Genomic DNA, 56,511 nt, shown 5'->3' with positions numbered 1-56,511 from the left:
GCAATCATATGCGACTTAGAAAGTCCGCTAAAAGTTACGCAGAACACGTCTGGAGCGAGAGAAGCAATCGAAATATGCTTCTTGCCGTCCATAACAAGACGGTCGTAAATCTCGTCCGCAAAAATAATCAAATTAAACTCGCGCGCAATCTTAACAATCTCTTCCAAAACTTCGCGACTATACAGTACGCCCGTAGGATTATTTGGGTTAATAATCACGATTGCTTTAGTACGAGGCGTGATTTTAGAGCGAATGTCGGCAATATCTGGGTACCAATGCGACTTTTCGTCACACATGTAGTGCACAGGAGTGCCACCAGCCAAGCTTGCGCACGCAGTCCACAACGGGTAATCCGGGCTTGGTATAAGAATCTCATCGCCGCAATCAAGCAGCGCTTGCATAGAAAGGTTAATCAGCTCGGAAACGCCGTTGCCAGTGTAAATATCTTCCATTTGTACGCCGGCAATGCCCTTAAGCTGATCGTATTGCATAATCGCCTTGCGCGCGGAGAAAAGTCCACGACTATCCGAGTAGCCTTCGCAGTCAATAAGCTGATGTTGCATGTCGTAAATCACTTCGTCTGGAGCGCGGAAGCCAAAAGGCGCAGGATTTCCAATGTTGAGCTTTAAAATATGCGTTCCGTTTGCTTCCATGCGGTTTGCTTCTTCAACAACAGGGCCGCGAACATCGTAAAGAACGTGCTCAAGTTTGGTGGATTTGTTGAATTTTCTATGTTTGAGCGTTTGGGAAAGTTCAGCTTCCGTAAGCTGCTGTTGCTGCGGTTGCGATTGCTGCTGCGATTGATTTAATTGTGATTCTTTTGTAGACTGGCAGTTTTGCTCGATTTTTGCACAAGAATGCACGCCTTTGATTCCGTCATAGCTAATCCCAAGAATTTCAGATAGCATGTTACGTACGTCTCTGCGCGGCTCAGTTTTGCCACTTAAATACTGGCTTAACTGGCTTTTGCCAAGTTTATGGCCGTTTTTTGACGCAAGCTCGATTACGTCAATCTGCTTATAGCCTTGTGTTTTCATAGCTTTTTTAAGCTCATCAGCAAAATTCTGTGCCATAATACGTCTTTCTTTACTTTCTATATGATTTTTTTAGAACCACATAATTCGCAAATCTGATAATTGAACAAGTTGAACAATTGAATCAAAATTGAACAAATTGAACAGTTTTGCACGCTATAAGTTGAACTTTTGCTTAATGTTACTCGTAATAGTCTGTTTTGTATAGCATTTTTAGAAGAAAATTATCGAAATTGAATTATTATTGAAGTTTATTTGAACAAATGAATTTAAATAGTGAGAGCTTGAACTTTTACATATTTTGGTTTTCGGTGTCTGGTGAGTGATTGAGTGAGTGATGAGTGGGTGGGCTACCGGCGTGTGGGTGAGTGTGTGAGTGGGTGAGTGGTGGTTGGTGAGTGGTTGGTGAGTGAGTGGTGAGTAGCGCGTAGCTTTCTTATGATTGGTGCGTCTGAGCATGGTTGGCGTGGTGATGTGAGTGGCTTTCGGTGGATTGCCTGTGATTTGCGCATGTCTGAGCATGGTTGGTGCGTCTGAGCGTGGTGTGTGCTTCTGAATTTATGTCTTCAGAGATCTTGTTCAACGCTTGCCGTGGTTGGTGCATGCATTGCCTATAGTTGGCACGATGTGCATCATACTTTAGCGTGCGATTGCCTGGCGTTCTGAGGGCTTCTACGTGGTTGCCTTGTATGTGGTTTTAGTTTGAGTGTTAAGAAGTTTGCTACCATGAAAGCTATGTATTTCTTTACTCCGCGCAGATGTGAATCTACTCAAAAAATAATGTATACAAATAAAGGGCAGGCTCTTATTGCAGCGGATAAAAGTCTCAGAGAGCGTGGTGCGCAACTGTGGGTTTATAAATGTGAATATTGCAGTTGCTGGCATTTAACTCATTCAAATCCTGCAATACGTAAATATTATGATATGCGCTCGCGTATTGAAACAACTAAGCAAAAGTCTAGAAAACGAGGTTATAAGCCGCGTAGAAAGTAACTTTGCTTAGAAAAATCACAAGATTAACGCGAAAAATCAGATTTTGAACGTAAAACCTTGTTTATTTAATTGTGTTTCGCAACTGTGGTTTTTAGCTCCTGAATCTGTTGCGAGTTTCACAATTTGCGCGCTAAAAGCGTCAACCGGTCGGCTGGCATTTCTCAAATCGTAATATTTGTGAACTCTAGCATCAAAATCAACTAGTTTTTCAATCAAATTGTTATTGTCGCTTGGGTACTCATTCTCAAAGAATTGCATGCTAGGATCCATTCGAGGTTTCAAATCTGGAGCCTGATCTGGCTTACCGATTGCAAGTCCTAGAACGGGATATGTGTATTTTGGTAATTTCAAAAGTTCAATTAACTCAGAAATATTATTTAAAATTGAACCTAGAATTACGCATCCAAGTCCTAATGATTCTGCTGCTGTTTCCATTGCGTGAAGTGCCAATATTGCGTCATTTTGAGATTGGCAGAAGCGATACCCAGTTTTAAGAGTGAATTCGCTGCTTTCTGTGTCTATGCCGTTTTTGCGTGCTATAACAGCATTTCTGTGTTGGTCGATCACAAACACGTATAAAAGTGGAGTGGTTGCAATATATGCTTGGTTTCCAATTTCTGAAAGCTTTTGCTTTATTTCAGGATTAGTGATTTTAATAGCAGACCAATCGTTTAAAAATTGGCTACAAGCTGCTCTTTGCGCTACTAGTTCAAGAGTGTTGACAATTTCTTCACTGATTGGCTCATTTTTGAAAGCGCGTATGGATCTGCGGTTAAGAAGAGTGTTGATTGTGCTGTTATATGCTAATTTGTGTTCTTCGTTGTTAGTGTTTGAGTGTGTAGATTCTTGATTTTGCATTTTACTTCTTATCGTTTATTAGTGGTGTTGTATAAAACGTGTTCTATAAAACGTGTTCTATAAGTTTTCAGTTGACAGTTTTATTTTCTTTTTATTTATTCTCTTTTTTATTCTCTTTTACTATTTTATTTATTCTATTTATTTTATTTTTCTTCTCTTTTATTTTTTATTTTTAGTTTGTAGAAGTTTGCGTTTGTTTTTATTTGATTATGCATATTTATTTTTACTCTTTCATTCTTACAATATATTCTTCAAGAATGCAATTGGATGATGTGAAATCACTGAAAAATAAAAGTTTTACAAATTTTATTCATAAAAATTAAAAAAAATCGATGTAAAAATTACAATCAGCTGTACCATAGAAGGGTATAAGATGCGTTTTCTGCGATGAAGCGGTTTCGCTCTTGGAAGTGTTGCTAATCGTAAAGTAGCCAAAATCTACAATTGCGATTTATATTTAACGCGTAAAGGAGTTGCAATGGCTGAAGCTTACCAATCCTATATAGTTTCAAACATGCCGTCGCAAAGTTCGTGCGAGCATACAGGAAGACTCGTGTTGTTACGTCATGGGCAGACTGTGTGGAGTGAGTCTGGTCAGCATACTGGTCGAACGAATATACCTCTTACAGATAAAGGCTGTGAGCAGGCAAAAGATGCAGGAATGCGTATTTTGCATGCTTTCCCTGATGGGTTTGATGAAGATTGTGTTTATGCTAGTCCTCTTCGTAGAGCTATTCAAACAGCTCAATTAGCAGGTTTTAAAAATTGTCAGCCTTTACCTGCTGCTATGGAATGGGATTATGGCGGAGCTGAAGGTCGTACTCGTAAAGATGTAGCTAATCTTAGTGGAAGTGAAGCTTGGGACGTTTGGTCCGATGGTCCAACAGTTTTGCCTTCAAGTATGTTATTTGACGGTGAAGAAACTTTGCCAAGCGGAGAAAGTGTTCATATTGTAAGAACTTCAGGAGAGAGTCTGGAATGTGTTTATGAAAGAACTGGTGAAATAATAGACACAGTATTGCCTAAATTGAATGCTGGCAATGATGTTCTGCTTGTTGCTCATGCGCATATTTTGCGTATATTGACGATGAAATGGCTTGGTATTGCTCCGACTATGGCAAGAATGTTGCGTCTTGATACAGCGCATTATTGTGTTTTAGGTGTTTATAAGGGAGATAGGGTTATAGTCCGATGGAATTGTTAGCGTGCTAATAGCATGTTAATATTAGGTTTTCACTCTGCTTTTTATTTTATGCTTGAGTCTTGATTCTGATTTTGCATTCATGCTTTTGTTCTAGTAGTGTTTGCAAAGTCGAGTTATTAAGTGAATAATGAATTGTAAGAAAGTGCTTTAAAAACTAGATAAGTTTCTAGATAAGTTTCTAGATAAGTTTCTAGATAAGTTTCTAGATAAAATTGACGATACGTAAGCTGACTTTATAGGAGAGGGTTCGATGATGAATCGTAAGATTAAATCAATGATTGCGCTAATAGCATGTGTTGTAATTACGTGCTGTGCAATGTCTGCATGCGGTTCGTCTAACTCTAATAACAGTAAGGGTAGAGTATATTTTTTAAACTTTAAACCTGAAGTTGCAGATCAATGGAAAGAAGTTGCTGAGGAATACACTAAAGAAACTGGTGTTGAAGTTAAAGTTGAAACTCCTGCTTCTGGCACGTATGAGCAGTTTTTGAAAGGTGAAATTAGCAAAGGTAATGACGCGCCTACGTTATTCCAAGTTAATGGTCCTGTTGGTTATGCTAATTGGCAAGAATATGCGTCTGATTTGAAAGATACTGAAATTTATAATCAACTTATTAGTAAAAGTGTTGCTTTAAGTGATGGAAATAAAATCGTAGCAATACCTTATGTTATGGAAACATATGGGTTGATTTATAATAAAGATTTACTTTCTAAATATATTTCTTTGCCGGACGCGAAGATAAAATCCGTTAAAGATATAAATTGCTTTGATAAACTTAAGGAAGTTGCAGACGATATTCAAGCGCGTAAAGGCGATCTAGGTATAGATGGTGCTTTTACGTCTTCTGGTTTCGATTCAAGTTCTGATTGGCGTTTTAAGACGCATCTAGCTAATTTGCCGCTTTATTATGAGTTTAAGGAAGATAGAATAATTAGGCAGCCCAAAAAGATAAAAGGCAGTTATTTAGATGGTTTTAAGAAGATTTTTGATTTATATCTTAAGGATTCAACTGTTTCTCCTTCTGAACTTGAGCATAAAACTGGTGAAGATGCAATTGGAGAATTTGCTAAGCGTAAAGCTGTTTTTTATCAGAATGGAACTTGGGCTTGGAGTGAACTTTCAAAAGTTGGTATGAAGGATACTGAACTTGGAATGTTGCCGATTTATATTGGAGCTCCGAATGAGAAAAATCAGGGTTTGGCTACCGGTTCTGAAAATTATTGGTGTATAAATAATAAAACTAGCGATAATAATAAGAAAGCTACAAAAGATTTTCTGAAGTGGCTTGTTCTTTCAGATTATGGCAAAGATGCGTTATCTAAGAAGATGGGATTTAATACTCCTTTTAGAAGTCTTCTTAACGTTAAGTCAGATAATCCTTTGTCTGAAGCTGCTATGGAAGATGCTCGATTAGGTAAAGTTTCTGTCAGTTGGAATTTCACTATGATGCCTTCTGATAATTGGAAAAATAATTTAGGTTCTGCTTTGCTTGAGTACGCTAAAGGCAGTGCTAAGTGGGATAAAGTCAAAGATGCGTTCGTTCAAGGTTGGGCTAAAGAATATTCACAGTCGCATGCTGCTGATTAGTGATTGAGCGTTTTTATATAATCAGTTTTGGCTTTGTGTCTGCTCAGTTTTAATTCTGTTGTTACTCAGCTTCAGCTTTTTATTTAGCTTTTTGGTTGCTAAGTTTCAGCTTTTATTTAGCTCTTTATTTAGCTCTTATTTAGCTGTTATTTAGCTAGTTTTATAAAACCTGAGTCTTGGCATATAAAGTTTTTATGATTTTTTGTAATAAAATTTGACTTTTATAACTTGAGTGTAGTAGACTCAAGTTTTGGAAAATGAATCAGGTAGTTGTTAATACGCTACCAAGTTAGGATTTGAAGATAATAAAGGAGAAAAAATGGGACGCGCAGTAGGTATTGATTTAGGTACAACTAATTCTTGCATTGCAACACTTGAAGGTGGAAGCCCAACCGTTATTGTGAACGCTGAAGGCGCACGCACTACGCCATCTGTTGTTGCATTTAGCAAGTCAGGTGAAATCTTGGTTGGTGAAGTTGCTAAGCGTCAGGCTGTAACAAACGTTGACCGTACGATTAGCTCTGTAAAACGTCATATGGGCACTGATTGGTCTGTGGAGATTGATGGAAAGAAGTGGACTCCACAGGAGATTTCTGCTCAGGTTTTGATGAAGCTAAAGCGCGATGCTGAAGCTTATTTAGGTGAGCCAGTCACTGATGCTGTTATTACTTGCCCGGCATACTTCAATGATGCTCAGCGTCAGGCAACTAAAGATGCTGGTAAGATTGCAGGCTTGAACGTACTTCGTATTATTAACGAACCAACTGCTGCTGCTTTGGCTTATGGTCTTGAAAAAGGCAAGGAAGACGAGCGTATTTTGGTCTTCGATTTAGGCGGCGGTACTTTCGATGTTTCTTTGCTTGAAATAGGCAAGGATGAAGATGGATTCTCAACTATTCAGGTGCAGGCAACTAACGGTGACAACCACTTGGGTGGCGATGATTGGGATCAGAAGATTATTGATTGGCTTGTTGGCGAAGTTAAAAACAAGTACGGTGTTGATTTAAGCAAGGATAAGATTGCTTTGCAGCGCTTGAAGGAAGCTGCTGAGCAAGCAAAGAAGGAGCTTAGCTCTTCTACTTCTACTTCAATCTCAATGCAATACTTGGCAATGACTCCTGACGGAACTCCAGTGCATTTGGATGAAACTTTGACTCGTGCTCATTTTGAGGAAATGACATCTGATTTGCTTGGACGTTGCCGTACACCATTTAACAATGTTCTTTCTGATGCAGGTATTTCTGTGAGCCAGATTGATCACGTTGTTCTTGTTGGTGGTTCTACTCGTATGCCAGCTGTTAAGGATCTCGTTAAGGAGCTTACTGGTGGTAAGGAAGCAAATCAGTCTGTGAACCCAGATGAAGTTGTTGCAGTTGGTGCAGCTGTACAGTCTGGCGTTATTAAGGGTGATCGTAAAGACGTTCTGCTTATTGATGTGACTCCGCTTTCCTTGGGTATTGAAACCAAGGGTGGAATTATGACTAAGCTGATTGAGCGCAATACTGCTATTCCAACTAAGCGCTCTGAAGTCTTCTCTACAGCTGAAGATAATCAGCCATCTGTATTAATTCAGGTTTATCAGGGTGAACGTGAGTTTGCTCGCGACAATAAGCCACTTGGTACTTTTGAGTTGACTGGTATTGCTCCAGCTCCTCGTGGCGTTCCACAGATTGAAGTCACTTTTGACATTGATGCTAACGGCATCGTGCACGTTTCCGCTAAGGATAAGGGCACTGGTAAGGAACAGTCTATGACTATTACTGGTGGTTCTGGTCTTCCAAAGGACGAAATCGATCGCATGGTGAAGGAAGCTGAAGCTCACGAAGCTGAAGATAAGAAGCGCAAGGAAGAAGCTGAAGTTCGCAATCAAGCAGAAGCTTTTGCTTACCAGACTGAAAAGCTTGTGAATGATAATAAAGACAAGCTTTCTGACGAAATCTCCAAGGAAGTTACCGAAAAAGTTAATGCTTTGAAGGAAGCTTTGAAGGGCGATGACGTTGAGAAGATTAAGTCTGCTCAGAGCGAGTTGATGACTTCTGCTCAAAAGATTGGTCAGCAACTTTACGCTCAGCAAGGTGCTCAAGGCGCTCAAAGTGCAGAGTCTGGTGCTCAAGGCGCTCAAAGTGCAGAATCTAATTCTAAAGATGATGACGTAGTTGACGCCGAAGTGGTGGATGACGACAAGGACGATAAGGACAACAAGTAATGTCCGAGTTCAACAGCAACGATTATCTAAACGGCATCGATGATGTTGAATCATTGAAAAACAGTGATTCAGACTCTGATGCTTTTGCGAAAGATGATTCACATAAATCTAATAAATCAGAAGAATCTTCATCTTTTGATTCTTTAGAGAAGGATTCTTTAGAGAAGGATTCTGAGTCTAGAGAAGATAAAAAAGAAGATAAAGCAGAAGGTAATAAAGAAGATAATAGCAATTCGGATTCGCATAATTCGAATTCTTCTGAAGGTCCAGATGAAAAGTCTTCTGAAAGTCAGTGTGAGAAGTCTTCTGAAGGTTCTGAAGAGAGCACTTTAACACCTCTAGGTAAAGCCAAGAAAGAGGCTGCGGAGTATTTAGAAGCTTTGCAACGAGAGCGTGCTGAGTTCATCAATTTCCGCAATCGTGCTTCTAAAGAGCAGGATCGATTCCGTCAACATGGGATTATAGATGTTCTTAGTGCTCTTCTTCCAGCTTTAGACGATATTGATAGGATTCGCGAGCATAGTGATATGGACGATTCCTTCAAAGCTGTTGCTGCGAAGTTAGATAAAGCATTCGAGAAGTTCGGTGTGGAGAAATTTGGTGAAAAGGGTGAAGATTTCGATCCTACTAAGCATGATGCTATTTTGCATCGTCCAGATCCAAATGCCACAAAAGAAACAGTTGATGCTGTAGTTGAAGCAGGTTACAGAATTGGAGATCGTGTTATTCGTGCTGCTCGAGTTGTAGTTGCATCGCCAAATAATGCGTGATCGCGTAGTTTAATTGCATACTTACTCGTGTTGGTTTGAGTTTATATCAAGTCAACACGAGTAGGTCATATTATGGGAAAATATGCCACATGTGCTGAAAATGAAAGGAGGCACAGATGGCTGAAAATGAATGGTTGACAAAAGATTTTTATAAAGTGCTTGGTGTCTCCAAAGATGCCGATGATTCAACGATTACTAAAGCTTATCGTAAATTAGCTCGCAAGTATCATCCTGATTTGAATAAAACAAAAGAAGCTGAAGAAAAATTTAAGGATGTTTCAGAAGCTTATGATGTTTTGAAAGATAAACAGACTCGTCAGCGCTATGATGCTATTCGTCAATTTGGAGCTGGTGGAGCTAGATTTGCAGGAGGATCTGGCGGAGCAGGTTTTGATTCTGCAGGGTTTTCAGACATATTCTCTTCAATGTTTGGAGCAACAGACATGCCTGGTGGCGGAGCGAATACTCGAGTTCGTTTCTCTACAAATGGCGGTCCTGATTTAGGTAATTTATTCTCTATGTTTGGTTCAGCTGGTTCTCAATCTTCTGGATTCCAAGGAGATAGTGGATTCGCAAATCAATATAGTCAATATTCTCAGCCTGAATCTGCTCCTACTCCTAAAAATGGAGATGATATTACAACCTCAATTACGCTTACATTTAAGCAAGCATTCAAAGGCGCAACAGTATCTTTGCGTTCTGCTGGTAAGACTTTTAAGACGCGTATTCCGGCAGGTGTTCGAGATGGTCAAAAGATTAGATTAGCTGGTAAAGGTAAGTCTGGTCAGTTTGGCGGATCTTCTGGAGATATGTATCTTAATGTTCATGTAATACCTTCTGAACGTTTTAGTTTGCGTGAAAATGATTTGCTCACTAAATTGCCTTTAACAGTGAGTGAAGCTGTGCATGGCGCAAAAGTTACTTTACAAAATATAGATGGAGAGTTAGTAAAATTTACTGTTCCAGCTGGATCTTCAAGTGGAGATGAAGTATGTGTGCAAAATGCTGGAGTTCCTGGTAAGAATGGTAAATTTGTAGGAATAGTGGAAATTCATGTTCCTAAACGCTCTACAATGTCTATAAAACATGCTGCTAAAGAGTTTGATAAAGCTTGTGGTGATTCATATTCACAAGCTGTAGATAATTTAAGGCAGTAAGTAGCGGTGCTGTGAATTTAGCTGGTCAATTTTATTGATTTCAGTTGATTGTTATTGTTTATTGCATGCTGTTATTGGAATACCGTTTAGTTTAAAATCCGCAACACACTCAAGAAAGGCGAATTATAATGCGAGTTAGTCGAGACACTAAAGTCTTATATGAGATGTGCGCTGTTGCATTAGTTCGTGGCAGAGCAACACTTGATGGTGCGGATGAAGTTGGATTCAACATAGATATGCCTATTTTTATGGTGAGCTATGTTGCTAGTATTACGAAAACTCATCCTCAAACGTTGAGACAATATGATCGATTGAATTTAATCGTTCCTCAGCGTACAGAGGGTGGAGCTAGACGGTATTCTTTGCGAGATATCAATCGCCTTATTCAAACACAACGTTTAAGCCAAAATGATGGTATTAATTTAGCTGGTGTTATACAGATTCTTTCTTTGCAAGAAGAAAATCGCCAACTTAAAAGGCAATTAAGGCATATTGAGCAAAGAGCTGAATCGTCTGAACGTAATATTTTTGCTGCGAATGCTCAGGGTGATATCGTTGAAGTGTTGCGTTCTAGAAACGCTCGTAATTGGAGATACGACATTCATTGTGAGCGCCGTGCTTTGCCTTCATCTAAGTCTTTCTCAAATAGTGATTCTGATTCTTCAAATAGTGAAGATAAATCAATTGTGTTGTGGAGATCCTGGAGAGCGTCATCTGAGCGGCGATTACTTAAAGCCGTTTTTTGGGATATGGATGGCACGCTTATTGACTCTGAGCCATATTGGCATGAAGCAGAAATTTGTCTTGCTAAAAATCACGGAGGTCAATGGAGCGAAGAGCTTGCGTGGCAATATTCAGGAGGCTCTCTAGAAGCTGTTGCGAAAGCGATGATCGAGCTTGGAACGCAATTGTCGGTAGAAGAAATTGGCAATGGAATGGTCGATTATGTTGCTAAATGTGAAGAAAAGAATGTTCCGTGGGTTCCAGGTGTTATGGATGTACTAGGTGATTTAGCTAAAGCTGGTATTCCTTCGATACTTGTAAGTAATTCTCCTCGTAGATTAGTGGAAAATATAGTTAAACATGCGCCGAGCGGTGCTTTTGTGGGATATATTTGCGGAGATGATGGTTACGCGACTAAGCCTAGCCCAGAACCGTATATTGCAGCTGGAAAATTAGTTGGAATTAACGCTGATGGCATGCTTTCTGAAGAAGAAGTAAGTCGTGAAATGGCTTGTTGTATTGCTATTGAAGATTCTTTTGCAGGCCTTGCTTCTGCATCGTCTTCTGGTGCAACTACTTTAGCTCAAACTGCTTTTTCTAATCTTGATGTTAGTAATGGTCCTCAATTTGCTGAGTTACACGGATATGAAAATATAAATTGGCATACTTTTGAGGATATTGTTGCTAAAGCTTTGGGCGAATAGCGCTGTTTCGCTAGAGTTTAGTAGTGTTTTACTGAGTATTGAGATTAGTTGTTGTCTTTAGTATCTTTAGAATCCTTAGAATCTTTGGTATCTTTAGAATCCTTAGTGCCGCTATCGCCTTTATTGTCTTTAGAATCGCTATTATCTTTACTGTTTTTAGAATCGCTGCTGTTTGTATTGTCATCTGCAGATTCTGTAATTTGGCTACCTAATCCCCAAGTGCCATCTGGCCCACCAATCTTCCCATTATCTTTTGCGTCTGGAAAATCTTCTACTGGAACATCTTTCAGAGCGTTTCTCATATAAAGAGTAAATAAGTGGACTGGGAATGAACTTCCGCTTAATCCAAATCCTCCACGGAAAGTCGGAATAACTTGAGGGTTACCATTGCAATCCGGATACCATAAAGCAAATACAGTTACTACATTTGGTGCAAAACCTATAAAACTTACAGCAGTTTGATCATTTGCTGTTCCAGATTTTCCAGCCATTGCTCTTCCAAGTTTTTTAACTTCAGTAGCTGTGCCATGATCTACTGTACCTAACATTGCTTTTGATGCTAGTGCAGCGTTATTAGGTGAAAAAACTTGTTTTAATGTTATTGGAGTTGAATAAACATCTCGATTTTCTGAATTTTTAACTCTTGAAACAATATGTAAATCAGGTCTATTACCTTTATTTGCAAAAGTAGAATATGCTTGCGCAATTTCACTTACGTGAACATTATCATTGCCGAGAACAGTAAAAGGATTTTCTCCTGTAACTCTTTTAGGGCTTAATCCTGCTGCAACTGCAGTTTGAGCAATTACGCGTCTTCCAAGTTTTTGCTGTAAAGCCATGTAAGGAGTGTTCACAGATTTAGCTGTAGCTTGATACATATCTATGTTTCCATAGCTAATATTTGAAAAGTTTTTAACAGGATCTTTGATTCCATCGAATTTTATAGGCGAATCACCATTAAATAAAGTATTTAGATTCATTCCAGCTTGTATTGCGCCCATAAGAGCGAAAGGTTTCATAGTGGATCCGGGTTCATATAGTGCTTGCGTGACGTTATTCAAAGGTTTTTTAACATAATCGTCGCCTGCGTATATTGAAATTATCGAACCATTTTTCGGGTTAATTGATATAGAGCCAACTTGAATACCTTGTGGCAAGATTTTTCTCATGGTTTGAGAAGGGCTTGCAACTTTAAACATAAGATTTTGTTTGTTCTTATCTATAGTAGTTATAATTCGATATCCGCCTGTATCTAAATCTTCTTTGCTGAAAGCTTTACTTTTAGTAAGTTCTTCTCGAACCATATGCAAAATGTATCCGTTAGGTCCAGCGTAAATATTTTGAGATTTTTGATTTAACGTTTTAGGGAATTTTGTTTTTTCTCGTTCTTTAGAAGTTATGTAACCGTCTTTCTCCATAATTTTTAGAACTCGATTAAATCGCGATCGTGCTTCTTCGTTTCCGACTGCAGGATCCCAACTACTTGGAGCTGGTATTATGCCTGCTAAAAGCGCGGATTGTGCTAGTGTTAAATCTTTCGCGTCTACTCCGAAATATGCTTTTGATGCAGCTTGAATACCGTATGCTCCTCTTCCAAGGTAAATAGTGTTCATATAGTTGCATAAAACTGTGCTTTTATCTTGAGTTTGTGAAATTTTCAAAGCTAAAATTGCTTCGTGTAATTTGCCTATGTAAGTTTTTGTTTCGCCTAAATAGTAGCGTTCGGCGTATTGTTGTGTAATTGTTGAGCCTCCCCAGCGTTTGCGTTTAGTAACGTTATGTATTAAAGCTCGTCCAATCCCTTTAAAATCAATGCCGTTATCTCTATAAAACGATCGATTTTCTGATGCTACTATGGCGTTACCAACGTATTTTGGTAGTATTGAGCAATTGATTATCTCTCGATTTTGCTCAGCAAAAGACCCTATTTCAGTTTTTCCATCTGAATAAAAAACTTTCGTTTTATCTGCCATTGCGATTTTATATGGTTGTGGAATTTCTGTTGTGTAATACAAGTATGCAAAAAGTAATAATCCTATTGCTATAAACAGAGTAAATAAGATAATCATCCATAATATTATTGGATGTTTTTTGTGCTGTTTACGGTTTTGATTTCGATTTTTAGCTCCAGCATTTGTATTGGATCTAGATTTTGTTGCAAATCTAGTGTTTGCTCTTGTGCTTGTTGTTTTGTTTGTGCGCGTGTTTGTATTTTTGCTTGTAGTTTTGCTTGATTTTGATTTTGCGTTCTTTTTTGCTAAATCTTTATTGCTATGTTCGTGTAATTTGGAAGATTCTTTGCTATTTCTTATATTACGTACACTTGAGTTACTTTTTGAGTCTTGCTCATTGTTACGCATAGTCATGAAATCAAAGTTAATGCTAGGTATTGAATTTATAAGTTTTATGTAATTTTTTGTGCTAATTTGTGCTATTTTAAGTTAAATTTATAAATTATATGGAAAATATCAAAAGAAACTAACTATATAACTCAGTGGATAGTATTATGAATATGTTAGTGCTACATAGAGCATAGTCATTGATTTTTGCAGGCAAGGAGTTTATATGAGTATCCGCGTTGCCATTGCCGGCGTGGGCAATTGCGCTTCATCGTTGGTTCAAGGTGTGGAATACTATCGAAATGCCGATGATGGAGATAAAATTCCAGGATTGATGCATGCTGTTTTTGGTTCGTATCGTGTAAGAGATATTGAGTTTGTTACAGCATTTGATGTTGACGCATTAAAAGTTGGTCGTGATTTAAGTGAAGCAATTGGAGCTTCCAAAAATAATACGATTCGTTTTGCTCAAGTTCCAAATCTTGGAGTGGAAGTTTTAAGAGGCCCTACATATGATGGTTTAGGCGATTATTATCGTCAAATGATTGATGAATCAGAAGCTGATCCAGTAGATGTGGCTCAAGTTTTACGAGATAAGCATGTTGATGTATTAGTTTCGTATTTGCCTGTTGGATCTGAGCAGGCAGATAAAGCTTATGCAACTGCTGCTATGGAAGCAGGATGTGCTTTTGTGAATTGTTTGCCAGTGTTTATTGCTTCTGATCCTGTTTGGGCACAAAAATTCCGTGATGCTGGTGTTCCTATTATTGGCGATGATATTAAAAGTCAGGTTGGAGCGACTATTACTCATCGTGTAATGGCAAGATTGTTTGAGGATCGAGGTGTGAGGTTAGATCGCACTTATCAATTGAATGTTGGCGGAAACATGGACTTTATGAACATGCTTCAGCGATCTAGATTGGAATCTAAGAAGATTTCTAAAACGCGTGCTGTGACTTCAATTGTTCCTCATGAAATGGATGATCATAACGTTCATATTGGTCCTTCTGATTACGTTGCTTGGCTGGACGATCGCAAATTTGCTTTTGTTCGTTTAGAAGGAACTACTTTTGGTGATGTTCCATTGAATTTGGAATATAAGCTTGAAGTTTGGGATTCTCCTAATTCTGCAGGCATTGTGATTGATGCTGTTCGTGCTGCTAAGATTGCTTTAGATCGTAAGCTTTCTGGTCCTATTCTCGCTCCAAGCTCATATTTCATGAAATCTCCAGCTGTACAACATGAAGATAGTGAGGCTCGTGAATTAGTTGAGCTTTATATTAAAGGCGAAGTTGAAGAAAATGAATCTCAGCTTGATTCTGATTTAGAATCTGCAAAAGAGCATGGTAAAAGCGTGTGGCGCGCCTAAAAATTGTAATTTACTCGACAAGTAATGAAAATAGTGTAATATAGATAAAGCCTCCGTGTGGCATTAAGTCACCCAATCCCCCCAGGGCAGGAATGCAGCAAGGGTAAGTGGCCTCTGATGGGTGCGCGGGGGTATTTCTTTTGTAAAACTCTTTTGGCGTGACGCTGTCGTAAAGTCTAAAGTATGAGTGAGGAATTAAAGAATTCATCTAGAGGATTGCAAGGCTTGGAAGATATTGAGCCGTTGCCAGAGCTTCCTAATGAACACGCTACTGATTATTCAAAAGATAGCGTAGAGATTACAGATGAATCTGTAGACTTTGACGATAATAGTGCTCAAGTAAATGCGCTTAAAAATAATGAATCAACAACTAGTGTATTTAATAGCGATGGAACTTCGAGCGCGCAATTTTCTGAAAATGAAGATAATTCTTTAAGTCTTAAATCTTCTTCTAAATCTTCTTCTAAATCTTCTACTCAAGATTCTAACAATTCTAAAAATTTAGTTTTAGAGTCTGCAGATTTAGATTCAAGTTCTTTTAATAATTCAGATTTTTCTCCAATAGACCCACTTCTTTCTAGTCCTCGCATATCTACACGCGTGTGGTGTGTTGTATGCGGAGTGCTTATGCTTATTGTTGCTTTCACTTTGTGGTTTCTTGCTGTTAGAACTCCGTTAGGTCAAAGTTATGAAGAAATAGTTATAGACGGTTTTGGAACTAGAGCATTGCCAATATGGCTAGAATTATTGCTTAAGCCTTTGCGAAAATCCATAGTAATAATTTCAATAAGCGTTCTAATTATGGCATGCGCTCTTGTAATCGCTTTTATTCGTAAACGTTGGTTGCTTATTTTCCAGTGTGTGGCAATAGTGTTGTTATCTCTTGCATTTGAGCCGCTTAAAAAAGTATTGCCTCGCCAAATGCTTGTGAATATAGAAAGCTTGGCAAGAAATTCAGCTCCTTCGGGTCATACTCTGTTAGTCGCATCTGCTTGTGCTATATTGGCGTGTTGCGTTACGAGAAAACTTCGCGCATGGGTTGCATTAGTTTCAGCGATATTTACTTGTTTAGTTTCTTATTCTCTTATGGCTGGAAGGTGGCATAGGCCTACAGATGTTATTATGTCACTGTTGATTGTTGGAGCTATTTCATCATTCATTTTGTCTTTATCTAGAAAATCTGGTATGGATATTCCTGAATCGCGTAAATCTTCAGTAAGCATACAAATTATTGGCACTTCTATGATTACATTTGGTGCGTTTGCTTGTGTTTATTCTATGTATCTCGTCTGGCAAATTTTGCCTGGAGTAGAACTATCTGCACGCTGGGCTGAAAAAGTGTCGTATTTATCAGTCTATTGCGCAACTGCTGGCATATCGTTACTAGTGTTTGGTGTAATAATGGTTTTGCGTCAATCTAGCGCATCTCCTTTAAGTAAGTTAGGTTTAGTCGGCGCTCCTCCGACTCCGCCGTCTGCATTATCTAAAGATAAATTAGAAGAGCAATCTGCAAAAGATAAGCTTTCACAAATATTGGCGTGAAGCTTATATTTCTTCTACAGTTAGCCACTAGGTGATATCGTTATAGCGTTTTGAATATAAGTTATGATTTTCATGCGTTTATTACTTTTGAAGGTGTATGAATGTAGGAAAAGCTAAAAATCTAGGATATTACATAAAAATTATGTAAAAGTCGCGTGCATAGTTGTATAAATAGAGGTATAAGTAGCAATTATATGTGAGCAAATATTTTACGTGAGTGTGATTGATTAGCAACTTTTGAATAACAGTGTTGTGAAATTAGCGTTGTAATTGATAACACTTAAAGTGTTGTGAGATTTGCTTGCGTAATGATTAAATAAGCGTAATGTAAGATTCGATGTGAAGAAAGGGACGAATATGGCAAAAGAACAGAAGCTTGTCATTGTGGAGTCTCCAACCAAAGCTCGGAAAATTGGCGGTTTTCTGGGTGATGGATATACTGTTATGGCATCGGTTGGTCATATTCGTGATTTGGCGCAGCCGAGCCAGGTTCCTTCGGCTAGTAAAGCTGATTTCGGAAAATTTGGTGTTGACGTAAATCATGGTTTTGCTCCATATTATGTTGTTGGAGCAGATAAAAAGAAAACAGTTGCTGATTTGAAGCGCGCACTATCTAATGCAAATGAACTTTTCTTAGCAACTGATGAGGATCGTGAAGGCGAGGCTATCGCTTGGCATTTGGTTGAAGCGTTAAAGCCAAAAGTGCCAGTAAAGCGTATGGTTTTCCATGAGATTACTAAGGATGCTATTCGTGCATCTCTTACTAATACTCGTGATGTTGACGATCACATGGTTGATGCTCAAGAAACACGCCGTGTGCTAGATCGTTTGTACGGTTATGAGCTTTCTCCTGTTTTGTGGCGAAAAGTTGGACCTGGTCTTTCTGCAGGACGAGTTCAGTCTGTTGCTACTAGATTGATTGTTGAACGAGAGCGCGAACGTATGGCTTTCAAGAAAGCTACGTATTGGGATATTTCTGCCGTTCTTTCTTGTTCTAATTGTGCTGATTTTGATAGTGGTGATCAAGAAAATCTTAATTGTGAAGCTCATTTGACTGAATTTAATAATCATCGTGTTGCATCATCTAGAGATTTTAACGATAGAGGTGAGTTAGTCCCTTCACGTAATTCTTCTGATTCAGTCGATTCTTCTGACTCTAGTAATTCAGTCGATTCAGTCGATTCTTCTAATAATCTATCGCTGAATTCAAATGATTCTAAAACTCTGTCAGAAGTGATTCTTATTGATGAATCTCATGCAAAAGCTATTGCGAAAGCTTTGGAACAGTCTGATTTTGTTGTAGAAAATATGGACACAAAGCCTTATCGTAGACGTCCTATGCCTCCGTTTACTACTTCTACTTTGCAACAAACAGCTGGAAATAGGCTTTCTATGAGTTCTCGTCAAACTATGCGTGTTGCTCAAGCTTTGTATGAAAACGGTTATATTACTTATATGCGTACAGATTCTGTAACTCTTTCGCAAGAAGCTATTGCTGCAGCTAGAAATGCCGCGCGTGAACATTATGGCGATGAATACGTTTCTGACGCTCCAAAGCAATATACAACTAAGACTGCAGGTGCTCAGGAAGCTCATGAATGTATTCGTCCTGCAGGAGCGCGTTTCCGTTCTCCAGAAGAGTTGTCTTCCTCTTTGCCTGCAGATCAATTGAAGCTTTATACATTGATTTGGCAGCGTACTATAGCTTCCCAAATGGCGGATGCTACTGGTTTTACTGCTACAGTTACTTTGAAAGCAGCTGCTTCAGATTTGGGAGAAGCTACTTTCCAGGCATCGGGTACTGTTGTGACTTTTGCTGGTTTTATGAAAGTTTTTGGTAATCAGAATGTTTCTTCTGCAGATTCTTCTGCACTCTCTTCTGCTTTGCCACCGATGAATGCTGGAGATGTGCTTTCTCCTGTGCAAGTAGAAGCAAAATCGCATGAAACACAACCTCCTGCTCGTTATACTGAAGCGTCTTTGGTTAAGACGTTGGAAGCTAAAGAAATCGGTCGTCCTTCTACTTATGCGACTATTATTTCTACGATTATTGATCGTGGATACGTTTATGAACGTGGGCGCGCTCTTATACCTTCTTGGCTTGCTTTCGCTGTAATTAAGTTGTTGGAAGCGAATTTCCCTAAATATGTGGATTATGCTTTCACTGCAGATATGGAAAATGGCTTAGATCGAATTGCTCACGGTGAAGAGTCTGGACGTGACTGGCTTACAAGATTCTATTTTGGTTCTGGTTCTGAATCTGCGCAATCTTCTCTTCAAGCGCATGTTGGTTTACAGCAGCAAGTTGCTGAACTTGGTGAAATTGATGCTCGCGAAATAAATACGATTGATATAGGCGATGGATTAAGCGTACGAGTTGGTAGATATGGCCCGTATTTGGAAGATTCAAAGCATTTAGATTCTGAAGGTAATCCTCGTCATGCGTCATTGCCTGAAACTTTAGCGCCAGATGAATTAAGTGTTGAAGTTGCTCGTGATTTACTTGAAAATAATTCTGCTGGTGCGCGCGTTTTAGGTGTAGATCCTGAAACTGGTGGAACTGTTGAAGTGAGGAATGGTCGTTTTGGACCTTATATTGCTTTAGTTCAGAGCGAAGATTCTGACGGATCTAATTCTGAAGATTCTTCTAAGTCTGAAGTGCGTCCAAAAATGGCATCTTTATTCAAAAATATGCATCCTGAAACTGTGACTTTGCAAGAAGCTTTGCAATTATTGAATTTGCCGCGATTAGTTGGAAACATGCAAGAAAGCGATGAAAACGGTAAATCACAGGAAGTACGTATTGAAGCAAATAATGGTAGATATGGTCCATATCTAACTAAGACTTATGTTTCTAATGGTGATTCTGAAGTTTCTAAGCCGGATACTCGTTCGCTTAGTAGTGAAGAAGCTATTTTCACTGTGACTTTAGAAGAAGCTAAAGAGATTTTTGCGCAACCGAAGTATGGTAAGCGCACTCGTGGTGCTGCTAAGCCTCCACTTCGTGAGCTTGGCAATGATCCTGAAACTGGCAAGCCAATAGTTATTAAAGATGGATTCTATGGTGCTTATATTACTGATGGTGAAACAAATCGTACTTTGCCAAAACAATATACTCCAGATTCGATTGACCCAAGCGAAGCGTTTGATTTATTAGCTAAGAAGCGTGCTGCTGGTCCTGTAAAACGTAAGAAGCGTGCGTCTTCAAAATCAGCGTCAGCAAAATCGGCATCAGCAAAATCGGCATCTAAGACTTCTGCTAAGAAGACTACAGCTAAGAAAGCAGCATCTAAATCTTCTGTAAAATCTACTGTGAAAAAGTAACTTCTACTAAAATAATTATTATTTAAGTAGTCGATTGCGTTAAACATGAGCTAAGTAGGGAAGCGTATGACATCTAAAAGCAGTGATTTTTCAAGCGGGTGCTCTTGCGATGTGAATTGTGCGTGCGATGTGAATTGTGCGTGCGATGTGAATTGTGCGTGTAATGTGAATGAAGAAAGCTCTAAAGGCTTATTTATATCATTTGAAGGCATTGATGGTGTTGGCAAATCTACTCAAGTTGTATTATTGCGTAATTATCTACAATCTATCGGCTTTGAAGTTGTAGTTACTCGTGAGCCTGGTGGGACTTCTTTAGGTAAAGAATTGCGCGAAATATTATTGCATGGAAGTAATATATCTGCTCGTTGCGAAGCGTTACTTTTTGCTGCAGATCGTGCTCAACATGTTTCTCAAGTCATTGTTCCAGCTTTGAAGCGTGGAGCTATTGTAATCACAGATCGTTATATTGATTCCTCGCTTGCGTATCAATCTGGCGGACGTGAATTAACTATGAAAGATATACGTGATTTAAGCAAATGGGCTACTTCATCTTTGTTGCCGGATCGTACATATTTGCTAGATATGGATGCTGAAGATGCATTCGAAAGATTACATGGCAAAACAGATCGCATGGAATCTGCTGGTCTTGATTTCGCTCGCCGTACTCGTGGAGCTTTTATTGATTTAGCAAATGAAGATAGTAAACGCTATTTTGTACTTGATGCAAAGCTTTCTGCAGAATGTTTGAGTACGATAATTTCTAAAGATATTGACTCTTTAATAAAAGAAAAATCGTTGAAAAATCAAGGATTTTAAATATGAGCGTTTGGGATTGTGTAATCGGTCAGAAACATGTTGTTGACATGTTAAAAAAAGTTGTATCGTCAGATAAGAATTCCATATCTCAATGTTGGCTTATTTGTGGTCCTTCTGGAAGTGGACGAGATAAAGTTGCTAGAGCTTTTGCTGCAGCTTTAGAAAGTGAAGATTTAGGAGAAGGAAACACATTATCAAAAGTGTCTTGCGAAGTTTTAGCTGACTTGCATCCAGATGTGAATGTAGTCACGTGCGATAAAGTAACAATCACTATTGATGAAGTTCGAGATATTGTTGCGCTATCTTCTCAAATGCCAAGTGTTTCTCCATGGCGAATCATAATTGTTGAAGATATTAGCAGAATGTTAGATCGCACAACGAATGTGCTCTTAAAAGAGATTGAAGAGCCTAGTAAGAATACTATGTGGATTGTTTGTGCTTCTAGCGAGCATGATGTTTTGCCAACTATACGTTCCCGTATGCAAGTTGTGAATCTTTCTATGCCAGATGAAGAATCTGTTTCTCGTTATGTAATAGAGCAAACGAAAGTAGATCCTAATATTGCGAAGATTGCTGCACGAATTTCACAAGGCAATATTGACGAAGCATTGTTATATGCGTCAAATGAGAGCGTTAGAACTAGTAGAGATGAGTTAATTGCTGGAATTCTTCGTATGAGTAGTGCTTGTGATGCGATAGTTTTAGCTGGAAATATTATTGATGACGCTAAATCTCAAGCTGAAGATGAAGTTCAAAAAGAAGTTGAAAATCAGCAAAAAGAGTTTAGACGCATTAACGGTCTTTCTGATGAAGATCGCATACCTACGAAACTTCGTAGCGCGTACGCAGCTTTAAGTAAAAAAGATGAAATCAAGCGTAAAGTTACTCGTAAAACTCGTGATTCAATAAACAGGTCTTTGGATGCGATTGATACTTTGTATAGAGATGTATTAGTGATTCTTAATAATGCTCAAAGCACAGCTCAGCTTATAAATCAGCAATATAAATATAATATTGAGAATTTAGCTAAACGATTTTCTCTTAAAGATGTGCTTTTTAGGATTGATGCAATCGCTGATGCGCGTAGGCGTTTAGCTTGCAATGGGAATACTGTGCTTGATTGTGAAGCTCTACTTTGCTCGCTTATTTAACGATTAAGAAGTTGTACTAGATAATTGTTAATAAACATTGAGTTAAGTTTTCTCAAGCCTATTGTGTTCGCGAAGTTTTCCCATACATCACATACATGTATTACTTTTCTGTATTACTTTTCTGTATTACTTCCATACATTGCTAGTACATAATCTGTATTTAACTCACTTCGTCATTGATGTATTGGATACTTGAGTTATGGATATTTCAACAGATTTTGTAGTTGTACCGGACGATTTTTCTAAAGCTGCGCCGGAGCAGAATAAGATTAATGGTGTTCCAGTAGTGTCGTTTCCGTTTTATATAGATAGATTGCCTTCTTTCGTGCATTATTTGCATTGGCGATTTGTGGATGATGATGCTATACCTGTGTGTGGTTTTTCTTGGATTCATTGGACTGTAGCAAATGTGCCTTCAGAAGCGTTAATGTTTGATTTTAATGATTCTCATGCTTTGCAAATTCCTGAAGATTTTTCTCGTAAAATGACTTCTATGATTCCTGAAGCTGTGCAAGGTGTCAATTCGCAAGCAAGTAGATTTATTGGATGCAAAGATGCGTCTATTACTATGCGTTACAACGGTCCGCAACCTCCAGACAAGGATCACGAGTATATGCTTGAAGTATTTGGCACTGAAAAGCCATTTGAGGATCTTAAGCAAGGTTTTTATATGAATGAATTGATGAGAGATTTGCGATGCAATAATTCTCCTGTAGATGCTGGAGGTATGTACATTACAGGTAGAGCATAAAGTTTTTCGTAAATGTCTAATATTTAAGGATTTAAATTAAGGATTTAAATTAGGGATTTAAATTAGGGATTTAATTTAGAAATTTAATTTAGGGATTATTTTCTAAGTTAGTTTTAAATTACATCGCTTTCGTTTTCTAGATTATTACGTAAATCATTTCACATTTTATTTTGTTACTAATCTAATAAATTGCGTCTAAGCGTTAGAATCAATCAGTAATAGTAAATAAAATAGTAAATAAACAGTAAATAAACAATATCAAATGGGGGATGCTATGGCATGTACAACAATTCTCGTAGGGCGCGGTGCTAGTTACGATGGCTCTACTCTTATTGCTCGTAATGAGGACTCTGCAAATGGTGAATTTAATCCGAAGCGACTTGTAGTAGTAAAACCTGAGCAATGCCCACGAGTTTACAAGTCTGTTCTTAGCCATGTGACTGTTGAGTTGCCTGATGAACCGTTGCAATATACTTGCGTTCCAAATGCTGACTTAAGTGAAGGAATTTGGGGAGAAGCTGGAGTAAATGAGGCGAATGTGGCAATGAGTGCTACTGAAACGATTACTTCTAACGAAAGAGTTCTTGGAGCTGATCCGCTTGTAGAGTTTCAAAAATCTCAAGGTGACCCTGAAGATGGTGTTTTAGGCTACATACCAGAAACTCCAGGTGGAATTGGCGAAGAAGACTTTTTGACTCTTGTTTTGCCTTATATTCGTAGCGCTCGCGAAGGTGTATTGCGTTTAGGTTCATTGCTTGAAAAATACGGCACTTATGAAATGAATGGTGTTGCATTTTCTGATGTAAACGAGATTTGGTGGCTTGAAACTGTTGGCGGTCATCATTGGATTGCTAAGCGCGTTCCGGACGAATCTTATGTTGTTATGCCAAATCAGCTTGGTATTGACGAGTTTGATTTAGATGATGCATTTAATGCACAAGAAGAACATATGTGTTCTGAAGATTTGCTTGAGTTTATTGAAGAAAATCATTTGGATTTGTCTGTTGAATCAACATCGCTATTTAATCCGCGTGATGCGTTTGGATCTCATTCAGATGCAGATCATGTTTATAACACACCTCGCGCTTGGTATATGGAGCGTTTCTTGAATCCTTATGATGAAGTGTGGGATGGCAAAGATGCTGATCATCGTCCGGATAGTAACGATATTCCTTGGGCGCGTCAGCCTGAACGCAAAGTGACAGTTGAAGACATTAAGTATGTTCTTAGCTCGCACTATCAAGGAACAGAATATGATCCTTATGGGAAGATTGGCGATGAGCACACTCGTCACTTGTTTAGACCAATTGGAATCAACCGTCAAAGTGAGCTTTCTGTAATACAAATAAGACCGTATCGTCCAGAATCCTTCCGTGCGATTCAGTGGATTGCTTATGGTTCTAATCCTTTTAATGCGTTAGTGCCGGTTTACCCTAATGTAAACGAAATTCCGCAATATTTTGAAGATACTACTACTCGAGTGACAAGTGAAAACTTCTATTGGGAAAATCGTATCATCGCAGCTCTTGCTGATGCAGCATTTAATGATACCGCTAACGCAATTGAGAGGTATCAAGAACTTATCGGTTCTTTAGGTCATCAAATGATTAAGACTGCAGATGAAAGCGTTGCGGAATTGGAAGAAATCAACTTGAATGATTTTGTGCCTGAACGCGAAGGTGACGAAGATTATGGAGATTTAGTCAGAGATACGGATGCTATTCTTGCTTCCACGCGTAATGAAAAAGTTCGCCGCGCTCTTGCTGCTATAAATAATTGCATGTCTATAAGAGTTAAGACTGAAACTGATTCTTTGCTTGATAATGTGCTTTACATAACTAGTATGAAGATGAAGAATGGTTTTAATCGTTCTGATCATTGATAGTTTGTATAGTTTGCGATAGTAGCGTAAAAATATTATTAAAAGAATTTACAAAGATAAAAATAATAAGTAATTATTAGAAAATTTGTTAAAAAATAATAAGGAAGGAAACATTATATGCCAGGAGCAAATCTGACTCGTGTCGAAGCAGAAGAACGTTTTGATGCGGTTCATATGCCAATTCATTACGATGTATTGCTTGATTTAGGTAAAGGTGCTCGTGATTTTACATCGCGTACAAAAATTACATTCGATGCTAAAGCTGGTTCTAGTAGTTTTCTAGATTTGATTGCTAATAGTGTTGAATCAGTTGTGCTAAACGGAGCGTCTCTTGATGTTTCTAAAGTTTTTGCAAATAGTCGTATTGAACTTTCGGATTTAGATGAGCATAACGTTGTAGAAGTTGTTGCAAATTGCCAATATTCCAACACTGGTGAAGGCTTGCATCGTAGTGTTGATCCGTCTGATGGGAATGTATATCTTTACACGCAGTTTGAAGTTCCTGACGCTCGCAGAGTTTATGCTGTATTTGATCAGCCAGATTTGAAGGCAGTTTTTGATTTTACTGTAGATGCTCCAGAAAGCTGGATTGTGACTTCAAATATGCCGGTTAAAAGTTCTGAAAAGTTGCAAAACAGTCAAACTGAGTCTGGCACTTTGGAAAACGGCGTTGTTGAAGGTATGAAACGATGGGAGTTTGAGTCAACTCCAAAGATGAGCTCTTATCTTACGGCTGTTTGTGCAGGACCTTATGCTCAGTGGCATACAGAATACAATAATGAAGATGGTCGCGTAGTTCCGATGGCAATGTATTGCCGTCAAGCTCTTAAAGATGCTTTTGCAAAAGATGTTGACTATCTATTTGATATTACGAAAAAGGGATTTGCTTTTTATACAAAGACTTGGGGAGTGCCATATCCGTACGCAAAGTACGATCAGATTTATGTGCCAGAGTATAACGCTGGTGCAATGGAAAATATTGGCATGGTTACAATTCGTGATCAATACGTTTTTGAATCAAAAGTTACAGACGCTTATGCTGAGCGCCGTGTTGTGACAGTTTTGCATGAGCTTGCTCATATGTGGTTTGGCGATTATGTAACTATGAAGTGGTGGAATGATTTGTGGCTTAATGAATCCTTCGCAGAATTCACTTCTACTCTTGCTACTGCTGAAGCAACGCAATGGCATGACGCTTGGAGCACGTTCAATTCTGGGGAAAAGAGCTGGGCGTTAAATCAAGATCAGCTACCAACCACACATCCGATTGTTGCTCCAATCAACGATTTGAATGACACTTCCGTAAACTTCGATGGAATCACTTACGCAAAGGGAGCTTCTGTTTTAAAGCAGCTAGTTGCGTATGTTGGTCGCGAAAAGTTCTTTGAAGGAATTCACAACTACTTAAGTAAGCACGCTTATAGCAATGCTACTTTAGCTGATTTATTGCATGAATTGGAACTTACAAGCGGTCGTGATTTAAAGTCTTGGAGTGCTAAGTGGCTTGAAAAGGCTGGAATTAACACGATTTCTACAGAAGTTGAAGAGTCTAGTGATGGAACTATTTCTGCTTTGCGTTTGCGTCAAAGTGCTAGTAAAGAGCATCCTGTTCTTAGAGCGCATCGTTTAGCAGTTGGTTTCTATGATGTTGATGAAACTACTGGAGAAATCAAGCGTACTAAGCGAATTGAGCTTGATGTTGATGGTGAGCTAACGCAGGTTGAAGAGGCGCGTGGCTTGCGCAGACCGGCGTTAATTTTGGTTAATGATGATGATTTAACATACACTAAGCTTCGTTTTGACGATAAGTCGCTTGAGTTTGCTGCCGAAAATCTTTATCGCTTTAAGGATTCTTTGACGCGCTCTATTATTTGGCTGTCTTTGTGGGATATGACTCGTGATGCGCAATTCCCGGCAGAACGCTTTGTGGAACTTAGCCTTAAAGCTTTGGCTACTGAACGAGAATCTACTACTTTCCGTTATGCGCTTGGACAAGTGAAAATCACAGCAAGCCACTATGTTGTCCCTAGTCGTCAAGCAGAAGTGGCAAAGCATGTTGCTCATGAACTTTGGCAACTCGCTTTGGCTGCTAATGCTGGTTCTGATGAGCAGTTCCAATTAGTTAAAGCTTATCTTGGATATGGAGAAGTCGGCGACTCAGAATTTATTCGTGTAGCTCGTGGATTGCTTGACAGCTCTGTGAAATTAGAAGGCTTAGATATTGATAACGACTTGCGTTGGAGTATTTTGATTGCGCTCGCAGGAGTGAATGATTTGAGTGAAGCTGATATTGATGCTGAACTTCAAAAGAGAGATACTACTGAAAATCGTGAGCATGCTTATCAGGCTCGTGCATCTCGCGCAACTGCAGAAGCTAAGGATTGGGCGTGGGAACAGGCTTTGCGTAATCTTGACTTGACTAATATGCAGATGGGTGCTGTTGCTGCAGGTTTTTACTCTACAGCTAAGGGAGATCTCGCTAAGCCATATGTTGAGCGATATTTTGCTGATATTGATTGGATCTGGAAGAATCGCACATTCCATATGGCAGAAGCCTTAATTGAAGGTTTGTATCCTGTGTATGCACCAGTTGAGGATTTGGTTGACGGTGGAGCTAAATGGCTTGAAGCTCATAATGACGCTCCCGATGCACTTCGTCGTATGGTGCTTGGTAATCTTGATCTTTCGCGCCGTACTCTTATGGTACAGAAATATAACGCTTCGTTGAGCTAATTCAACAGCTTCGTTATTTTTAATTAAATGCGAGGTTTGTAGTCAACATTATAAGTTGGCTATGAATCTCGCATATTTTGTATTTGTTGACGCAAATTATATTGCTATTTTCACAAGTCTAGTGATATAAGCTAAATCTATTGTTATGAGCCAAATTCTATAGAAATAAGCTTTGAAGAACATTTGCATAATCTCGTTTTGTTTCATAGTGCTTTCTTTATGGCGCGTTACGTGAACTTGTGCATAAAATAATAAGCAGTGTGTGGCGCGCAATGAGTAATGTTTTGCGAGCGCGTGAATGAACTGATTCATTGATTTTGTTGAAAGAGGCGTTAATATGCCACGAATGTTTGGTACTGATGGTGTTAGGGGATTAGCAAACCGAGATTTAACAGCTAAGCTTGCGTTGGATTTAGGAGATGCCGCCGTTAGAGTATTGGGAAGTGTTTCTTCTGAAAACTGTGTTTCTTCAGATTCTTCTGATACTAATTCCGATTCTTTAAATAAATCTGTTCATGCTCGTAGACGCGCTTTAGTTGGTAGAGATACTCGCGTTTCGGGCGATTTTCTTGCTGCAGCTTTATCTGCTGGTATGAGCGCAGGTGGATTTGATGTGATTGATGCTGGAATTATCCCTACTCCTGGCGTGGCTTTTCTCACTTCTGTGCTGAATGTGGAAATGGGTGCTGTTATTTCTGCATCTCATAATCCTATGCCGGATAATGGTATTAAATTCTTTGCTAGAGGTGGATTTAAGCTGCCGGATAGCAAAGAAGATGAGATTGAATCAGTTCTTGGTCAAGATTGGGATCGTCCAACTGGTGATGGTGTTGGTCGTATAAGTCGAGATACTACTACTGCTACAAATCTTTATATAGATCACCTTGTTTCAGCAGTTGCGCCTTTGAGTAGTGGTTCTACTACGCGTCCAAAGCCGCTTGCAGGTTTGCGCGTTGTTGCAGATTGTGCGAATGGAGCTACTTCTGTTGTTGCTCCTGAGGCTTTGCGTAGAGCAGGAGCAGAAGTAATCGTAATTAACGCTTCTCCTGATGGTTATAATATCAATGATCACGCTGGCTCAACTCATCCTGAGCAATTGCAAGCAATGGTAAAAGCATCTAATGCAGATTTGGGAGTAGCGTTTGATGGCGATGCTGATCGTTGCTTAGCTGTAGATGAAAATGGAAATATGGTCAACGGTGATCAAATTATGGGAATTCTTGCTCGCTCTAAAAAATCTGAAGGTAAACTTAACCATGATACTTTAGTTGTTACTGTTATGAGCAATCTTGGTTTGAAGCTTGCACTCAAAGATATGGGAATTTCAACAGTTCAGACGAACGTTGGCGATCGTTATGTTTTGGAAGAGATGCTTAAACACGATTATTCTTTGGGTGGAGAGCAATCTGGGCATGTGATTAACAGAGAATTTGCTACTACAGGAGATGGCACTCTTACGGCATTGACTTTGTGTCGTGAAGTTGTTCGTGCAGGAAAGAAACTTTCGCAAATGGCTGCTGATTTTCCACAGTTACCTCAGGCTCTTGTGAATGTGCCTAATGTAGATAAAATGGCTTCTAAAACTAATGCTGCAGTTCTTGATGCAGTAGAGAAAGAGTCTAATCTTCTTGGTGATTCTGGTCGTGTTCTTTTGCGTCCTAGTGGAACTGAACCTCTTGTTCGTGTTATGTGTGAAGCAGGAACTCAAAAGCAAGCAGATGAAGTATGTGCTCGATTGGCTCAAGTTGTTATAGATAATTTGAAGCTGTAAAGTTTTTGAGAATTTGCTTTTAGAAGTGGGTTTGAGGATAGTTATGTGTATTACATTTGCACTAAGTATTCTAATGCGTTGAGTTTTTGTTTGTATCTGGCAATGCGAAAATAATTTTGATATACTTAGCATTTCGGTGTTATGTTCATATGATGCACGTAATACTGTGTTTTCGTGCACTATTTTCGCATTCGTTAAAGGAGTCCTATGTTTACGCATCACGCAAGTGTCGATACAAAACTCAGTCGTGCAGTTGAGCATCTTTTGGATTCTGCAACGAGTGATGGAATATTGCCTATTGTTCAGGCTGGTGAGCCTGTATTGCGTTCTCGTACTGTTGAATATGATGGTCAACTTACTAGAGCAACTTTAGATAAGCTAATTTCGCTTATGCATAGCACGATGCTTGAAGCACCTGGGGTTGGTTTAGCAGCTCCACAGATTGGTCTTGGTCTTGCTATTGCAGTTATTGAAGATCATGTTCGAGATGATGAAGATGATCCTCGAGATATTGAGGAGTTGCCGTTCAGGGCAATAATCAATCCTCATTATGAGCCTATTGGTACTCAGACTCGTAGTTTTTATGAAGGCTGTCTAAGTGTTTCTGGTTATCAAGCTGTTCGTCAACGTTGGCTTGATATTAAGGCAACTTGGCAAGATGAAGATGGAAAGCAACATTCTGTAAAACTTCATGGTTGGCCTGCTAGAATTTTCCAACATGAAACAGATCATCTTCGTGGTGAATTATATATTGATCGTGCAGAGATTCGTTCATTAACTACAGATGAAAATCTTGAGGATTATTGGGCAGATGAAGCTGTTCCAGTATCTGCTGCGCGTAGTTTAGGTTTTGCTATTTGATATTTTACTTGTAAATTAGAAAATATAATTTAAAATTTCTATTAGTAAAGCTTTGTGCTTGTAATATGCGCGTTTAGCGAGTATTTTTGTACTTTAACACGATGATGAGTTTTGTATAAGGAGAGAGAGTATGAAGGTTTGTAGTCGTTGCAAAACCGAGAACAGGGATGTTGCTAATTTTTGCAAAGAGTGTGGTAATAAGCTTACAGAAAATTTTGTAAATAATCCTTCTGTGGAAAACAATCCTCAACAATCTTATGAAAAGTTTGATTTTCAATCTCAGCAGAACCAATTGAACGCGCAGGATGAACCTCGCGATACTAATTCTTTGGCGCAATTAGCTAATAAAGATAACTTTGCTGCTAGTGTTGCTGGTGTTTCTAGCGTCTCTGGTGCTGCTAGCGCTGATGCTAATAGTGCTTCTACTGTTGAGGCTGCTGCTGGTGCTAGTGTTGCTGCTCCTAGTAGTTATCTTGAATCTCCAGAAGGTGTTGCTGCCAATAGTGATTCTGCTCATGAAGCTGCTGCTAGTGTTTCTGGTAGTGCCGATTCTAGTGTTGATGCCAGTGTTAGTGTTGCTGATACCGCCAGCGCTGCTGGTCATGAGAATTATAGTGATATCTCGGATTCTTCTTATTTTGGTCAGCAGAATCCTAAATCGGAGCAGGATTTTCAGGTTAAACAGTATGAGCAAGCTGATAGTGAGCAAGCTGATAGTGAGCAAGCTGATAGTGAGCAAGAGTACATTAGTGATAGTCATACAGGTGATGATGTTAGATTTGATGAACCTCGTTTTGACGAGAATAAAAGTGACGATTCAGAATCTAATAAATCTCAGTATGCTCAAAATAATTCTGCTAATTCTAATAGCGCAACAGCGGAATCCAATAATTTGCAAAAAGCTGATTTTGAGCCTGTGAATCAGACTCTTTCTGACGAATCTTCTTCTAGTCAGCTGGGTCAGAATCCTCAGTTTGGTCAACAAAACCCACAGTTCGGTCAGGATTCTGCTCGTCAAAACCCGCAGTTTGGTCAAAATCCTCAGTTTGGTCAGCCAAATCAGCAGCAGAACCCTCAGTTTGGTCAGCGTCAACAGAACCAACCTCCTTATGGTCAAGCTCCTTATGGTCAGTTTGGTCAGCAGCAAGCTTCATTTGGTCAGAATCCGCAGTTCGGTCAATCAAATCAGTTTGGTCAACAAAATCCACAGTTTGGTCAGAATCGTGCTCCGCAGTTTGGTCAGAATCCTCAGTTTGGTCAGCCAAATCAGCAGCAGAACCCTCAGTTCGGTCAGCGTCAACAGAACCAACCTCCTTATGGTCAACCTCCTTATGGTCAATTTGGTCAACAAAACCCACAGTTCGGTCAAAACTCGCAGTTTGGTCAGAATCGTGCTCCGCAGTTTGGACAGAATCCGCAGTTTGGTCAACAGCAACCTCCATTTGGTCAGAATCCTCAATTTGGTCAGCAGAATCCTCAGTTTGGTCAAAACTCGCAGTTTGGTCAAAATCGTGCTCCGCAGTTTGGACAGAATCCGCAGTTTGGTCAACAGAGTTCGCAGTTTGGTCAGCAGAATCCTCAGTTTGGTCAACAGAACCAACAATTCGGACAGCCAAATTCCCAAAATCCTCAGCAGCGTAATCGTGGCAACTATAATCCACAGGAAGGTGATGGTTCTCAAAATTTTAGGTGAAATATTAAGATTTATCCCAATTTGTATTTCGTGAAACAAATATGAAAATTATTTGAGAACATTTAAATTTCTTGTAAACTGCATCTAATTAGTTTTATGATGCAGTTTTTTATTATGTGTGATTAAACACATAAACTATTGATAGCCTACGTATTCGTATAATATTGTTTTTGCTTGTGAATTTTGATTTGCATTTACGAGTGTTGCCAAATCTAATTGGGTTACAGCTAGGATTAACGGCAAAAGTTTTCACAAATCAGTATGTTGCGCAAAGAAAGTGGGGAATATGACAATTCTTGAATCATTTACAACTTCATACGGGTTGGTTTCTAAAATTGATGCTTTTGGATTTATGGATTATCTTAGCAAACATCCTAATGAGAATCGTAAGCACGGTAAAGTTGTTCTCGTTACGGCAGATACTCCTCTTAAAGCTTCCAGAGGTGAGGGTAAAACAACTACCACAATCGCTCTTGTAGATGCATTACGTAAACGCGGTATTGATGCTGCTGCTGTTCTTCGCCAACCAAGTATGGGAATTACTGCAGCTGGCTCTAAGGGTGGAGCTTCTGGCGGTGGAAAGTCTTCTCTTGCAAATCCTGAATTGATTGATTGGGGTTTGTGCGGTGAAATGGCTGCTATTGCTAGTGCGCAAAATCTTCTTGTTTCTTTTGCTGAAAAAGCGATTGATGAAGGTTTATTAGATACTATTTTAGTTCCTAGAGTGAGTGAAGTACCTTCTCGTTCTTTAAGAAGTATTGCTGTAGATTTTTCTAAAAGAACAGTTCCTGAGCGTGTTGTGCTAACTCCAACTTGTGAGCTTATGCAAATTGTTGTGCTTTCAAGAAGTATGGATGAGATTTCTAATCGCGTTTCTTCTATGATTGCTGGCACAAAGGATGGAAATCCTGTAACTTTCGGTTCTTTTGTTGATTTATGGAGAATCACAAATATACTTTCAGATGCTGTAAAACCTGTAAAAACTGAAACAGTGAATGGTTCACCAATTTATGTACATTGTGGACCATTTGCGAATGTTTCTCTTGGAATTCCTAGCTTAATAAGTGTTGAGATGGCATGCGCTGAGCATGATGTAGTAATTGTCGAAGCTGGATATGGTTCAGATGCAGGTGCTCAAAAGTGGCTAGATATTGCAGCTCGTGAATATGGTGCTCAATGGCCAACAGCAGCTGTTGTTGTTACTCGTTCAACTACTTGGCGTGATGATCCAGATCTCGCATGGCGCTATCCGTTCCATGTTGAACATCTTGAGTCTTTGCATATTCCTGCATTCCCTCTTATAAATTTGTGGGAAGGCGAAGATAATCAAATTTCTGATTTGCGCTCTATTGCTGAATCTCTTGAGTTTCGCAATCCTTTGATTGGCAATCTTTTCCGTGATGGCGGAGATAGTTTAGTTAATCAGCTTGATGATTTCGTATCTGTTGTTGAAAGTGAACTTCCTGCTGTAAGAATCCTACCTAAGAGCCATCGTGGTAAGTCTTTGCTTAATCGTATTGAGTCGCTTTGTGAAGAATCTTATGGAGTTCCAGCAGAGCGCGTGATTAAGAAAGATGGTTTTGAAGATTCTTTGGCTGCTGCACAAGATTTGTGTAATAAAGCAGGTATCGCTTTTGATGATTTAGTTTTAGTTGCAGTTAAATCTCCTGCTACTATGACAGATGACGATCGCAAGCCTTGTGACGAGCGCACTGTGACTTTGAAGAAAGTAGAAGTTCATTCTGGTGCCGGACTTGTCCAAGTAAATCTCACATCTTCGCTTACAACTCCAATGCCTAAGATTGTGTGATTTTATCTGTCTTATATCTATCTTATATTTATCTTATATCCATATTTTATCTAGATTTTTAGCCGTTAATAGAAAACGTCGCCAACGCATTATTGTGTGGGCGACGTTTCTTAATTTATTTTTGAGGAATAACCTTCATTTTGTCTTGGGAAATAACCTTCATTTTTGTTATTATAAATTGAAAGTTCTTCTCAACCAATCGCATGCAAAACCGATCCATTGTTGTACTTCTGGCTGTACAAACTCAGGAATAACGCGTCCATTTTCATCTCGTTTAGCAGTTTGTTCAACAGCAAGTGCCAAACCATGAGGACCTTTAGGGAATAAGTGTGCTTCAACATTCACACCTGCTTTGACGCATGCATCTATAAACATAATTGAATTTTCAACTGGAACAGTTTGATCTGTAACAGTTTGCCATATGAAAACAGGTGGAGTTTTAGAATCTACATGCTTTTCAAGAGAAAGATCTTCAACAAGTTTCTCGCGCTCATCTTCACTAACGTTTCCAAAAAGACGATCGAAAGTTGGCTTGTGTGCGTAAATTCCTGCAGAAATCACAGGGTATGCAAGCATAAGAGCATTTGGACGAACTTCGTCAGCTTTATATCCGTTAGCTTCTTCAATTTCATCGCTTACGTGAGTTGCGAGATTTGCTGCAACATGCCCTCCTGCAGAGAATCCAATAATTGCAACATTTTGCGGATTTATATGCCATTCTTCAGCATTTTTTCGTATTAAATTCATTGCAAGAGCTGCTTCCAAAAGTTGCGTTGGGTGCGTGCTTGGTACTAGAGAATATCGTAAAACAAACGCATGGAAACCTTCAGATGCAAATTTCATTGCAATTGGTTCAGATTCACGATTTGAAGTGCGTAAGAATCCTCCTCCTGGAAGAATTAGAACTGCTGGTCTAATCTGTTTTACTTCTGTATCTGTGTTGTCGTCTAAAACGTATCCAGTAAGTTTTGCGACACTTCCGTCAATGCCTTTAATTTCACGCTCAATAGTTTTCATAGCATTTCTTTCTTTTTGTATAAAATTGCACTATTTATCTCAAGCATAGTTCTAATCAAATACCTTGCTTTTTTAAGTGCGTTATATGTTAAATTCGTGTAGAGTTTAAGAAGATTTAAGGATATTTAGGGATTTTTATGAGTTTTAAGGAGATTTTATATGTGTGATGAAGATACGAATATAAATATTAAAAATGTAGGTAAAGTTGTGCTTGCAGCTACTCCGATTGGCAATATGGAAGATGCTTCATCTAGGCTAGTTCATCTTTTACAAAACGCGGATATTATAGCAGCTGAAGATACGCGCCGTTTATATGACTTAGCGAATAGGTTGAATGTGCGTGTGTCTGGGAAAGTTATTGCTTATCACGATCATAATGAGCGAAATAAAGCTGATGGTTTACTAGATGATGTTGAAAAAGGTGCGATTGTATTAGTTGTTTCAGATGCTGGAATGCCAACAATTAACGACCCCGGTTTGGCAATTGTTAGAAGGGCTATTGAACGTGAGCTTCCTGTAACTTGTGCGCCTGGTCCTAGTGCTGTTTTAGATGCTTTAGCTCTTTCTGGTTTGCCAACTGATAGATTTTGTTACGAAGGATTTTTGCCTAGAAAATCAGGTGAGCGTAAGCAACATTTGCGCTCGCTATCTTCTGAGCGCAGAACGATTGTGTTCTACGAGGCTCCGCATCGCATTAAAGAAGCTATGGAAGATATATGCGATGTTATAGGACCTAATCGTTTAATGGCTTTATGCCGTGAGCTTACTAAAGATTATGAAGAGATTCGCCGTGGAAGTGTAAAAGAAATTTTAGATAGCGTTCTTGAAAATCCTCCTCGTGGAGAAATAGTTCTTGTTCTTTCTGGTGCAAGCGATGATGAAGCTTCACTTGACGTTGCGTCTCTTAGTGTTAAGCAATTTGCTGAGCTTTCAATTGAGCTTGCAAAATCCGAAAATATTCGCCTTAAAGATGCTATTTCTCGTGTTGTGGAAAATCATCCTTTATTGGATGGATCTTTTGCTAATCGCAAGCAAATATATTCCGAGTGCATGGAGATTAAAAAGTGATTTTGCGCGAATTTGTGCGTTTGCATTACTTTAATAGGTTTGCGCGTGATTACGATAGTGTTTGCGCGCTCTTGTGCTCTTGTTTATTAAGATTTGCGCGAATTTGCTTAGACTTTTTGCTTTTAGATTTGTGAATTTTTAGTATACTTGTTTTGCAATTTTTCGTGCATATAATTGTAGCTTTCAAAAAGTATGTTGAAACTATGTTTCACGTCTGGGCCGCCTTTTTGAGATACGTATTCTAAAAGTCTTGCATCCGCTGAAGTGTTTGCAATAATCCATTTTCTTAAGTGTGGAATATTTTGTGCTATGTACCACAATATTTCGGGTTTAGTTTCAGGCGAACTTGCAATGTCTTCAGTTGGCATAATTGGCGGTTTGGGTGGAGTAAGTTTTTCTTTATAAGTGTTTTTCATAGTTTGCCTATAGTTTATTGTTGTGTTTGTTGCTGTTATATATTCTTTCTTTTATTAAGCTAATTTCTTCTTTGTGTTTTGGCATATTTTAAGATTTTTATTTAGCTTTTTTACTAGTTCTCTTTTTCATGCTGTATATGATATTTTCCATCCATGCTCGTGCTGCTACTGAGCTTGGAAAATGATGGTTATCTTGTAAAATTTTTGCACAATCATATATATTTATCGTATAATTTTCCATAATTGTACGTATTGTGTTAAATCTTATTGTATTTTCTGAGTCTGATTCAGTTTTCGTGAGCGCTATATCGCATATTGTTCTAGTAGGTGTTGTTACAAATAAATCTCCAATTTTTACGTAATCATTGTCAATGATTTTGCGAGTATAAACGTGTATCGGGTGACCGTATGGCCTTCTTCTATAGTGTCCGTTTGAAAGTATGTCTAAAGAATCTGGGAATTGTCCTCCAAGCCAAATCCATGATGCTGTGTATAAGCATGCTATTGAATTAGAAGGGAGTAGCTTTTTTACTATTTTGCTTCGTCCTTCTATGGTTGAGGATTCTTTGCGAAGAAAGCCGCTTTTAGTGTCAAGTTGATCAAAAATTCCAAGATTTTTTAGCCTGTTCATACATAAAGGACCAGGTAAATGCGAAGTATCTAAAATTATTGGTAGATTTTGATTTATTTCGTTAGATTTCGTTAATTCTGCTTTTTTGATTGCATCATTTGTGAAATCTGAAATATTTTTTACGTTTTTTCTTCTGATTACTTTTGCAAGAGATGTTTCGTGTGGCCTAGTATTTCGAGGTGACGTATTTAATTGATTGCATTCTAATAGATTGCGAGCTTTTGTATATTTAGTAGCTTCTTTCATTTTCGTTCCTTTCAAAATTTGTGTTTGTATTTGTGTTTCTTGTGTTTTGTTTTGCTTGATTTTGATTTTGCGTTTTCTTATGTTTTCTTATGTTTTCTTATGTTTTCTTATGTCTTCTTATGTCTTAATTCTTTACGAATTTTTTGTATATTATTGTGTGTTTTTGCACGTATTTTGTATTTTATTTGTGTCTTTTATACTCGTTTATATTTGTATTTTTTTTATATTCGTATCTTCTAAAATGAGGTTTTTTATAGCCTAAGCTTATTTATTAAATTCCGCTACATAGTTTTTAAAAATGTGGATATGTGGATAAATAAATCTTCATATTTTTACGATTATTACTTTATTTTTTGCTGTTCATTTTCGAGTATTTCTTTGATGTGTCCTCGCTGAACAAGATAATATTTGGCTATGAGTCATATTTTGGTGAATGTTGCTTGGCCATATGCTAATGGTCCTCGTCATATAGGCCACGTTGCTGGCTTTGGAGTTCCTTCAGATGTGTATGCGCGCTATGAGCGCATGAAGGGCAATGATGTATTGATGGTGTCTGGCACGGATGAACACGGTACACCTATTTTAGTAGAAGCAGATAAAGAAGGAGTCAGCGCGCAAGAACTCGCGAATCGTTATAATCGAGTGATTACAAAAGATTTGTGCGATTTGGGGTTGAGCTACGATTTATTTACTCGTACTACGACTGGAAATCATGAGCATGTTGTGCAAGAGATGTTCCGCCAATGCTTAAAAAATGGTTATATTTATAAAGGTACACAAAAAGTTGCTATCTCTCCTTCTACTGGTAGGACTTTGCCAGATCGTTATATTGAAGGAACTTGCCCTTTATGTGGTGCTGATGGCGCTAGGGGAGATCAATGTGATGCGTGTGGTAACGAGCTTGATCCAGATGATTTAATCAATCCAGTTTCTAAAATAAATGGTGAAACTCCGCGTTTTGAAGAAACTGAGCATTATTTCCTTGATTTGCCAGCTTTAGCAGAAGCAAATCTGAAATGGCTTAATTCTCGCGATTCTTGGCGCACGAATGTTATTAACTTTTCTTTAGGATTATTTAAAGAAGTAAAACCTCGTGCTATTACTCGTGATATTGATTGGGGTATTCCTGTTCCAGTTGAAGGTTGGATTGATAATCCAAATAAGCGTTTATATGTGTGGTTTGACGCTGTAATTGGTTATTTGTCTGCTTCTATTGAATGGGCTCGTAGACAGGGAACTCCTGATGCTTGGCGCGATTGGTGGTGTGATCCAAAGACTCCTGGATATTATTTCATGGGCAAAGATAACATAACTTTCCATTCTCAAATTTGGCCTTCAGAAATGCTTGCTTATAATGGTCAAGGCTCTTTAGGTGGAGAAACTGGCTCTTATGGACCGCTTAATATGCCTGAGCAAGTTGTTGCTTCTGAGTTTATGACTATGGAAGGTAAAAAATTTAGTTCTTCGCGCGGAATCGTGATTTATGTTAAAGATATTTTAGCGCGTTATCCTGTGGATGCAGTTCGCTATTACATTTCTATTGCTGGTCCTGAAAGTTCGGATGCTGATTTTACATGGTCTGAGTTTGTCCGACATAATAACGAAGAGCTTGCTTCTAGCTGGGGAAATCTTGTAAATCGCGTAGCTAATTTGATTCATAAAAACTTTGGTGAAATTCCTCCTTTAGATGAGGATTCTATGACGGATATGGATCGCGCTTTATTGGATCAAACTTCTAATGCTTTCGAGATTGTTGGAGGTATGATTGATCGTCATCATCAAAAGAATGCTTTGACTGAAGCTATGCGCGTAGTTGGGGATATAAATAAATATATTTCCGCTACTGAGCCTTGGAAGATTAAAGATGACGATGTACGTTTGGGCACAGTTTTGCATGTTGCTGCTCAAGCTGTTTCTGATGCGAATCATTTGTTAGCTCCGTTCCTTCCTCATTCTTCTCAAAAAGTTTGGGAAGCTCTTGGTGGAACTGGAGTGTTTTCACCTTTGCCTCGCATAGAAGAAGTGGAAGATTTGGATAAGCCAGGATTTAAGTATCCGATTATTACTGGTGATTATCGTCTTGGTGAAACTGTGCATCCTTGGGAGAGTGAAGAGTTGGTTGTTGGCACTCCTGTGCCTAAGCCTGTTCCAATCTTTGCTAAAATCCCTAAGGAAGCAGTAGATGAGGAACTTGAACGTTTTGAATCTGCTTTAGCTGAGCGCAAGCGTAAAGAAGCTGAGCGTCTTTCACTAGCGCAGAAAGATTTAGCTAATAAGTGAGTTTTAGTTAAAAATTTATCTAAAAGTGACGTATATAACAAAAGTTAAGCGTTTAATCAGGAATCTTTAGATTTTTTTCAGGAAATTTTTAGCTTAAAATAAACTTTTTCTAAGGAAGTATGGTGTATACTTGAGTGTGCTAGCGGTTCGCCGTTAGTGAGATTCGCAAGTCGAATCCCATAACTGAAACCTTCTTCTCTCTTTCTCTCTGCCCCAGCGGGCTTTCTCTCCCGCTGGGCTTCTTATTATAAATTGCGCTTTTCTATTTTGCGTAATAACTACAATAACTACAATTTGGGGGAATAACTACATTTTGGGTAAATATCTAGTAATAGCTAGTAGATTAACCCGTATTTTGGGGAATAACCCGAAATAACCCGGAATAGCCCGTATTTTTGTATATAAAAAAGCGCAGACTGATTTTTCAATCTGCGCTTTAATTCAATCTGCGCTTTAATGCTTAATTAAATTAAGTAATATGAAATTACTTTACTTGCAACGCTTTGTTAGAGGTTCCCATGGTTCAACTTGAATAGGTTCTTGCTTCAATACTTCAAGTGTTGCTGAATCAAGATACTTCTTATCAATAATGATCTCTGTTACATAGCGATCGAACCATTGTGCAGATCCAACGTAATATCCGTCTTCTCCTGCATCTTTACCCCAGCTGTTTTCAATCTTCCAGCGGTCTGGATTGCCGTCTTTGTCTAAGTTCACGCCTGTGAAAGTCATTGCATGGTTGCTTGGGCTATCCATGTATTCTAAGCCTTTAGCTTTGTCAAAAGTGAACTTTACATCGAATAGTTCATCAACTCTAACTACTGCTGGATCAAAGAATCCATCATGTCGAAGAGAGAATTGAGTGCAATCGCATGCAAACCAGATTGGGTGTCCTGCTTCAAGCTGTGCTACAGCAGCTTTACGGAATACATCTAATGAAACGTTTACAAATTCCATATCTGGTGTTTCTGCAACGTTTGTTGTGTATTTAATGCTATATCTCTTGTTAAATGGTGTGCGTTCCATTGGAGAGTTATTTAGTGTGACGAAATCGTTTACGTCAACTGGTAAGTACTTTTTAGCGAATTCTAGAGGAGTGATGCCATATTCGCGAATCATAGGACGTTCATCTTTGCCTGTCTTAGGCTTTTTATTATCGTCTTTCTTTTCGCTTTCTTCGGCTTTTGTTCCGTCTTTCTTTTCGCTATCTTTTTTATCGTCATCTTCTTCTTTAGTGCGCGCAATGAAGTCAAATCGCTCTGGTGGTTCACCTAATGCAATTGTTACCATTCTGTACACAGTTTCCAAATCGCGTACTTTCATTTCACGCAATTCTTCTAATGAAGCTCCATTTTTATGAGCTTCACGCATTTGAGAAGCAAATTCACGCAACTTAGTGTTCACGTATTGTACGAAAGCATCTGAATCACGAGAGTTTTCTGATTCTGGATATGCTGATTTTGGAACAAGTCCGTATTTGTTTACCAAGTTTACGAACATCTGCCACCAACCGCCATCATCGATTGGTCCTTCGTTAATTACTTGGAAGAGTCTGCTATCAACTGGCTCGTCTAAAGTAGATAACACGTTTTCTAAATACGCGTTTGCTTTTTCAATCTTATCCCAGAAGAAAAGATATGTTTCTGAGAACTCGAAGTCTTCTAAATTCCACTTGTGCATTAGCTCATAGCGCAAAGTGTTAAGAGATGCAAACATCCAGCAACGTCCTGAGTGCTGTTGATCTGTTATTGCTCCTTGCTTTAACTCTACTGAGAATGTTCTTGGTAGAGCTCTTTGACCTTGATAGCTTGTTGCTGCTTTAAGAACGCCGCTAGAAACAGAAGCGTTTGCAGCTACGCGATTAGCGCGTTGGTCGTTAAAATGTTTTGAATAAGCATGCACATGATCTAGTGTCACGGCTTTGATATTTTCTGCCATATGACTTATTTTTCTCCTTGAATTAGATTGTGTATTAGAGAATAAATGCTATTGTATCTACTGGAATGCATTAGGCTTATTGCTTTATGTTTCGTAATTGTGACATATTATTTACAAACTTGAGGAATTTTTGAATTATTACCCTTGTTTCGATAAATTTTCTGTTTTTATCGTTAAATTCAGAATTTATTTTATTTATTATTATTTTCAATATTTATTACAATAAAAGATTTACTTAAGAGAAATTTATTTTTATTTTGTTTATTAAAGAAAATAAAAATAGCTCAAAACCTTTGATATATTGCGATTGTTGACCTATTTATAGTAACGAAATTATATAAAATTTTATGTAGAAAATATATTAGATTATGCGCTAAATAGTGCGTTACTTATATGTCGTGTTGTACATAGGTTAGCTGAAAATATACTAATTACAGTCCCGAGTTCTGCAGAAGGGCGGATTAAGTGCGTCCTTTTTCGGGTATTTTAGTTGTAAAAGCGGCGTACGAACCTCCGCAGTTCGTAATTGCCTATGGAGGAATAATGGTAGGCGGAGAAAAGAGTCACAATGATAAGATACATCGTTAAGCGATGCCTGAACTATGTGGTGATGCTGTTTGTCGCCGTATCTATGACGTATTTTTTGGCGAGCGCTTTTATGGATCCACGTTCGAATTACATGTCTAGGCATCCGCATCCGCCGATTGCTTCAATCAACCGTTCCTTAGACTTAGCAAATATTAACGATCAAACACCAGTGCTTACACGTTATGGCAATTGGCTTTACGGCATTCTCACTAGATGGGATTGGGGATTAAGCCCAGATCAAGCTCCAGTAGGCCCAGCAATTGCTTCTCGTATTGGTGCATCAGTTCAGCTTGTTACTGGTGCTACTGTGCTTGGAATTGTTTTAGGCGTAAGCGTTGGTGTATATACAGCAATTAGACAATATAAGTGGCAAGATCGAGTTTTGAACTCTACTGCTACATTCTTGCTTGTTGTTCCTGCAGCAGTTTTGGGATTGATGGTTGTTCTTGCTGCTATTAACATCAATCGCCTTTCAGGAATTCGTATGTTCTACGTTACTGGATTACATTCGTATCAGGGTTCTAATCCACTTATGTTTATTCTTGATTTCTTGCAGCATTTGATATTGCCAACTATTGTGATGACTATTCCAGGTATGGTTAGTTATCATTTAACGCAGCGTACTTATTTGCTTGATACTATGAATGCTGATTACGTTCGTACTGCTCGTGCTAAGGGTTTGCCATTGAATTTGGCTATACGCCGTCACGCATTGCGAACATCTTTGATTCCAACTGCTGTTGACGTTGCATTCTCTATCGCTGGCGTATTTACTGGTGCTGTTATTACAGAAACTGTGTTTGCTATCAACGGCTTGGGTAGCTATTTTGTGCAAACAATTTTGCAAAACGATATCAATGGTTCTGTTGCCATTGCTGCGTTTGGTGCAGTATGTACATTGACTGGTGCTTTGCTGGCAGATATCTTCTCTGCTTGGCTTGATCCGCGTATTCGTTTGAACTAAATGCAAGACAGTGTAGGTGACATTAGCATGAATAGTGATAAATCTTCACAACCTGTAGCTTCTTCTGAGAAGAATCATTCGAAAAAGAATGCTTCTGGCGCATGGGGTAATTTTAAGCGTACTGGCAAATTAACACTTTATACACGTCGTTTCTTTAGACGTCCTTCTGCAGTTGTTGGTTTGGTTATGCTTATTATCTTGGTTCTCTTCGCAATATTTGGTTCAAAGATTTCGAAGTATAAGTACGATGAGCCAGATTTTACGGCTCTTGCCACTCCTCCTTCTGCTGATCACTGGCTTGGAACTACTCCTGGCGGTTCAGACATGTACGCTATGGTAGTTCGTGGTTTAGGTCGTTCTCTTTCTATAGGTATTGTTAGCTCAATTACAATCACTGTTATTGCTGCTTTGGTTGGTACTGCTATCTCATACTTTGAAGGTTGGTTTGAGCAAGTCGGAATGTGGATTCTTGATATGCTGCTGATCGTACCTTCATTCCTGCTTATCGCGTTAATAATCAGCGCATCTACTGGCGGCAGCGATTGGCTTTGGCTTGCATTTGGTTTAACAGCGTTTGGTTGGATTGGTTACGCTCGTACTCTTCGTACACTTACATTGAGCTTACGTGAGCGTGAATATGTTCGTGCAGCTAAGTTTGCTGGTGTTTCTTCGTTTGTTATTATTGTGCGCCATTTAGTTCCAAATCTTGGTTCTGTGTTGATTATTAACACAGTTCTTGGCGTTATTGGTGCAATTAACGGTGAAACTGCTTTGAGCTTCTTAGGCCTTGGTATTAAAGCTCCAGATACTTCTCTTGGTACTTTACTTAACGCAGGTCAAAGTGTTGTTCAGACTTCTCCATGGGTCTTATTAGTTCCATCAGCTGTGCTTGTTTTGCTCACTTTCTCTGTTCAGCTTATTGGTGACGGCTTGCGCGATGCAATTGATCCATATTCCAAGTCAGTTGGTAAAGCTGAGTAACGAGCGTTTGGAGTAATAAACATGACTATGAATGTGGGGAATGGCGAAATGAGCGAAACGAATAATATAAATCAAATGGCTCAAGTGAATCCAGTAGATTCTGGCAATTTTGCAGGAGATTCTGCTGGAGAACCTTTGCTTTCTGTTCGAAACTTATCCGTTAGCTTTGCTTCTGAAGCTGGAACTGTTCACGCAGTTCGAGATATGAATTTTGATTTGTATCGCGGGAAAACAATTGGTATTGTTGGCGAATCTGGCTCTGGTAAATCTGTTACTTCTTTGGCTGTTATGGGTTTGCTAGATAAAAATGCTAGTGTTAAAGGCTCAGTAAAATATATGGGTGAAGAGCTTTTAACTAAGTCAGATGCTGATATGAGTAAGATTCGTGGCAAGAACATAGCTATGGTTTTCCAGGATCCTCTTTCAGCTTTGACGCCTGTTTTCTCTATCGGAGATCAGCTTAAAGAAGCTTTGATAATTCATAATCCAAAGATGACTGAGGAACAGATTCGTCGTCGTTCTATTGAACTACTTAATTTGGTAGGCATCAGCAAGCCTAGCGAACGGTTGAAAGCTTTTCCTCATGAGTTCTCTGGTGGTATGCGTCAGCGTGTAATGATCGCTATGGCAATTGCTAATAATCCAGACATAATTATTGCAGACGAACCAACAACTGCTTTGGATGTTACTATCCAAGCTCAAGTTTTGGAAGTTTTGAAGAAAGCTCAGCGTGAAACTGGCGCAGCAATGATTTTCATCACTCATGATTTGGGTGTTATAGCTGGTATTGCTGATGAAGTTATAGTTATGTATTCAGGACATTTGGTTGAGCATAACAGTGTAGAAGAAATTTTCGCTCATCCAACGCAACCGTATACGATTGGTTTGCTTGGTGCTGTTCCACGTGTAGATCAGAAGCGTCAGCATCGTTTAACTCCTATTTCTAAGCCAACTATGGATATGTTGATGGCTGAAGAAAATAATGGAAATCCTGATAGCATGATTGGACTTGAAGCAGAAAGTGAAACTGTTCGTTCGTTAATCCATTCTGAAACTGAAAAACCAATCAAGCCTATGTTTGAAGGCATCCCTCGTGAAAATCGTAGGATTGTCTTGGAAGTTAAAAATTTGGTTAAGACTTTCCCGATTACAGGCGGTGGTTTCTTACGCCGTAAGATTGGCGAAGTTCGTGCTGTTGATGGCGTGAGCTTAGAAGTTCGTGAAGGTGAAACCGTAGCTTTAGTTGGTGAATCTGGCTCTGGTAAATCTACAACGTTGATGGAGATTATGGGCTTGAAACAGCCTGAGTCTGGTTCTATTACTGTTTTTGGTAAGAAATTAGATAGAAGTTTAACCAATTTGGATCGCATGAAATTGCGTGCGAATATGCAATACGTCTTCCAAGATCCAATGAGCTCGCTTGATCCGCGTATGTTGGTTTACGATATTTTAGCTGAGCCTTTGCGTGTGCAGCATAAGTCTAAGGAAGACATTCGCGTGCGAATTGCTGAGCTTATGCAATTGGTTGAGTTGAATCCAGATCAAGTTGATCGATTCCCAACTCAGTTCTCTGGTGGTCAGCGTCAGCGTATTGCTATTGCGCGTGCTTTAGCTGTAAATCCTAAGCTTTTACTTCTTGATGAGCCTGTATCTGCTTTGGATGTTTCTATTCAGGCTGGAATTATCAATTTGCTTGAAGATTTGCAAGATAAGCTCGGTGTTGCATATTTGTTTGTGGCGCATAATATGGCAGTGGTTCGTCATATTTCTAGTCGAATTGCAGTTATGTATCACGGACGAATTGTGGAAGCTGGAGAAACTGATGAAGTCTTTGACAATCCTCAGCATCCTTACACTAAGGCTTTGATTAGCGCTGTTCCTATTCCAGATCCTACTATTGAGAAGAATCGTAAGCGTATTATTCTTTCCGAAGATGATTCGTTTGATAATATTAAGTGATTTCTAAAAGTCTTAAAAAGATTTTTGAACTTACTTTTACTTGGGGCGTATTCCTTAGAATTTAGGAATCGCCCCATAATTTTTTCTAAAATTGCTTAATGCTAGTACAACATTTTTTATTTATAAAACTGTTATGCACGTCTATTTTTTTGTAAACATTAGATAAACTAACGTAAAGTAAAATATTTTGTTTTTTAATAAAAATTAACTAAAAAATTTTTAGTTTTCACTTTTATTTGAATGAATTACCATTTTATTTAATGAAGATTTGTTTAGCAAACGTTATCTGCGGAAGTATTTGAGAAAATTGTAACCCAAATGTCACATGATTGGATATACTCTATCCACATACCGGAAAAGAGGACATCATCCGGGGAATGAGAGGAATCATGAAAAATACGAATGCAGGTAAATTGACTGTATTTGCAGCTGCAGCTCTTTCGCTCACCATGTTGCTTGGTGCCTGTGGTGCTGATACTGCTAACAGTGGCAATAAGTCTTTGACTGAAGAGCCAGCTGCCGGTGTTGACACTTCTTATACTGGCGAACTTCCAATGCCAGATGTCAACAAGCGTTACGACAATCCACAGACTCGCGATAACATCAAGGATGGCGGTACTTACACCGTTGCTCTTCCTGTTCTCGGTCCAAACTGGAATTACGCTTCTAACGATGGTAATTCTGGTTACATGGCTACTTTGTGGAGCTTCTACCAGCCAAATCTTGTGGCTTACGACACCGTCAAGGGTGAGAAGATCAAGTACAACCCTGACTACGTCACTTCCGTCAAGAAAGTTAGCGATAATCCACTCGTCGTTCAGTACAACTTGAACCCAAAGGCTAAGTGGAACGATGGCACAGATATCGACTACACTGCTTTTAAGGCGACTTGGCAAGCTTTGAACGGAAAGAACAAGGATTATTCTGTTCCTAGCACCGAAGGTTATGATTGCATCGAGTCTGTTGAGCAAGGCTCCAGCCCTAAGCAAGTAATCGTTAAGTACAACAAGCCATGCGCTACTTGGGAAATGCTTTTCGCTCCATTAGTTCATCCAAAGGCTGGTGACGTTCAGACCTTCAACCAGGGTTGGGTTAATAAGCCTCACAATGAGTGGGGTGCAGGTCCATTCCAGATTGAGTCTGCAACTGATAACCAGGTTGTCTTCACACGCAATCCAAAGTGGTGGGGCAAGAAGGCTAAGCTCGATAAGATCGTTGTAAAGCGTATGGAAGATACTGCTGCTTTGAACGCTTTCCAGAATGGCGAAATCGATGCTGTAACCGATTCTATCTCCTCTAAGGATTCTATTAAGGCTGCTCGTAGCGTTAAGGGCGCTCAGCTCCGTTATGGATATAGCACTAAGGTTCGCGTTTTGAACTTCAATTCTCAGTCCAAGCCATTGAATGATCTTGCAGTCCGTAAGGCTGTTGTTCAGGCTTTCGATGTTGCTACTTACAACAAGATTCAGTTCCAGGGCATGAACTGGAAGAGCGAACAGCCAGGTTCTGAGCTCCTTTCCATGTTCCAGGCAGGATACAAGAATAATCTCCCAGCTGAAGGCAAGTACAACGTTGCTAATGCAAAGAAGACTCTTGAAGCTGCTGGTTACAAGATGGGCTCTGATGGCTACTACGCTAAGGATGGTAAGCCACTCGAGATTTCCTTCACCTTCTTCGGTGATGACTCTACTCAGGCAGCTCTTGCTAACGCTTTCCAAGCTATGATGAAGAAGGCTGGAATCAAGTGCAAGACTGTGAACCAGGCTGTTGCTAAGTTCTCTAAGGTTGTTGCTGCTCACGATTACCAGGTACTTCCATTGGCATGGCAGTCCACATCTCCATTGAGCTTCTTGTCTGCAGCTAGCCAGGTTTACAAGTCTGATAGCGATTCTAACTTGGGTCTTGTTGGCAACAAGGATATTGATGCCATGCTCGATAAGGTCGGCAAGACTTACGATTATAAGGAACAGACTGAGTACGCTAACAAGGCAGAATCTGAAGCTCTTGCACTGTATGGCACTCTTCCAGTTTCCGCTCCTCCTATCTATCAGGTGTTCAAGAAGGGCTTTGCTAACAATGGCCCTGCTGGTTATGCAACCACCTACCCAGAGGATATGGGCTGGCAGAAGTGAGTAAATTTATTACAATAACTTGTAAGAATTTACTTAAGCTAATTGCTTAACTTACAGCATGTGGTGTGTGGCTTTGAGCTATGCACCACATGCTTTTATCCTTGTTTAGTTACAACACTTAATAATTAAATAATTTTTAATCTTTTGCGAATTTGAAACTTTTTGTGAAACAGTTGCTTAAAAATCGCTTCTATGAAAGTTTAAAAATCTTTAGATTGAAAACAGTTGCTTCAAAACTTACAAATCTAAGCAAAATTACAAATACAAATACAAATACTAAATTAAATAAAGATCTAAATAAAAATAGAAAATAAAGCAAGATTGAAATTAAAATCGAATTAAAGCAAAATCGAATTAAATTAAAATCAAATTAAAGGAGAATCTAGCGCATGTATGTAAACCCAAATAAACGCAAAGATGCGAGCAATGTGCGCTGGATATTGCAATATTGCAAACCAGATATGTGGAAAGTTTGGATTTCGATTTTTCTGTTTATTATTAACGACACAATGGCAATGACAATGCCGTTACTTTCTGGCTTTATTGTAGACAAAATCATTATTGGAAAGAAGCATAATCTGCTTATTGGCGTATGCACATTGATGATAGCGATGATGATTATTCGTGTATTCTCAAGGTATATTTATCAGCTTTTGATGGAGAAATTTGGTCAAAATGCAGTGTATCGCCTTGTGAGTGACGAATATGAGAAACTTCATTCGCTTGATTTTACATACTTCAATCACACGCGTACCGGCGATATTATGAGCAGAATGACGTCTGATACGGATGCGATTCGTCACTTGCTCAGCTGGGTTTCATATATGGCGTTAGATTGCGTTGTAATGTTTATATTCGCGTTAATTATAATGACGATAATTCAGTGGCAACTTGCATTAGCGTTAATGGCTATTACTCCATTGCTGTTTTGGCTTACACGAACTCTAGGTAAAAATGCTAGGCCAAAATTCCTTGCGATTCGTGAATCTTTTGCTCGTATGAATTCTATGGTTGAAGAAAATATTGAAGGGAATCGTATCGTAAAAGCTTTCGTGCGTGAGACTTACGAAACTAAAAAATTCGATGAATGCAACGAAGACTACTTTAATCGCAATATTACGCTTGCAAAGAATACTCAAAAATATATGCCGTGGATTGACAGCATGGGATTTGTGCTTGATCTTATAACAGTTGGTTTTGGCGGATTGCTTGTTTTGAACGGGAGCATGACTTTAGGCGTATTTGTTACTTTTAACAGTTTCCTTTGGATGCTTAATATGCCTATTAGAATGTCTGGCTGGCTTATTAACGATTGGCAGCGATTTAACGCAGGATGTGTGAATATTCGCAAGCTTCTTACGCAAGAATCGCATATTGATATTTCAAAAGAAGCGGATAAAGACGTTAAAGTTAAAGGTGAAATCACTTTTGAGCATGTTGATTTTGCGTTCCCAGACGATGAAGATTCTCCTATTTTGAAAGACATTGATTTAAGAATTCCTGCTGGAAGTAAGCTTGGTATTCTTGGCGAAACTGGATCTGGAAAATCAACTCTTGTAAATCTTATTTCAAGATTTTATGATCCGACGCGCGGACGCGTTCTAATTGACGGGAAAGATGTGCGCTTGTTGCCGCTAGAAACTGTTCGTAGTGAAGTTAGTATAGTTGCGCAAGAAACTTTCCTATTTTCAGATACAATTGCCGGAAATATTAGTTTTGGTTTGGCTAAAAACAAAGAAAATTGCAAAGAATTAGATGATACTATTCGCCGAATGGCTCGTATCGCTGCTGCTGACGATTTTATTGCAGATATGCCAGAAGGCTATGAAACTGTAGTAGGAGAGCGCGGAGTTGGTCTTTCTGGAGGGCAAAAGCAACGTTTAAGCTTGGCTAGGGCATTGGCGAACAATCCTGCAATTTTGATTATGGACGACACAACTTCCGCTGTAGACATGGAAACAGAAGAGCATATTCAGCAGGAGTTAAAGAAACTTGATGGCACGCGCACTGTAATCACAATCGCACACAGAATTTCATCTGTTAAAGATGCAGACATGATTGTTGTGTTAGATCATGGCGAAATTGTGGAGCGCGGAACGCACAGTGATCTTGTTGCTAAGCACGGAAGATATTGGGAGATTTACAGAAAGCAGTTGGGATTGCAAACTGGTAAGTCTGCAGGATTTGAAACTACTAAGGCGGAATAGAATATGGCTCAAAGAAACACATATCGCGAAGATGAAAGTCAAGAAGAACGTATAAATATTCATGAGCTTATGCGTATTAGAAAATACGTGAAGCCATATTCTATAAAGCTTCTATTAGTAATTATGGTAGTTATTAGCGGCAGCATAATTATGACAGCTATGCCTATGATTACAAAAATATTGATAGATGTGGTTTTGCCACAAAAAAGTTTAACGTATCTATATGTAATCATTGCAGTTTTTCTAACTTTTATTATTTTATACGAGTTAGGTTTGGCATACAGAACTTTAGCTATTACAAAAATAGGTCAGTTGATAATTAAAGATATGCGAAGAGATATTTTTACGCATGTGCAATCATTATCTTTTGATTATTTTGATTCTCGTCCTCACGGAAAAATTTTGATTCGCATTGTAAATTATATAAACACGTTGTCGGACACTCTTTCTTCGGGACTTATTAACGTGTTTTCCGATGTTTTCGTGCTTATTATTACGTTGATTACAATGTTTGTAATAGATTGGCGAATGGCGTTGTGGAGCTTGGTTCTGTTTCCAATATTTATAATTTGGACTCGTACTTTGCAAATTTTGCAGCAAAAAGCGTCTAAAAAATTATCAAATAAGCAAAGTAATCTTAACGCGTATTTGCATGAGTCAATTGCAGGTGTAAAAACAACTCAAACTTTTGCTCGAGAAGCTGAAGCGTATGGTATTTTCCAAGGTCAGCAGTCTGAAGTAAGAAAAGCATGGATGAAGAATGTTAGATTTCAATTATTGCTTTGGCCTGGAGCGTTAATCATTGAAACTTCTGCAATATCTTTGCTCTACTATGTTGGTGTAACGAATGTGTTCTCAATGAATGTGAGCACTGGTACGCTTATAGCTTTTATTTGGTATTCAACTACTTTCTGGGAACCTGTAGTGAATATTGGTAATTTTTATACTCAACTTGTAACATGTTCTGTATATTTGGAGCGAATTTTTGAAACTTTGAGAATTAAGCCAAAGATTGTAGATAGTCCTGACGCTATCGACTTGCCTAAAATTGAAGGTAAAGTAGATATAAATGATGTTGTATTCCGTTATGAGGATGACGGAAGACTGATTTTGAATCTTGTTGATTTGCATGTTAAACCAGGAACTACTGTTGCTTTGGTAGGTCCTACTGGTGCTGGAAAAACTACGATTGTAAGTCTTCTTTCAAGATTCTACGATGTTTGCGAAGGCTCAATCACTATTGACGGATATGACGTGCGTTCAGTAACTTTAGCGTCTTTACGTAAGCAGATGGGTGTTATGCTTCAAGACAGTTTTATTTTTAGTGGAACAGTTCGTGAAAACATTCGTTATGGAAAGCTTGACGCAAGTGATGAAGAAATTGAGGCTGCAGCGCGCGCAGTTCATGCACATGAGTTTATTGAAGATTTACCAGATGGTTATGATACTGAAATTGAGGAGCGTGGAGCTACTCTTTCTGCAGGTCAAAGACAGCTCATTTCATTTGCGCGCGTACTTTTGGCAGATCCGCGCATTTTAATTCTCGATGAAGCAACAAGTAATATTGATACTCGTACAGAAGAAGCTTTGCAAGCAGGATTAGCTCAGCTACTTAAAAATCGTACTTCTTTTGTAATTGCTCATAGGCTATCTACTATTGAAAATTCTGATTTGATTTGTGTAGTAGATCATGGGGAAATTGTTGAGCGAGGTTCTCATGAAGAGCTTATGGCAGAAAAGGGATCTTATTATCGTCTTGTTAAATCACAATATGATGCGATTCGTAAAGCAATTGTTTGAGGTTGTTTGAGATTTTGTTTGTGATTGCGTGAGGTTGTTTGAGATTTTGTTTGTGATTGCGTGAGGTTGTTTGAGATTTTGTTTGTGATTTAGCTAGTCTATATTTATCTTAAATTTTGCGGCGTTTTTCGTTACAAAATAGAATTTTTATTGCGCGAGTACACTTGAAAATATGAGTAAACATCATCGTGAACATAATTGGGCGCCTGCATTGGCATCGCTTAATGAAGACGAACTCTCAAATAAAGATTTGGAATTATCGCAATCTGCAGTTTCGCAATCTTCAGTATCGCAATCTGATTCATGGTTAAATCTAATTAAAAGCGGAGTGTCAATAGCAGACGATCACACTCATATGTTAAGTGTAGTAAATTTTGTGCACGAATTAAATCTGCAATTAGCCCAAAAAGGTCGTGATTTAATATATCAGCCAACTGCAGATGATTTAGTTGTTAAAGCAAAAGCATCAGGAGTTTCGCATATGTTAGAAGTTGGCTGCGAGTACCCAGATTGGGAGCCAACTATCTCATTTGCTAAATCACACTCGGATTGTGTTCGTGCTGCAATTGCAATACATCCAAATGAAGCAGTGTTGCATGGTCATAGAGGTACAACTGGTCCAGACGGATTGCCTGTAGTTTATAAGCCATATCATGACATACCTTTCGATGAAGCAATGCAGCATTTGCGCTCGCTTATAATCTCAAATCCGGAAGAAATAGTTGCTATTGGTGAAACAGGCTTAGATTATTTTCGTACAGGCGAACCATCTAGGTTTGCTCAACGTGAGGCTTTTCGAGATCACATATCACTTGCTAAAGAGCTTAATATGCCATTGCAAATTCACGATCGTGAAGCTCATAGTGATGTTATAGAAATTTTATTAAAAGATGGCGCTCCAGAAATGACTGTATTTCATAGTTATTCAGGTGATGCTTGCATTGCGGCTATTCTTCGTGAAAATGGCTGGTTTGCTAGTTTTTCTGGAACTATTGGGTATAAAGGTAATGAAGATTTGCGTGAATCTGCTCGTATTATTGGTCTAAATCATATTACTGTTGAAACAGATGCGCCGTATCTGACTCCGATGCCTTACCGTGGACGACCTAATGCTCCTTATATGGTTCCATATACTTTGGAAACGCTTTCTCAAGTACTCGATATTAGTCTTTCAAAAGCTGCTAAAGTAACACGAGAAAATACAGAGAAAATTTACGGATTTTAAGTGTAAAACAACTTTCAAGAATCCTTATTTTTCAACGATTTTTGAATATTTTTTGCACTATATATCTATTATTGTATACAATATCCAAGTACGAGTTAAATAAAACTGTAGATTGAATAAGGCTGTTATTATCTTCCGCATATGTGGAAATACGTCTTAGCTATGGAGGAATCTGGCATGACGAAGTCACGCATTAGTGTGCCAACGAAAGAAGGTGCAAAGGATCCTCGCAACGGTGCGAAAGATTCTACAAAAAGCTCAAAATCTGCGATTTTGCGCGCTGCATCATTTACTAAAGCGCCGAAAGTTTCGCAAAAAACGACTACTCGCGAAGAGCGCGAAGTAATAGCTCAACAGCAAGCTCAAGAAGTTAAAGAAGCAGAAAAGCTTGCTGATTCCGCTGTTCGTGGTCCGCTTGGACGTTTGTGGGCTAAGATTCAGACAAGTTCAGATAAATTCACTCTTTCAATGGCTATTGTTGCTCTTGGAGTGGTTTATGGAGATATCGGTACTTCGCCTTTGTATACTGCTCAAACATTTTTAGCTGGTCAAGGCGGATTGCAAAATATCAATCGTGAAGCTATTTTTGGAATGCTTTCTTTGGTGTTTTGGTCAATATCTTTGATTACTACAGTCAAATATGTCTTTGTTGCAATGCGCACAGATAACAAGGGTGAGGGCGGCATCTTTGCTTTGTATTCATTGATGCGTAAGCGCGGAGCTTGGCTTGCTATTCCTGCAATGATTGGTGGAGCAGCATTTTTAGCTGATTCTGTTTTAACTCCTGCAGTTTCAATATCTTCTGCAGTTGAAGGTCTTCGCACTATTGATGCGTTTAAGCCGATTTTCTTAGAAAATAGCAATTTAGCTTTGATGATTACGATTGTTATAATCGTGATTTTATTCTCTGTTCAGCAACGTGGTACAGAGAGGATTGGCAAAGTATTTGGAATCGTAGTTATGATTTGGTTTGCCTTCCTTGCGCTTGTTGGAATAATGAATATCGGAACTGATTTTGCTATTTTTGAAGCTCTTAATCCTGTTTATGGTATTAAGTTCTTATTTAGCTCTCATAATATTGCTGGCTTGGCTGTTATGGGTACTATCTTCCTTTCGACTACTGGTGCTGAAGCTTTGTATTCAGATATGGGTCATGTTGGTAGAGGAAATGTTTATGTTACTTGGCCGTTTATTAAAGTAGCGCTTATACTTAATTACTTCGGTCAAGGTTCGTGGATGTTGAAGCATCAAAGCGATAAGTCGTTATGGTCTACTGAAGGTTTGAATCCGTTCTTCCAAATGCTTGGTCCAAATTTGCGATATGTTGCTGTTGTTCTTTCTGTTACAGCTGGCATCATTGCATCTCAAGCTTTGATTACTGGTGCTTTTACTATGGTTTCTGAAGCAACAAGTTTGAATTGGATGCCTCATTTGCAAGTTCAATATCCTGCTCGTACTCGAGGCCAGCTTTATATTCCAGTTGTGAATGTTGTTTTGTGTATTTCAACTTTGACTGTGTTAGCAGTATTCCGCGATTCAGAGCATATTTCTGGTGCTTATGGTCTGGCTTTGACTATGACAATGATTGCAACAACAATTCTTCTTACTGCGCATATGTGGTATCAGAAGAAACGCGTTGGAGCACTTGTGTTTGCAATCGGATTCTTAGTTATTGAGCTTATGTTCTTCGTGGCGTCTTTGGCTAAGTTCATGCATGGTGGCTGGTTTACTATGCTTCTTGGAGCATCGATTTTGATTATTATGCTCACTTGGAAAGATGGCACTAAGATTGAACGTTCACAGCGCTTGCATATGAAGCCTAAAGATTTCTTACCTGTTTTAGATAAGTTGCATAGCGATTTCCGTATCCCTTATTTTGCCGATAATATCGTATATTTAACTTCTGATCGAGAGATGAAGCGGTTAGACACTGGTATTTTCTTCTCGATTTTTGCTGATCATCCTAAGCGTGCTAGAGCTTGGTGGGCTGTGTCTGTTGAAACTGATGATGCTCCGTTCACACGCGAGTATTGTGTTGAGAATTTTGGAACTGATTATTTGTTCCGAGTAAAAATAAAGCTTGGTTTTAAAGTTTCGCCTTCAATTCCTGCTTATTTGCATCAAATTATGCACGATCTTTCTCACACTGGAGAGTTACCTCGGCAGAAATCTGTGTATCCTAAGGTTGATGCTGATCCAGATATTGGACCAATTCGTTATGTACTTTTGCATAAAGCTTTAATGCCTGAATCTAATGTTTCAGTTCGTGGAGCTTTGTCTTTGAAGATGAAGTATGCGATTAGGCATATTGCTGGAACTCCTGTTAAGTGGTTTGGTTTAGCGCCTTACAATCCTATTGTAGAAGTTCAGCCTTTGTTTGTTTCTACTCGTAGGCCTCCGCGTTTGAATCGTGAAGACGATTCTTCTAGAGCAGTGCAGTCTTTGCAAGGTGCTTCTGCAGCTGAAATAGTTTCTGATTTGCAAAGCAATCGTCCAAGTGACGCTGAGCAAACAGCTATTATGAATGCTCGAGATATTGCTGCTGTTAATGGAACTATTGATTCTGTTGATATTCTTGATTCGCATCAAGATGGTAAGTCATCTAATGACAAGTCGTCTAATGACAAGTCGTCTAATGACAAGTCGTCTAATGACAAGTCATCTAACGACAAGTCGTCTAATAATGTTTCTAAAGCTAGGCAATAAATATGCTTTTTAATTCTGAAATTTCTGGGAATGTTGATGGTTCTGGAGTGATATTGTCGGATATTCCTGATTTTTCTGAAGTTGAGCGATTGCACTGTGAGATTGCTCCGTCTAAATCTGCATACGATTTAATTCATGGTCATTGTGTTGTTATTGCTACTATTGCTTGGCAAATTGCGATGAATCAGAATAAGTTGTTATGCGAGAAATTGTGTAATGATAAGCACCGCGATAGCAATTTGAGTTATTGTGATTCTAATCTTGAGTACTTATCCTTTATGCCGAAATCCTATGCTGATCGCGCGCTTATGGCAAGAAGTGGGATGATTTCGCTTATTGGTAATAAGACTTTGCCGAATTTTGTTGGCGGATATGCGCCTAGTTGCTACGTTGATGAATATGCAGTCTGTATTGGTGCTTTATTGCATGATATTGGAACTTATAAATTATTGAAGGAAGATGGAACTTCTGGAACTTTAAGATTTGACGGTCCGCGTTATATTACTCATGGATTATTGGGATACAATTATTTGCTAAAGAATTCAGTTAGTGAAGATATTGCACAATTTGCGCGCAATCATACTGGCGTTGGGCTTTCTAGAGAACAAGTTAAATCACAGAATTTACCTTTGCCTGTTGACGACTATATGCCTCGCACAGTTGAGCAAGAAATTGTTATGGTTGCAGATAAATACAATAGTAAGTCAGTTCCGCCGCGATTTTTGACAGTTGAATCGTATCGACGTAAGGCAGCTCGTTTTGGTAATGATAACTCATTGCGTTGGATGAGTTTAGTAGAAAAATATGGCGAGCCAGATGTTTATGCTTTAGCAGAGTTCTTTGGGCTTAGAGTTGATTAGATAGTTTTTATTTATTTATTTATTTATTTGTCTGTCTGTTTATTTATTTCTTTTTGTTGTTTAAGTTTTTGTCTGTTTGTTTTTGTTTCTTGAGTTTTCTTTATTTCTTTATTTTGTTTTATTTGTTTATTAGTTTTTTTTTTACTGTTTATTTGTCTGTTTCTTGGTCTTGTTTCTTGTTTTTGCTTGTTTGTGGGTTGGGTTGGTGTTTTTC

General features: G+C 38.8%; 39 protein-coding genes, 1 other RNA gene and 1 pseudogene. 33 read left to right on the top strand and 8 right to left on the bottom strand.

Annotation, left to right across the window (positions count from 1 at the left end):
* On the bottom strand, positions 1–1,073 hold a 1,073-nt coding region (locus Q0X59_RS04405), incomplete at its 3' end, for an aminotransferase class I/II-fold pyridoxal phosphate-dependent enzyme (protein WP_297643415.1).
* A 687-nt stretch (positions 1,074–1,760) separates the two neighbouring features.
* Here Q0X59_RS04405 and Q0X59_RS04400 point away from each other — a divergent pair.
* Positions 1,761–2,027, top strand: coding sequence for a hypothetical protein (locus Q0X59_RS04400; protein ID WP_082266194.1), 267 nt, complete (start codon positions 1,761–1,763; stop codon positions 2,025–2,027).
* Between the two features lie 36 nt (positions 2,028–2,063).
* Here Q0X59_RS04400 and Q0X59_RS04395 read toward each other — a convergent pair whose 3' ends face one another.
* Positions 2,064–2,885 carry a nitroreductase family protein gene (locus Q0X59_RS04395; protein ID WP_297643412.1) on the bottom strand — a complete coding sequence of 274 codons (822 nt, stop codon included), beginning with the start codon at positions 2,883–2,885 and terminating at the stop codon, positions 2,064–2,066.
* Positions 2,886–3,399: 514 nt separating this feature from the next.
* Between Q0X59_RS04395 and Q0X59_RS04390 the strand changes: the two genes are divergently transcribed.
* From Q0X59_RS04390 to Q0X59_RS04360, 7 genes and pseudogenes are all read left to right on the top strand, one after another.
* Complete coding sequence (locus tag Q0X59_RS04390; RefSeq protein ID WP_075522999.1) at positions 3,400–4,089, top strand: histidine phosphatase family protein; 690 nt, start codon at positions 3,400–3,402, stop codon at positions 4,087–4,089.
* 250 nt (positions 4,090–4,339) lie between these two features.
* Complete coding sequence (locus Q0X59_RS04385) at positions 4,340–5,677, top strand: ABC transporter substrate-binding protein (protein WP_297643410.1); 1,338 nt, start codon at positions 4,340–4,342, stop codon at positions 5,675–5,677.
* 319 nt (positions 5,678–5,996) lie between these two features.
* Positions 5,997–7,883 carry a molecular chaperone DnaK gene (gene dnaK / locus Q0X59_RS04380; RefSeq protein ID WP_075522979.1) on the top strand — a complete coding sequence of 629 codons (1,887 nt, stop codon included), beginning with the start codon at positions 5,997–5,999 and terminating at the stop codon, positions 7,881–7,883.
* Complete coding sequence (grpE, locus tag Q0X59_RS04375) at positions 7,883–8,653, top strand: nucleotide exchange factor GrpE (protein ID WP_297643408.1); 771 nt, start codon at positions 7,883–7,885, stop codon at positions 8,651–8,653. Before dnaK ends, grpE begins: the two co-directional genes overlap by 1 nt.
* 116 nt (positions 8,654–8,769) lie before the next feature.
* Positions 8,770–9,810 (top strand): DnaJ C-terminal domain-containing protein, encoded by a 1,041-nt coding sequence (locus Q0X59_RS04370; RefSeq protein WP_075522977.1) that lies wholly within the window; start codon positions 8,770–8,772, stop codon positions 9,808–9,810.
* A gap of 125 nt (positions 9,811–9,935) precedes the next feature.
* Positions 9,936–10,517, top strand: a pseudogene (locus Q0X59_RS04365) (MerR family transcriptional regulator); the annotation flags it as partial.
* Positions 10,494–11,237: an HAD family phosphatase gene (locus Q0X59_RS04360; RefSeq protein ID WP_255408285.1), complete on the top strand. Its 744-nt coding sequence runs from the start codon at positions 10,494–10,496 to the stop codon at positions 11,235–11,237. The pseudogene Q0X59_RS04365 and the gene Q0X59_RS04360, both read left to right, overlap by 24 nt.
* Before the next feature lie 44 nt (positions 11,238–11,281).
* Here Q0X59_RS04360 and Q0X59_RS04355 read toward each other — a convergent pair whose 3' ends face one another.
* Entirely contained in the window at positions 11,282–13,306 is a 2,025-nt protein-coding gene (locus Q0X59_RS04355; protein WP_297643417.1) for a transglycosylase domain-containing protein, read from the bottom strand.
* A 496-nt stretch (positions 13,307–13,802) separates the two neighbouring features.
* On the opposite strand from Q0X59_RS04355, the gene Q0X59_RS04350 reads away from it, so the two are divergent.
* From Q0X59_RS04350 to Q0X59_RS04290, 13 genes are all read left to right on the top strand, one after another.
* Positions 13,803–14,945, top strand: coding sequence for an inositol-3-phosphate synthase (locus tag Q0X59_RS04350; protein WP_075522976.1), 1,143 nt, complete (start codon positions 13,803–13,805; stop codon positions 14,943–14,945).
* Between the two features lie 44 nt (positions 14,946–14,989).
* Positions 14,990–15,086: signal recognition particle sRNA small type (gene ffs, locus Q0X59_RS04345), an RNA gene on the top strand.
* A 42-nt stretch (positions 15,087–15,128) separates the two neighbouring features.
* A complete protein-coding gene (locus tag Q0X59_RS04340) occupies positions 15,129–16,487 on the top strand; it encodes a phosphatase PAP2 family protein (protein WP_082266191.1) in 1,359 nt (452 codons plus the stop codon).
* Positions 16,488–16,844: 357 nt separating this feature from the next.
* Positions 16,845–19,811 carry a type I DNA topoisomerase gene (topA, locus tag Q0X59_RS04335; protein WP_297643404.1) on the top strand — a complete coding sequence of 989 codons (2,967 nt, stop codon included), beginning with the start codon at positions 16,845–16,847 and terminating at the stop codon, positions 19,809–19,811.
* A gap of 66 nt (positions 19,812–19,877) precedes the next feature.
* Positions 19,878–20,627: a dTMP kinase gene (tmk, locus tag Q0X59_RS04330; protein WP_297643402.1), complete on the top strand. Its 750-nt coding sequence runs from the start codon at positions 19,878–19,880 to the stop codon at positions 20,625–20,627.
* A gap of 2 nt (positions 20,628–20,629) precedes the next feature.
* Positions 20,630–21,778, top strand: coding sequence for a DNA polymerase III subunit delta' (locus Q0X59_RS04325; protein ID WP_297643400.1), 1,149 nt, complete (start codon positions 20,630–20,632; stop codon positions 21,776–21,778).
* A 199-nt stretch (positions 21,779–21,977) separates the two neighbouring features.
* Positions 21,978–22,529: a YbhB/YbcL family Raf kinase inhibitor-like protein gene (locus tag Q0X59_RS04320; protein WP_075522972.1), complete on the top strand. Its 552-nt coding sequence runs from the start codon at positions 21,978–21,980 to the stop codon at positions 22,527–22,529.
* Positions 22,530–22,803: 274 nt separating this feature from the next.
* Complete coding sequence (locus Q0X59_RS04315; RefSeq protein ID WP_075522971.1) at positions 22,804–24,411, top strand: C69 family dipeptidase; 1,608 nt, start codon at positions 22,804–22,806, stop codon at positions 24,409–24,411.
* Positions 24,412–24,528: 117 nt separating this feature from the next.
* The gene (pepN, locus tag Q0X59_RS04310; protein ID WP_297643396.1) at positions 24,529–27,144 is read left to right on the top strand and encodes an aminopeptidase N; all 2,616 of its coding nucleotides are present in this window, start codon (positions 24,529–24,531) and stop codon (positions 27,142–27,144) included.
* 337 nt (positions 27,145–27,481) lie between these two features.
* Complete coding sequence (glmM, locus tag Q0X59_RS04305; RefSeq protein WP_103042795.1) at positions 27,482–28,915, top strand: phosphoglucosamine mutase; 1,434 nt, start codon at positions 27,482–27,484, stop codon at positions 28,913–28,915.
* Positions 28,916–29,122: 207 nt separating this feature from the next.
* Positions 29,123–29,776 (top strand): peptide deformylase, encoded by a 654-nt coding sequence (locus Q0X59_RS04300; RefSeq protein WP_075522968.1) that lies wholly within the window; start codon positions 29,123–29,125, stop codon positions 29,774–29,776.
* Positions 29,777–29,906: 130 nt separating this feature from the next.
* Complete coding sequence (locus Q0X59_RS04295) at positions 29,907–31,469, top strand: hypothetical protein (RefSeq protein ID WP_297643393.1); 1,563 nt, start codon at positions 29,907–29,909, stop codon at positions 31,467–31,469.
* 286 nt (positions 31,470–31,755) lie between these two features.
* Positions 31,756–33,279 carry a formate--tetrahydrofolate ligase gene (locus tag Q0X59_RS04290; protein ID WP_297643391.1) on the top strand — a complete coding sequence of 508 codons (1,524 nt, stop codon included), beginning with the start codon at positions 31,756–31,758 and terminating at the stop codon, positions 33,277–33,279.
* Between the two features lie 171 nt (positions 33,280–33,450).
* Here Q0X59_RS04290 and Q0X59_RS04285 read toward each other — a convergent pair whose 3' ends face one another.
* Positions 33,451–34,296, bottom strand: a complete 846-nt coding sequence (locus Q0X59_RS04285) for an alpha/beta hydrolase (protein ID WP_075523654.1) — start codon at positions 34,294–34,296, stop codon at positions 33,451–33,453.
* Positions 34,297–34,455: 159 nt separating this feature from the next.
* Here Q0X59_RS04285 and rsmI point away from each other — a divergent pair, with 159 nt between their 5' ends.
* Entirely contained in the window at positions 34,456–35,364 is a 909-nt protein-coding gene (gene rsmI / locus Q0X59_RS04280) for a 16S rRNA (cytidine(1402)-2'-O)-methyltransferase (protein WP_297643389.1), read from the top strand.
* A 122-nt stretch (positions 35,365–35,486) separates the two neighbouring features.
* Here rsmI and Q0X59_RS04275 read toward each other — a convergent pair whose 3' ends face one another.
* Positions 35,487–35,780, bottom strand: a complete 294-nt coding sequence (locus tag Q0X59_RS04275; RefSeq protein ID WP_075523656.1) for a hypothetical protein — start codon at positions 35,778–35,780, stop codon at positions 35,487–35,489.
* A 97-nt stretch (positions 35,781–35,877) separates the two neighbouring features.
* Positions 35,878–36,657, bottom strand: coding sequence for a hypothetical protein (locus tag Q0X59_RS04270; protein ID WP_297643387.1), 780 nt, complete (start codon positions 36,655–36,657; stop codon positions 35,878–35,880).
* A gap of 414 nt (positions 36,658–37,071) precedes the next feature.
* Here Q0X59_RS04270 and metG point away from each other — a divergent pair, with 414 nt between their 5' ends.
* On the top strand, positions 37,072–38,937 hold the full coding sequence (gene metG, locus Q0X59_RS04265; protein ID WP_297643385.1) for a methionine--tRNA ligase: 1,866 nt from the start codon (positions 37,072–37,074) through the stop codon (positions 38,935–38,937).
* A 489-nt stretch (positions 38,938–39,426) separates the two neighbouring features.
* Here metG and Q0X59_RS04260 read toward each other — a convergent pair whose 3' ends face one another.
* Positions 39,427–40,875, bottom strand: a complete 1,449-nt coding sequence (locus Q0X59_RS04260) for a C1 family peptidase (RefSeq protein WP_075523658.1) — start codon at positions 40,873–40,875, stop codon at positions 39,427–39,429.
* Positions 40,876–41,340: 465 nt separating this feature from the next.
* On the opposite strand from Q0X59_RS04260, the gene Q0X59_RS04255 reads away from it, so the two are divergent.
* The 10 genes from Q0X59_RS04255 (at position 41,341) to Q0X59_RS04210 (ending at position 56,297) form a co-directional block, all read left to right on the top strand.
* Entirely contained in the window at positions 41,341–41,463 is a 123-nt protein-coding gene (locus Q0X59_RS04255; protein ID WP_297643419.1) for a hypothetical protein, read from the top strand.
* Entirely contained in the window at positions 41,444–42,427 is a 984-nt protein-coding gene (locus Q0X59_RS04250; RefSeq protein WP_296157385.1) for an ABC transporter permease, read from the top strand. Before Q0X59_RS04255 ends, Q0X59_RS04250 begins: the two co-directional genes overlap by 20 nt.
* Before the next feature lie 27 nt (positions 42,428–42,454).
* A complete protein-coding gene (locus tag Q0X59_RS04245) occupies positions 42,455–43,408 on the top strand; it encodes an ABC transporter permease (RefSeq protein WP_075523684.1) in 954 nt (317 codons plus the stop codon).
* A 75-nt stretch (positions 43,409–43,483) separates the two neighbouring features.
* Complete coding sequence (locus Q0X59_RS04240) at positions 43,484–45,367, top strand: ABC transporter ATP-binding protein (RefSeq protein ID WP_103043242.1); 1,884 nt, start codon at positions 43,484–43,486, stop codon at positions 45,365–45,367.
* Positions 45,368–45,756: 389 nt separating this feature from the next.
* Complete coding sequence (locus Q0X59_RS04235) at positions 45,757–47,499, top strand: ABC transporter family substrate-binding protein (RefSeq protein ID WP_296157382.1); 1,743 nt, start codon at positions 45,757–45,759, stop codon at positions 47,497–47,499.
* A gap of 389 nt (positions 47,500–47,888) precedes the next feature.
* Positions 47,889–49,706 carry an ABC transporter ATP-binding protein gene (locus Q0X59_RS04230; RefSeq protein WP_297643382.1) on the top strand — a complete coding sequence of 606 codons (1,818 nt, stop codon included), beginning with the start codon at positions 47,889–47,891 and terminating at the stop codon, positions 49,704–49,706.
* A gap of 3 nt (positions 49,707–49,709) precedes the next feature.
* Positions 49,710–51,506 carry an ABC transporter ATP-binding protein gene (locus Q0X59_RS04225; protein ID WP_103042806.1) on the top strand — a complete coding sequence of 599 codons (1,797 nt, stop codon included), beginning with the start codon at positions 49,710–49,712 and terminating at the stop codon, positions 51,504–51,506.
* A gap of 172 nt (positions 51,507–51,678) precedes the next feature.
* Positions 51,679–52,731, top strand: coding sequence for a TatD family hydrolase (locus Q0X59_RS04220; protein ID WP_297643380.1), 1,053 nt, complete (start codon positions 51,679–51,681; stop codon positions 52,729–52,731).
* Between the two features lie 177 nt (positions 52,732–52,908).
* Positions 52,909–55,437, top strand: coding sequence for a KUP/HAK/KT family potassium transporter (locus tag Q0X59_RS04215; protein WP_297643378.1), 2,529 nt, complete (start codon positions 52,909–52,911; stop codon positions 55,435–55,437).
* Between the two features lie 2 nt (positions 55,438–55,439).
* Positions 55,440–56,297, top strand: a complete 858-nt coding sequence (locus tag Q0X59_RS04210; protein WP_297643376.1) for an HD domain-containing protein — start codon at positions 55,440–55,442, stop codon at positions 56,295–56,297.
* A gap of 23 nt (positions 56,298–56,320) precedes the next feature.
* On the opposite strand, the gene Q0X59_RS04205 is transcribed toward Q0X59_RS04210, so the two are convergent.
* Positions 56,321–56,511, bottom strand: a 191-nt coding sequence (locus Q0X59_RS04205) for a hypothetical protein (protein WP_297643374.1), incomplete at its 5' end; no start/stop codon positions are given.

Source organism: uncultured Gardnerella sp., assembly GCF_947280595.1.
GTDB classification, from domain to species: Bacteria; Actinomycetota; Actinomycetes; order Actinomycetales; family Bifidobacteriaceae; genus Bifidobacterium; species Bifidobacterium vaginale_A.
The sequence above is the reverse complement of the archived record's forward strand: the minus strand, read 5'-3'. Positions and strand labels throughout refer to the sequence as shown.

What these genes read in the sequence shown, in the direction of transcription:
- Q0X59_RS04295 (WP_297643393.1), top strand. Translation starts at nt 29,907, where the DNA reads ATGAAGGTTTGTAGTCGTTGCAAAACCGAGAACAGGGATGTTGCTAAT.
- grpE (WP_297643408.1), top strand. Translation starts at nt 7,883, where the DNA reads ATGTCCGAGTTCAACAGCAACGATTATCTAAACGGCATCGATGATGTT.
- Q0X59_RS04270 (WP_297643387.1), bottom strand. Translation starts at nt 36,657, where the DNA reads ATGAAAGAAGCTACTAAATATACAAAAGCTCGCAATCTATTAGAATGC.
- tmk (WP_297643402.1), top strand. Translation starts at nt 19,878, where the DNA reads ATGACATCTAAAAGCAGTGATTTTTCAAGCGGGTGCTCTTGCGATGTG.
- Q0X59_RS04370 (WP_075522977.1), top strand. Translation starts at nt 8,770, where the DNA reads ATGGCTGAAAATGAATGGTTGACAAAAGATTTTTATAAAGTGCTTGGT.
- dnaK (WP_075522979.1), top strand. Translation starts at nt 5,997, where the DNA reads ATGGGACGCGCAGTAGGTATTGATTTAGGTACAACTAATTCTTGCATT.
- Q0X59_RS04275 (WP_075523656.1), bottom strand. Translation starts at nt 35,780, where the DNA reads ATGAAAAACACTTATAAAGAAAAACTTACTCCACCCAAACCGCCAATT.
- Q0X59_RS04390 (WP_075522999.1), top strand. Translation starts at nt 3,400, where the DNA reads ATGCCGTCGCAAAGTTCGTGCGAGCATACAGGAAGACTCGTGTTGTTA.
- metG (WP_297643385.1), top strand. Translation starts at nt 37,072, where the DNA reads ATGAGTCATATTTTGGTGAATGTTGCTTGGCCATATGCTAATGGTCCT.
- Q0X59_RS04245 (WP_075523684.1), top strand. Translation starts at nt 42,455, where the DNA reads ATGAATAGTGATAAATCTTCACAACCTGTAGCTTCTTCTGAGAAGAAT.
- rsmI (WP_297643389.1), top strand. Translation starts at nt 34,456, where the DNA reads ATGTGTGATGAAGATACGAATATAAATATTAAAAATGTAGGTAAAGTT.
- Q0X59_RS04395 (WP_297643412.1), bottom strand. Translation starts at nt 2,885, where the DNA reads ATGCAAAATCAAGAATCTACACACTCAAACACTAACAACGAAGAACAC.
- Q0X59_RS04315 (WP_075522971.1), top strand. Translation starts at nt 22,804, where the DNA reads ATGGCATGTACAACAATTCTCGTAGGGCGCGGTGCTAGTTACGATGGC.
- Q0X59_RS04210 (WP_297643376.1), top strand. Translation starts at nt 55,440, where the DNA reads ATGCTTTTTAATTCTGAAATTTCTGGGAATGTTGATGGTTCTGGAGTG.
- Q0X59_RS04340 (WP_082266191.1), top strand. Translation starts at nt 15,129, where the DNA reads ATGAGTGAGGAATTAAAGAATTCATCTAGAGGATTGCAAGGCTTGGAA.
- Q0X59_RS04355 (WP_297643417.1), bottom strand. Translation starts at nt 13,306, where the DNA reads ATGATTATCTTATTTACTCTGTTTATAGCAATAGGATTATTACTTTTT.
- topA (WP_297643404.1), top strand. Translation starts at nt 16,845, where the DNA reads ATGGCAAAAGAACAGAAGCTTGTCATTGTGGAGTCTCCAACCAAAGCT.
- Q0X59_RS04290 (WP_297643391.1), top strand. Translation starts at nt 31,756, where the DNA reads ATGACAATTCTTGAATCATTTACAACTTCATACGGGTTGGTTTCTAAA.
- Q0X59_RS04260 (WP_075523658.1), bottom strand. Translation starts at nt 40,875, where the DNA reads ATGGCAGAAAATATCAAAGCCGTGACACTAGATCATGTGCATGCTTAT.
- Q0X59_RS04250 (WP_296157385.1), top strand. Translation starts at nt 41,444, where the DNA reads ATGATAAGATACATCGTTAAGCGATGCCTGAACTATGTGGTGATGCTG.
- Q0X59_RS04300 (WP_075522968.1), top strand. Translation starts at nt 29,123, where the DNA reads ATGTTTACGCATCACGCAAGTGTCGATACAAAACTCAGTCGTGCAGTT.
- Q0X59_RS04240 (WP_103043242.1), top strand. Translation starts at nt 43,484, where the DNA reads ATGGCTCAAGTGAATCCAGTAGATTCTGGCAATTTTGCAGGAGATTCT.
- Q0X59_RS04385 (WP_297643410.1), top strand. Translation starts at nt 4,340, where the DNA reads ATGATGAATCGTAAGATTAAATCAATGATTGCGCTAATAGCATGTGTT.
- Q0X59_RS04400 (WP_082266194.1), top strand. Translation starts at nt 1,761, where the DNA reads ATGAAAGCTATGTATTTCTTTACTCCGCGCAGATGTGAATCTACTCAA.
- Q0X59_RS04285 (WP_075523654.1), bottom strand. Translation starts at nt 34,296, where the DNA reads ATGAAAACTATTGAGCGTGAAATTAAAGGCATTGACGGAAGTGTCGCA.
- Q0X59_RS04230 (WP_297643382.1), top strand. Translation starts at nt 47,889, where the DNA reads ATGTATGTAAACCCAAATAAACGCAAAGATGCGAGCAATGTGCGCTGG.
- Q0X59_RS04320 (WP_075522972.1), top strand. Translation starts at nt 21,978, where the DNA reads ATGGATATTTCAACAGATTTTGTAGTTGTACCGGACGATTTTTCTAAA.
- Q0X59_RS04225 (WP_103042806.1), top strand. Translation starts at nt 49,710, where the DNA reads ATGGCTCAAAGAAACACATATCGCGAAGATGAAAGTCAAGAAGAACGT.
- Q0X59_RS04235 (WP_296157382.1), top strand. Translation starts at nt 45,757, where the DNA reads ATGAAAAATACGAATGCAGGTAAATTGACTGTATTTGCAGCTGCAGCT.
- Q0X59_RS04215 (WP_297643378.1), top strand. Translation starts at nt 52,909, where the DNA reads ATGACGAAGTCACGCATTAGTGTGCCAACGAAAGAAGGTGCAAAGGAT.
- Q0X59_RS04325 (WP_297643400.1), top strand. Translation starts at nt 20,630, where the DNA reads ATGAGCGTTTGGGATTGTGTAATCGGTCAGAAACATGTTGTTGACATG.
- pepN (WP_297643396.1), top strand. Translation starts at nt 24,529, where the DNA reads ATGCCAGGAGCAAATCTGACTCGTGTCGAAGCAGAAGAACGTTTTGAT.
- Q0X59_RS04350 (WP_075522976.1), top strand. Translation starts at nt 13,803, where the DNA reads ATGAGTATCCGCGTTGCCATTGCCGGCGTGGGCAATTGCGCTTCATCG.
- glmM (WP_103042795.1), top strand. Translation starts at nt 27,482, where the DNA reads ATGCCACGAATGTTTGGTACTGATGGTGTTAGGGGATTAGCAAACCGA.
- Q0X59_RS04220 (WP_297643380.1), top strand. Translation starts at nt 51,679, where the DNA reads ATGAGTAAACATCATCGTGAACATAATTGGGCGCCTGCATTGGCATCG.